The organism is Ureaplasma sp. ES3154-GEN (assembly GCF_025780075.1).
Classification (GTDB): Bacteria; Bacillota_I; Bacilli_A; order Mycoplasmatales; family Mycoplasmoidaceae; genus Ureaplasma.
Genome location: NZ_JAOXHM010000004.1, coordinates 1 through 57,671, shown reverse-complemented (window position 1 = coordinate 57,671; position 57,671 = coordinate 1). Strand labels below are relative to the sequence as shown.

General features: G+C 31.2%; 63 protein-coding genes and 13 tRNA genes (1 of these 76 running past the window's edge). 12 read left to right on the top strand and 64 right to left on the bottom strand.

Annotated elements, in window-relative coordinates; genetic code table 4:
* From OF377_RS02020 to OF377_RS01980, 9 genes are all read right to left on the bottom strand, one after another.
* Positions 1–20: transfer RNA gene (locus OF377_RS02020), tRNA-Met, on the bottom strand; it reaches 57 nt to the left of the window's first position.
* Between the two features lie 5 nt (positions 21–25).
* Positions 26–102, bottom strand: a tRNA-Pro gene (locus OF377_RS02015).
* A 38-nt stretch (positions 103–140) separates the two neighbouring features.
* Positions 141–217: transfer RNA gene (locus tag OF377_RS02010), tRNA-Arg, on the bottom strand.
* Position 218: 1 nt separating this feature from the next.
* Positions 219–293: transfer RNA gene (locus OF377_RS02005), tRNA-Cys, on the bottom strand.
* A gap of 196 nt (positions 294–489) precedes the next feature.
* The gene (locus OF377_RS02000) at positions 490–1,284 is read right to left on the bottom strand and encodes a TIGR00282 family metallophosphoesterase (RefSeq protein WP_263836229.1); all 795 of its coding nucleotides are present in this window, start codon (positions 1,282–1,284) and stop codon (positions 490–492) included.
* Between the two features lie 5 nt (positions 1,285–1,289).
* The gene (locus OF377_RS01995; protein ID WP_263836228.1) at positions 1,290–3,512 is read right to left on the bottom strand and encodes an ATP-dependent helicase; all 2,223 of its coding nucleotides are present in this window, start codon (positions 3,510–3,512) and stop codon (positions 1,290–1,292) included.
* Positions 3,513–3,525: 13 nt separating this feature from the next.
* On the bottom strand, positions 3,526–4,308 hold the full coding sequence (locus OF377_RS01990) for an RDD family protein (protein WP_263836227.1): 783 nt from the start codon (positions 4,306–4,308) through the stop codon (positions 3,526–3,528).
* 130 nt (positions 4,309–4,438) lie between these two features.
* Positions 4,439–4,515 (bottom strand) — tRNA-Arg (locus OF377_RS01985).
* A gap of 51 nt (positions 4,516–4,566) precedes the next feature.
* Positions 4,567–4,643 (bottom strand) — tRNA-Arg (locus OF377_RS01980).
* Positions 4,644–4,983: 340 nt separating this feature from the next.
* Between OF377_RS01980 and OF377_RS01975 the strand changes: the two genes are divergently transcribed.
* The 4 genes from OF377_RS01975 (at position 4,984) to OF377_RS01960 (ending at position 7,456) form a co-directional block, all read left to right on the top strand.
* A complete protein-coding gene (locus OF377_RS01975) occupies positions 4,984–6,099 on the top strand; it encodes a hypothetical protein (protein WP_263836226.1) in 1,116 nt (371 codons plus the stop codon).
* A complete protein-coding gene (locus OF377_RS01970) occupies positions 6,077–7,096 on the top strand; it encodes a DUF5452 domain-containing protein (protein WP_263836225.1) in 1,020 nt (339 codons plus the stop codon). The genes OF377_RS01975 and OF377_RS01970 overlap by 23 nt, the downstream gene beginning before the upstream one ends.
* 8 nt (positions 7,097–7,104) lie before the next feature.
* Positions 7,105–7,332: an acyl carrier protein gene (locus OF377_RS01965; RefSeq protein ID WP_263836224.1), complete on the top strand. Its 228-nt coding sequence runs from the start codon at positions 7,105–7,107 to the stop codon at positions 7,330–7,332.
* 48 nt (positions 7,333–7,380) lie between these two features.
* A tRNA-Trp gene (locus tag OF377_RS01960) sits at positions 7,381–7,456 on the top strand.
* 102 nt (positions 7,457–7,558) lie between these two features.
* On the opposite strand, the gene OF377_RS01955 is transcribed toward OF377_RS01960, so the two are convergent.
* The 3 genes from OF377_RS01955 to OF377_RS01945 all read right to left on the bottom strand — a co-directional run bounded on the left by OF377_RS01955 (position 7,559) and on the right by OF377_RS01945 (position 12,996).
* Positions 7,559–8,917 carry a leucyl aminopeptidase gene (locus OF377_RS01955; protein WP_263836223.1) on the bottom strand — a complete coding sequence of 453 codons (1,359 nt, stop codon included), beginning with the start codon at positions 8,915–8,917 and terminating at the stop codon, positions 7,559–7,561.
* A gap of 89 nt (positions 8,918–9,006) precedes the next feature.
* Entirely contained in the window at positions 9,007–11,313 is a 2,307-nt protein-coding gene (locus OF377_RS01950; RefSeq protein WP_263836222.1) for an FtsK/SpoIIIE domain-containing protein, read from the bottom strand.
* Between the two features lie 3 nt (positions 11,314–11,316).
* Entirely contained in the window at positions 11,317–12,996 is a 1,680-nt protein-coding gene (locus OF377_RS01945) for a ribonuclease J (RefSeq protein ID WP_263836221.1), read from the bottom strand.
* Positions 12,997–13,083: 87 nt separating this feature from the next.
* Here OF377_RS01945 and OF377_RS01940 point away from each other — a divergent pair, with 87 nt between their 5' ends.
* Positions 13,084–15,066, top strand: a complete 1,983-nt coding sequence (locus tag OF377_RS01940; protein WP_263836220.1) for a cysteine peptidase family C39 domain-containing protein — start codon at positions 13,084–13,086, stop codon at positions 15,064–15,066.
* A complete protein-coding gene (locus tag OF377_RS01935; protein ID WP_263836219.1) occupies positions 15,035–15,379 on the top strand; it encodes a hypothetical protein in 345 nt (114 codons plus the stop codon). Before OF377_RS01940 ends, OF377_RS01935 begins: the two co-directional genes overlap by 32 nt.
* Here the strand turns inward: OF377_RS01935 and OF377_RS01930 are convergent.
* From OF377_RS01930 to OF377_RS01880, 11 genes are all read right to left on the bottom strand, one after another.
* Positions 15,372–16,499 carry a phosphatidate cytidylyltransferase gene (locus tag OF377_RS01930; RefSeq protein ID WP_263836218.1) on the bottom strand — a complete coding sequence of 376 codons (1,128 nt, stop codon included), beginning with the start codon at positions 16,497–16,499 and terminating at the stop codon, positions 15,372–15,374. The genes OF377_RS01935 and OF377_RS01930 overlap by 8 nt on opposite strands.
* Positions 16,500–16,509: 10 nt before the next feature.
* Positions 16,510–17,061, bottom strand: a complete 552-nt coding sequence (gene frr, locus OF377_RS01925; protein ID WP_263836217.1) for a ribosome recycling factor — start codon at positions 17,059–17,061, stop codon at positions 16,510–16,512.
* 17 nt (positions 17,062–17,078) lie between these two features.
* Complete coding sequence (gene pyrH / locus OF377_RS01920) at positions 17,079–17,786, bottom strand: UMP kinase (RefSeq protein ID WP_263836216.1); 708 nt, start codon at positions 17,784–17,786, stop codon at positions 17,079–17,081.
* A 73-nt stretch (positions 17,787–17,859) separates the two neighbouring features.
* On the bottom strand, positions 17,860–18,771 hold the full coding sequence (tsf, locus tag OF377_RS01915) for a translation elongation factor Ts (protein ID WP_263836215.1): 912 nt from the start codon (positions 18,769–18,771) through the stop codon (positions 17,860–17,862).
* Positions 18,772–18,906: 135 nt separating this feature from the next.
* Positions 18,907–20,046 carry a phosphatidylinositol-specific phospholipase C domain-containing protein gene (locus OF377_RS01910; protein ID WP_263836214.1) on the bottom strand — a complete coding sequence of 380 codons (1,140 nt, stop codon included), beginning with the start codon at positions 20,044–20,046 and terminating at the stop codon, positions 18,907–18,909.
* A 169-nt stretch (positions 20,047–20,215) separates the two neighbouring features.
* A tRNA-Leu gene (locus OF377_RS01905) sits at positions 20,216–20,299 on the bottom strand.
* Between the two features lie 5 nt (positions 20,300–20,304).
* Positions 20,305–20,380, bottom strand: a tRNA-Lys gene (locus OF377_RS01900).
* A 45-nt stretch (positions 20,381–20,425) separates the two neighbouring features.
* Positions 20,426–20,501, bottom strand: a tRNA-Thr gene (locus OF377_RS01895).
* Between the two features lies 1 nt (position 20,502).
* Positions 20,503–20,578 (bottom strand) — tRNA-Val (locus OF377_RS01890).
* Between the two features lie 34 nt (positions 20,579–20,612).
* A tRNA-Glu gene (locus tag OF377_RS01885) sits at positions 20,613–20,689 on the bottom strand.
* Position 20,690: 1 nt separating this feature from the next.
* A tRNA-Asn gene (locus OF377_RS01880) sits at positions 20,691–20,765 on the bottom strand.
* A 163-nt stretch (positions 20,766–20,928) separates the two neighbouring features.
* Here OF377_RS01880 and OF377_RS01875 point away from each other — a divergent pair.
* The 3 genes from OF377_RS01875 to OF377_RS01865 are packed head-to-tail and all read left to right on the top strand — an operon-like array spanning position 20,929 to position 24,421.
* Positions 20,929–21,963, top strand: a complete 1,035-nt coding sequence (locus tag OF377_RS01875; RefSeq protein ID WP_263836213.1) for an iron ABC transporter permease — start codon at positions 20,929–20,931, stop codon at positions 21,961–21,963.
* A 1-nt stretch (position 21,964) separates the two neighbouring features.
* A complete protein-coding gene (locus tag OF377_RS01870) occupies positions 21,965–23,080 on the top strand; it encodes an iron ABC transporter permease (RefSeq protein ID WP_263836212.1) in 1,116 nt (371 codons plus the stop codon).
* Between the two features lie 3 nt (positions 23,081–23,083).
* Positions 23,084–24,421, top strand: coding sequence for a DUF31 family protein (locus OF377_RS01865; RefSeq protein WP_263836211.1), 1,338 nt, complete (start codon positions 23,084–23,086; stop codon positions 24,419–24,421).
* Positions 24,422–24,465: 44 nt separating this feature from the next.
* Here the strand turns inward: OF377_RS01865 and OF377_RS01860 are convergent, their stop codons facing one another.
* From OF377_RS01860 to rpmG, 41 genes are all read right to left on the bottom strand, one after another.
* The gene (locus OF377_RS01860; protein ID WP_263836210.1) at positions 24,466–25,506 is read right to left on the bottom strand and encodes a Vmc-like lipoprotein signal peptide domain-containing protein; all 1,041 of its coding nucleotides are present in this window, start codon (positions 25,504–25,506) and stop codon (positions 24,466–24,468) included.
* Positions 25,507–25,693: 187 nt separating this feature from the next.
* A complete protein-coding gene (rplQ, locus tag OF377_RS01855) occupies positions 25,694–26,053 on the bottom strand; it encodes a 50S ribosomal protein L17 (protein WP_263836209.1) in 360 nt (119 codons plus the stop codon).
* A gap of 12 nt (positions 26,054–26,065) precedes the next feature.
* Complete coding sequence (locus OF377_RS01850; protein ID WP_263836208.1) at positions 26,066–27,049, bottom strand: DNA-directed RNA polymerase subunit alpha; 984 nt, start codon at positions 27,047–27,049, stop codon at positions 26,066–26,068.
* 45 nt (positions 27,050–27,094) lie between these two features.
* Positions 27,095–27,460: a 30S ribosomal protein S11 gene (rpsK, locus tag OF377_RS01845; protein ID WP_263836207.1), complete on the bottom strand. Its 366-nt coding sequence runs from the start codon at positions 27,458–27,460 to the stop codon at positions 27,095–27,097.
* 18 nt (positions 27,461–27,478) lie between these two features.
* Complete coding sequence (rpsM, locus tag OF377_RS01840) at positions 27,479–27,877, bottom strand: 30S ribosomal protein S13 (protein ID WP_263836206.1); 399 nt, start codon at positions 27,875–27,877, stop codon at positions 27,479–27,481.
* 13 nt (positions 27,878–27,890) lie between these two features.
* Positions 27,891–28,004 (bottom strand): 50S ribosomal protein L36, encoded by a 114-nt coding sequence (gene rpmJ / locus OF377_RS01835; RefSeq protein WP_263836205.1) that lies wholly within the window; start codon positions 28,002–28,004, stop codon positions 27,891–27,893.
* A gap of 24 nt (positions 28,005–28,028) precedes the next feature.
* Complete coding sequence (infA, locus tag OF377_RS01830) at positions 28,029–28,247, bottom strand: translation initiation factor IF-1 (RefSeq protein ID WP_263836204.1); 219 nt, start codon at positions 28,245–28,247, stop codon at positions 28,029–28,031.
* 20 nt (positions 28,248–28,267) lie between these two features.
* Entirely contained in the window at positions 28,268–29,023 is a 756-nt protein-coding gene (map, locus tag OF377_RS01825; RefSeq protein WP_263836203.1) for a type I methionyl aminopeptidase, read from the bottom strand.
* Between the two features lie 3 nt (positions 29,024–29,026).
* Complete coding sequence (locus tag OF377_RS01820) at positions 29,027–29,662, bottom strand: adenylate kinase family protein (RefSeq protein ID WP_263836202.1); 636 nt, start codon at positions 29,660–29,662, stop codon at positions 29,027–29,029.
* Positions 29,663–29,669: 7 nt separating this feature from the next.
* Positions 29,670–31,073: a preprotein translocase subunit SecY gene (gene secY, locus OF377_RS01815; protein WP_263836201.1), complete on the bottom strand. Its 1,404-nt coding sequence runs from the start codon at positions 31,071–31,073 to the stop codon at positions 29,670–29,672.
* A 46-nt stretch (positions 31,074–31,119) separates the two neighbouring features.
* The gene (gene rplO, locus OF377_RS01810) at positions 31,120–31,602 is read right to left on the bottom strand and encodes a 50S ribosomal protein L15 (protein ID WP_263836200.1); all 483 of its coding nucleotides are present in this window, start codon (positions 31,600–31,602) and stop codon (positions 31,120–31,122) included.
* A gap of 11 nt (positions 31,603–31,613) precedes the next feature.
* Entirely contained in the window at positions 31,614–32,216 is a 603-nt protein-coding gene (gene rpsE, locus OF377_RS01805) for a 30S ribosomal protein S5 (protein ID WP_263836199.1), read from the bottom strand.
* A 16-nt stretch (positions 32,217–32,232) separates the two neighbouring features.
* Complete coding sequence (gene rplR / locus OF377_RS01800; protein WP_263836198.1) at positions 32,233–32,598, bottom strand: 50S ribosomal protein L18; 366 nt, start codon at positions 32,596–32,598, stop codon at positions 32,233–32,235.
* 14 nt (positions 32,599–32,612) lie between these two features.
* The gene (gene rplF, locus OF377_RS01795; RefSeq protein WP_263836197.1) at positions 32,613–33,161 is read right to left on the bottom strand and encodes a 50S ribosomal protein L6; all 549 of its coding nucleotides are present in this window, start codon (positions 33,159–33,161) and stop codon (positions 32,613–32,615) included.
* An 11-nt stretch (positions 33,162–33,172) separates the two neighbouring features.
* On the bottom strand, positions 33,173–33,568 hold the full coding sequence (rpsH, locus tag OF377_RS01790; protein ID WP_263836196.1) for a 30S ribosomal protein S8: 396 nt from the start codon (positions 33,566–33,568) through the stop codon (positions 33,173–33,175).
* 18 nt (positions 33,569–33,586) lie between these two features.
* Positions 33,587–33,772, bottom strand: a complete 186-nt coding sequence (locus OF377_RS01785) for a type Z 30S ribosomal protein S14 (RefSeq protein ID WP_263836195.1) — start codon at positions 33,770–33,772, stop codon at positions 33,587–33,589.
* Between the two features lie 2 nt (positions 33,773–33,774).
* Entirely contained in the window at positions 33,775–34,329 is a 555-nt protein-coding gene (gene rplE, locus OF377_RS01780) for a 50S ribosomal protein L5 (protein WP_263836194.1), read from the bottom strand.
* Positions 34,330–34,341: 12 nt separating this feature from the next.
* Entirely contained in the window at positions 34,342–34,674 is a 333-nt protein-coding gene (gene rplX / locus OF377_RS01775; RefSeq protein ID WP_263836193.1) for a 50S ribosomal protein L24, read from the bottom strand.
* A 16-nt stretch (positions 34,675–34,690) separates the two neighbouring features.
* On the bottom strand, positions 34,691–35,059 hold the full coding sequence (gene rplN / locus OF377_RS01770) for a 50S ribosomal protein L14 (RefSeq protein WP_263836192.1): 369 nt from the start codon (positions 35,057–35,059) through the stop codon (positions 34,691–34,693).
* A 20-nt stretch (positions 35,060–35,079) separates the two neighbouring features.
* On the bottom strand, positions 35,080–35,337 hold the full coding sequence (rpsQ, locus tag OF377_RS01765; RefSeq protein WP_263817684.1) for a 30S ribosomal protein S17: 258 nt from the start codon (positions 35,335–35,337) through the stop codon (positions 35,080–35,082).
* A complete protein-coding gene (rpmC, locus tag OF377_RS01760; protein ID WP_263836191.1) occupies positions 35,324–35,563 on the bottom strand; it encodes a 50S ribosomal protein L29 in 240 nt (79 codons plus the stop codon). Before rpmC ends, rpsQ begins: the two co-directional genes overlap by 14 nt.
* A complete protein-coding gene (gene rplP, locus OF377_RS01755) occupies positions 35,556–35,975 on the bottom strand; it encodes a 50S ribosomal protein L16 (RefSeq protein ID WP_263836190.1) in 420 nt (139 codons plus the stop codon). The genes rpmC and rplP overlap by 8 nt, the downstream gene beginning before the upstream one ends.
* 15 nt (positions 35,976–35,990) lie before the next feature.
* Entirely contained in the window at positions 35,991–36,767 is a 777-nt protein-coding gene (gene rpsC, locus OF377_RS01750; RefSeq protein WP_263836189.1) for a 30S ribosomal protein S3, read from the bottom strand.
* A gap of 20 nt (positions 36,768–36,787) precedes the next feature.
* Positions 36,788–37,705 carry a 50S ribosomal protein L22 gene (rplV, locus tag OF377_RS03295; RefSeq protein ID WP_443080791.1) on the bottom strand — a complete coding sequence of 306 codons (918 nt, stop codon included), beginning with the start codon at positions 37,703–37,705 and terminating at the stop codon, positions 36,788–36,790.
* An 18-nt stretch (positions 37,706–37,723) separates the two neighbouring features.
* Positions 37,724–37,990: a 30S ribosomal protein S19 gene (rpsS, locus tag OF377_RS01740; RefSeq protein WP_263836188.1), complete on the bottom strand. Its 267-nt coding sequence runs from the start codon at positions 37,988–37,990 to the stop codon at positions 37,724–37,726.
* 21 nt (positions 37,991–38,011) lie between these two features.
* Positions 38,012–38,851 (bottom strand): 50S ribosomal protein L2, encoded by an 840-nt coding sequence (gene rplB / locus OF377_RS01735; protein ID WP_263836187.1) that lies wholly within the window; start codon positions 38,849–38,851, stop codon positions 38,012–38,014.
* A gap of 53 nt (positions 38,852–38,904) precedes the next feature.
* Complete coding sequence (locus tag OF377_RS01730) at positions 38,905–39,240, bottom strand: 50S ribosomal protein L23 (protein WP_263836186.1); 336 nt, start codon at positions 39,238–39,240, stop codon at positions 38,905–38,907.
* Between the two features lie 22 nt (positions 39,241–39,262).
* Positions 39,263–39,883 carry a 50S ribosomal protein L4 gene (rplD, locus tag OF377_RS01725; RefSeq protein ID WP_263836185.1) on the bottom strand — a complete coding sequence of 207 codons (621 nt, stop codon included), beginning with the start codon at positions 39,881–39,883 and terminating at the stop codon, positions 39,263–39,265.
* Positions 39,884–39,893: 10 nt separating this feature from the next.
* Positions 39,894–40,586 (bottom strand): 50S ribosomal protein L3, encoded by a 693-nt coding sequence (gene rplC / locus OF377_RS01720; protein ID WP_263836184.1) that lies wholly within the window; start codon positions 40,584–40,586, stop codon positions 39,894–39,896.
* Positions 40,587–40,605: 19 nt separating this feature from the next.
* Complete coding sequence (gene rpsJ / locus OF377_RS01715) at positions 40,606–40,941, bottom strand: 30S ribosomal protein S10 (RefSeq protein ID WP_263836183.1); 336 nt, start codon at positions 40,939–40,941, stop codon at positions 40,606–40,608.
* A 275-nt stretch (positions 40,942–41,216) separates the two neighbouring features.
* Positions 41,217–42,266: an LLM class flavin-dependent oxidoreductase gene (locus OF377_RS01710; RefSeq protein ID WP_263836182.1), complete on the bottom strand. Its 1,050-nt coding sequence runs from the start codon at positions 42,264–42,266 to the stop codon at positions 41,217–41,219.
* Between the two features lie 126 nt (positions 42,267–42,392).
* Positions 42,393–47,021, bottom strand: coding sequence for a hypothetical protein (locus OF377_RS01705; protein WP_263836181.1), 4,629 nt, complete (start codon positions 47,019–47,021; stop codon positions 42,393–42,395).
* 122 nt (positions 47,022–47,143) lie between these two features.
* Entirely contained in the window at positions 47,144–47,512 is a 369-nt protein-coding gene (gene rplT, locus OF377_RS01700) for a 50S ribosomal protein L20 (protein ID WP_263836180.1), read from the bottom strand.
* Positions 47,513–47,527: 15 nt separating this feature from the next.
* Positions 47,528–47,722: a 50S ribosomal protein L35 gene (gene rpmI, locus OF377_RS01695; protein ID WP_263836179.1), complete on the bottom strand. Its 195-nt coding sequence runs from the start codon at positions 47,720–47,722 to the stop codon at positions 47,528–47,530.
* 18 nt (positions 47,723–47,740) lie between these two features.
* Positions 47,741–48,301, bottom strand: coding sequence for a translation initiation factor IF-3 (infC, locus tag OF377_RS01690; RefSeq protein ID WP_263836178.1), 561 nt, complete (start codon positions 48,299–48,301; stop codon positions 47,741–47,743).
* A gap of 169 nt (positions 48,302–48,470) precedes the next feature.
* Positions 48,471–50,834 (bottom strand): APC family permease, encoded by a 2,364-nt coding sequence (locus OF377_RS01685; RefSeq protein ID WP_263836177.1) that lies wholly within the window; start codon positions 50,832–50,834, stop codon positions 48,471–48,473.
* Positions 50,835–50,855: 21 nt separating this feature from the next.
* Positions 50,856–52,436: a formate--tetrahydrofolate ligase gene (locus tag OF377_RS01680; RefSeq protein ID WP_263836176.1), complete on the bottom strand. Its 1,581-nt coding sequence runs from the start codon at positions 52,434–52,436 to the stop codon at positions 50,856–50,858.
* Positions 52,423–53,478 (bottom strand): MSC_0882 family membrane protein, encoded by a 1,056-nt coding sequence (locus OF377_RS01675; RefSeq protein WP_263836175.1) that lies wholly within the window; start codon positions 53,476–53,478, stop codon positions 52,423–52,425. The genes OF377_RS01680 and OF377_RS01675 overlap by 14 nt, the downstream gene beginning before the upstream one ends.
* Positions 53,479–53,504: 26 nt before the next feature.
* A complete protein-coding gene (gene nusG / locus OF377_RS01670; RefSeq protein WP_263836174.1) occupies positions 53,505–54,338 on the bottom strand; it encodes a transcription termination/antitermination protein NusG in 834 nt (277 codons plus the stop codon).
* A 12-nt stretch (positions 54,339–54,350) separates the two neighbouring features.
* Positions 54,351–54,839, bottom strand: a complete 489-nt coding sequence (gene secE, locus OF377_RS01665) for a preprotein translocase subunit SecE (protein WP_263836173.1) — start codon at positions 54,837–54,839, stop codon at positions 54,351–54,353.
* A complete protein-coding gene (rpmG, locus tag OF377_RS01660) occupies positions 54,840–54,983 on the bottom strand; it encodes a 50S ribosomal protein L33 (protein WP_263836172.1) in 144 nt (47 codons plus the stop codon).
* A 216-nt stretch (positions 54,984–55,199) separates the two neighbouring features.
* Between rpmG and mgtE the strand changes: the two genes are divergently transcribed.
* From mgtE to OF377_RS01645, 3 genes are all read left to right on the top strand, one after another.
* Positions 55,200–56,771 (top strand): magnesium transporter, encoded by a 1,572-nt coding sequence (gene mgtE, locus OF377_RS01655; RefSeq protein ID WP_263836171.1) that lies wholly within the window; start codon positions 55,200–55,202, stop codon positions 56,769–56,771.
* The gene (msrA, locus tag OF377_RS01650; protein WP_263836170.1) at positions 56,771–57,241 is read left to right on the top strand and encodes a peptide-methionine (S)-S-oxide reductase MsrA; all 471 of its coding nucleotides are present in this window, start codon (positions 56,771–56,773) and stop codon (positions 57,239–57,241) included. The genes mgtE and msrA overlap by 1 nt, the downstream gene beginning before the upstream one ends.
* A gap of 199 nt (positions 57,242–57,440) precedes the next feature.
* Positions 57,441–57,671 (top strand): hypothetical protein (locus tag OF377_RS01645; RefSeq protein WP_263836169.1); only part of this gene is annotated, 231 nt, incomplete at its 3' end.

The following is a 57,671-nucleotide window of genomic DNA, read 5'->3' as shown; positions in this document are numbered from 1 at the left end:
ACCAATTGAGCTATCCAGCCAAAAATGGTCGGGAAAACAGGATTCGAACCTGCGACCCCCTGGTCCCAAACCAGGTGCACTACCAAGCTGTGCTATTTCCCGATGAAATAACTTTTTAAAAAAGTTATCATAATTTTAAATGGCGCACCCTAAAGGAGTCGAACCCATAACCTTCTGGTCCGTAGCCAGACGCTCTGTCCAATTGAGCTAAGGGTGCATGGAGGTGCCAGTCAGATTCGAACTGACGAATAAGGAGGTTGCAGCTCCTGACCTTACCACTTGGCTATGGCACCATTTTGCTGAATAATGCACATATCCCATACATATATGCTTTAAAACATACTAATATAGTATAGCAAAACAAATAGCCAAATGCAACTGTTTTTTATATTAATTTTATTTTTTTAAAATTTCGCTCAAAATTGTTTGTTATCAAGAATAGCAATATATTAAGAAATAAAGCAAAAAGATTTATTTATGTGAAAAAAATTAATCTTTTTCATAGCGAACAACTGATGTAATTTTAATTGGAATCTTCTTTTCTACATCAAATTCTACAATAATGCCACAGAACATATAGGGATTATTACTCGGAGTGAGAATAAAACGTTTGCTTGGGTCTCTAAACTTTGCAATAATTGTTTCCGGTTGCGCTCCGATAATACTATTTGCGGGTCCACACATTCCTAAATCAGTTTGAAAAGCGGTATTTTCATAAATCCGTGCATCATTAGTTGGAATATGGGTGTGCGTCCCATAGATTACACTAACTTTGTTTTTAAAATCTAAAAACAAAGCATTCTTCTCACTTGTAGTTTCCGCATGGAAATCCACAATATGAATATCAGCACGATTATTAGCAACAATTTCATCCAGGCACAAAAAAGGGTTTGATTGCATCCCTTTCATATCAATTGATAATCCTAATAAATTAGTAACACGAACTTGCAATCCACAAACTTCAAAAACATTTGACCCAACACCGTAATGAGCATAATGGTGTTTTGAATGAATATTAGCCGGACGGATTAAATTTGATTTTTGATCTAATAAATCAAAAATTTCATCTTGGTCTCACGTGTGGTTACCCATTGTAAAAACATCTACACCTGATTCCTCAAGTTCGTGAAAATGACGTACATTAAGTCCTTTTCCATGAGTTGTATTTTCAGCATTCGCAATAACAAAATCAATTCCGTATTCTTTTTTCATAACCGGAATCTCGTTTTTTAAGGCTATGCGCCCTTGCTTGGAAAAAACATCACCTAACATTAAGATTTTCATAATTATTATTTTTCTTTTTTACTTAAACTTTTGATATTATAACAAATAGTTATATGTTTTTTTGATCTGCTAAAATAAATTTCTAAATTATCTTGGTCTTTTCCAACAACAACTCCAGAACCAAAAACTGTATGTATAACTTCATCACCAACAAAGTAATTGTTCTCTTTTTTCTGGTGATAATTGTTTTGAATATTTTCAATTTGTTTTTTACCTTGATGAATTGATAAGTCATTTTCATATTGTTGCAGACTTTGTGCAGCATAGGATCGGTATGCTGGAGTCTTTGGTAAATTTGATGATAAATTTTCTAAATTTTTAACTCCAATTTCGTTTACAAATTGCGAAATTGCACCAGTCTTCTTCGAACGCAAAGTGGTTAAAGGAGATGCTGTTAAATACAATGCTTTTTTCGCACGAGTTAACGCAACATAACATACACGGCGTTCCTCCTCAATACTTTGTTCTTCAATTGAGTAATAACTTGGAAAATCACCTTGATTCATTCGCATCAAAAAAACATAAGGGAATTCAAGTCCTTTTGATGTATGAACTGTCATTAAATTAACGGCATTATCTTCAATTCGTTTGCTATCGTCATTTGTATATAAAGTAATATCATTTAAATAATCACTTAATTCTGCGTTGGAAATATTTTGATAATAACGTTCAATTCCTCTTTGTAATTCCATTACATTATCTCATTTATTATCAGCAGTTTCCTCTTTAGACGCCAAAAATTCTCTATAGGCAATCTTTTCTAACACCATAGGAACAATGTCAACAAGAGTATTTTGATCTAAATAAGCTTTTAATTCACTAATTAATTCATAAAAATCTTTAAAGCGTAGACGTTGTTTATCATTATATTCAGGAATTAAATCAACTTTACTCATCGCTTCTGCTAGGGTAATATTGTGTTCATTTGCATATTTTTTTAATAAATCTAAGGTTTCTGCTCCGATTTTTCGGCGAGGTTTATTAATAATTCTAATTAAAGCAAGTTCATCTCAACTTTGAATAACATGTAAATAACTAATAATATCGCGTATTTCTTCTCGTTCAAAAAATGTTCGCGAACCAAATAAGTTATAAGAAATTCCATATTCGATTAAACGTTGTTCAATTGCACGTGACATTTGGTTTGAGCGAAAAAGAACACAAATATCCTGTAGAGGGATATTCTTTTCTTTTAACGAAATAATTGATTGAACAATTCACGTAACTTCATCCTCTTCACTCATAAAATGCTTAAAGGTTGGTTTAGTGTTTGAACCACTAAAAGAAATAAGATGCTTTTTAATTTCACGCGTGTTTGTATTAATCAAATTATTTGCTGCATCTAAAATTTCTTGGCTTGATCGGTAATTCATTTTTAAGACAATGATTTCTGTTGCAGGAAAATCATATTGAAACTGACTTAAAACTCGTTCCTTAGCACCCCGAAATGAATAAATCATTTGGTCAGGATCACCTACCGCAAATACATTACTGTGTTTTTGTGCAAGCGCTTGAACTAATTGATATTGAATTTCATTGGTGTCCTGAAATTCATCCACTAGTACCGCATCGAAACGGTTTTGTCATTTAGTTAGTACATCAGGAAATTGCATAAATAATTGAGCAGTAAGTAACAAAAGATCATCATAGTCAACGTAACTATATTGCTTACATTTTTGTTGATATGAATCAAAAATGTTTTTTAAATCCTGCTTTGTCATTGCACTTGCTTTGTTATTATCTTTTCATTTAAAGTTAGTATTTAAATATTGATCACCAACAGTTTTTAACAATGAAATAATACTCAAAACCTTTTTATAAGGAAGTTCTTTGTAGTCGTATTTTTTCTCCTCATAAATAATATGTAAAAGATCGATTGCCGCAAGCTGATCAATAATTTTGTAATTTGTACTATATCCCAAACGCGCAATATCTTCTCTTAAAACACGTGCGCAAAATGCATGAAATGTTCCTAAATTAGGAATTTTTAAATCAATCAAATCCCGAACACGCTCTTGCATTTCTGTTGCTGCTTTTTTAGTGAATGTAAAACCAAGAATTCGTTGGGGATTAATATGGTATTCATTAATCATAAATGCCATTCGTAAAGTCAGGACTTGAGTTTTTCCTGTTCCTGCCCCTGCGATGACCAGATAAGGCCCCAGTGAAGCAGTTACAGCTTGGTGTTGTTCTTTGTTTAATTTATTAATGGCACTTTGAATATTCATAAATACTCCTCTTTTATTTAATTTGATCTAATTCTTTTAAAACCTCATTATAATGATCAGTTACAGGTTTAGAATGTGGTTGGTTTTGGGGTTTATCTTTTATTATTTGAACATTTCGCAAGTCTAAAACCGCAACATTAGCCATTTGGTCTTGCAAAGGTCGCTGAAACCTTTTTAGAAACAAACTAATCAATGCGATAATGCTTAATAAACCAATAATTGAAAATAAGCTTTTTGATAAGTATGCTAACACTTGTGCAGTTGTATCAGCATCATCAGGTGTATTAATAGCAATTGCACCCCTAATAAATTGAATATATTGGAACCGTTGATACTTGTCATTAATGTCGAATGCAAATCCAAAACTAACAACAAGTAGTGAAACCAATGAAAATAAAAATCAAACAAGTAAAGATTGCTTGATTAGGGATAAACATAAAATTCTTTTATCGTTTTGTTTAACTAATGAAATAATATGAATCTTAAAAACCCTACGAAACAAAGTAGCAGAATGATTAAATGTTGGAATAATAATAAAATAAGTAAAGTAAACGACGAAAGAAATCAGGGCCATCACAAACACTCGTCATGGTTCAAAAACGGGTTTTTGCAATACATTTTCTAATGTTGTATCTTTTTGCGACACAAACAAGTCTCTAAACGCAAATTCAGATTTAATGAAAACAAGAAAAGATAAACCAATTGCAAGCAAAAAAACAAAAATGAAATCTGTAGCTGCTGCCTTCATTCGTTGCCCTTTTTTGACTAACGAATACTCTCTGTCATAATCAAACACAATATCACTCCTTTAACAATATTTATATTATATAAGGACTAGTCATAAAATACTATGACAGTTCTTTTGTTTTTCTTAAACTCCTAAATGATTAAAAAACTAGACCTAGAGTAGGTCTAGTTGGAAATAATGGCGCACCCAAGAGGACTTGAACCCCTAACATTATGTTCCGAAGACATACGCTCTATCCGATTGAACTATGGGTGCATACATATTAATTATAATAAAAAAATCTGCTTTTGCAGATTAGTTTTTAAATGGCGCACCTGAAGGGATTCGAACCCCTGACCGTACGCTTAGAAGGCGTATGCTCTATCCTACTGAGCTACAGGTGCTTTTTTTAAATACTCTATATATTATAAGTAAATGTCTATCAAAAAACCAAATAAATTATTTTTAGCCTAAAAAACAATATTTTGTTTATTATCGTCATGTCATTAAAAATAATTTTCTTTTTTAGTAAATTTGTAAAGAATCAACGGTTGTTACTAATGAGGTGAAGAAAATGAAGAAATATAAATTAATTAATCAAATCCTACAAAACCTTTATTGTCAGCAATGAAACAATCAACATTTATCCACTTTTATTAAGTGTTGATGATTTTGTAAGTGGTATCAAATATACAAACGCTATTTAATCACTCAATATACTAAAATGAAAGGATGATATTTCTTATGATAATTAATACGCCTATTATCTATAACCAAATTGCCAGTCAAACCTCACGACATAAGCAATCAGAAAAGCAAAATTATTATATTAGACCAATGAATATTCCTTATGAACTTGCAGATTATTTTGAAAACAAAAATCGTGTTTTTTATATCAATCAGTACACAGTTAGACACGAAACAATTCGTAACGTACTACAATTGAAAATTATTGTACATATAATGGGTGATTTTCAATTGCCAAATAATTATTTTTATTTAGATATTAATTCATCTATAGGAGTTTTTAAAAATCTAAGTTTAGTTGAGGAGGCAACAAAAGAAATTCGATTTTCATCAGGAGGAACACGAATACAACATGAATTTATGACTAATGTTAGTATTAATCTTAACGAAACCGGATTAAGCACACAGGAAATTATTAAACAAATGATGGAATTTAGAATGCAAATTAAAATCACAGATGATGTCCGGGTACATGATCAGATTAATTATATTTCTAACCGCACTAGTGTTCTTAAAACTCTAAATTGACAAAAGCTACGGCCATATATTTACTATTATGCAAATACCTTTCCATTAAATAACCCACTTAATTTAAATGCAAACCATAGTGATGTTATTTTTCGTCTAGCAAACTATACACGAGAGCATCATTTTAAAAACAATAAACGTGCAAGCGAACTAGGCAACTTAAATGTTCAATCATGAATGTATGTACAACGTGACGATGTCGTTCAAATTAAATTCTGATTTACTTATAAAAATCTTGCTAATGAAACAAAACGCTTTGAATGAATAGAACCATTAGATACATTGAATGAGAATTTTAATCCTGAAACAAAAGTCTTAAAATTAAATCCTAAAACACCATTACGTTATGATTTTTTAAACGACGAGATTGTAATCGATATACAAAATGGTTTTAGAGGAATTTGATTACCAAAAGCACAAACCGTCCAATTAAACGCCACAATTAAAACTAATTATAAAACACCGGCAACTTATAAAATTAAACAGGATTTAGTTTTTGACAACAATTTCATTAGTAACAATAAACCATTAATTAAAATTGAAAGTTTGGAGATTAAAAATTATGAAGGTTTCACAGAAATTTAAATACATATGACAAAAACCGCATACTAAAACTATATTTTTTTCGTTACTAGGCTTAGGGATTATTGGATCGGGTGTAGGTCTTGGAATTGCGCTATCTACTAAAAAAGTCGAAAAATCACATAATAAATCTATTGATGTCATTCCGTTTCAACCCTTGAATAAAGATCAATCAAATTTAATAATAGAAAAAAATAAAATCTTCAATATTACAGGTACAAAAAAAGTACTAGATAAAAACGATCAAATTAAAGAAATAAGAAAAGAAATTCTCATTGTCAATGAACCTGAAAAAATAATTAGCAACCAAAAAACAAAACCATTAACAGAAATTCCTGCCATCACAAAACATTTAGAAAACAAAAGGGATAGTACACCGAATATCAAAGAACCACAAATAGATAAAAACAATAAAATTATTGAACAATCTAGTTCAATGAAATCAATCAACTCAATAATTAATAACAAAACAACACAAAACACTAATGATAGTGCACTTAAAGAAGAGCATGATGATTCTGGTAATCAGCCTTTGGACAATACAGAATCTACAACCGAAGACATCCTTCAACCTGAAGCCGCTGTTTATAAACCTGAATCCAATGACAAAATCATTGTCCCAATTGCTAATAAACTAATAGATAATATCCAACATGAAGCAGAAATTGAGCACATTAAATTAACACGCTTTAACATTATTAACGTTTTAAAAACAATGCCAGATTTTTTAGAACTAATTGACTATCAAATATTTTTTAACACAGACGATGGTAGAAAAGAGTTTGCTGAATCTAAAATCAAAGAGCAGTTAAAACTAATAATTATTAAAGCCATTCTTTCATTTGATCAATTTAAACGAATATGAAATACACTAGAATATGATGTAAAATATAAGTTAATCAATCAACAACTACTAATTGTTGCTAATTGACAAATTAATGACCCCAATACACCAGTAAAACAACAGTTCTATGATCAAATAATTATAAAATTATCTTAGGAGGAATTATGGACGTACGGAAAACTATTGTGAGAATTGCACAAACAAAGAAAATAAACATTGGAGATATTAATAATCCAGCGACAAATTTAAAAAGTTTAGGGATTGATTCGCTTGCAGCAATGGATCTAATTGTTGATATTGAAGATGAATTAAATGTGCGCTTGAGCGATGACGAACTAATTAGTATTAAAACCCTAAAAGATTTAATCGAAGCATTTGAGAAACACTTTTAGTGTTTCTTTTTTCTTGTAAATATTGTATAATATTATGGTGTATTTTATAGGGGTATAGTTCAATTGGCAGAACTACGGACTTCAAATCCGTGTGTTGTGGGTTCGAGTCCTACTACCCCTGCCATTTAATAATAAAAGTAAGAGTATTAAACCTCTTACTTTTTTATTTATTTACAACAAAAAACAATCAAAGATAATTAATCTTGATTGTTTTTTATTTCTTAAATTATCTTTGATCAGTTGCTAATTTGTAGAATGTTCTTAACATAACACCTGTACCTTGGTGCCCAACATCTGCAGTAATCGCAACGTCAAAGTGTGCGTATGGTTTATCTTCTGTAAATTCTTTTAGATAAGCGGCTGCACGTGAAGAACCACCCCGTGGGTCACTTACAGAGTTAGCAATATCAGCTACATTTGATTTTAATAAATTTTTAAAATCATAATGGAACGGCAAACGTCACACTAGTTCCCCAGCATATTTCGCTGCTGCTTCTGAATCTCTTCATAAGCAATCAGTTGTTGTTCAAACTCCTGAATAAGTTTCACCTAAAGCATAAATCATTGCGCCAGTTAAAGTGGCAATATCAATTAATTTATCAGCTTTCATGTCCTTAGCAGCATATGTTAAAGCGTCACACAGGATTAAACGACCCTCAGCATCTGTATTATCAATTTCCACAGTTTTGCCATTGTAAGCAGTTACAACGTCATCTGGTCTTTGAGCTTCAATCCCAGCCAAATTAAATACTAGTGGGCAAAGCATTACAACATTTACTTGTTCTTTGTTTCGTGCTAAAGCATATAATGTTGAAGCGACAATAGCAGCTCCTGACATATCAAATTTCATTCAACGCATATGTGAACCAGTTTTAATGTTATTTCCACCAGTATCAAAACATACACCTTTACCAACGAATGCATATTTTTGGTTGCTTGGTTTTGTATTATATTCTAATACCAACAAACGCGGTTGGTAACTTTCTGACACAGCAGCTTTCCCAACACCATAGTGACACCCAAAACCTTTTTCTTTTAAATCATTACGATTTAAAACGCTAATTTTAACATTTTCAATTCCTGAGAATTTAGCACGAATTGCTTCTTCGAAATCACCAGGTGACATTTTGTTAGATGGTGTGTCTTGCAGCATACGAGCAAATGTTTGTGATTCAGCAATCACAACGTGTTTATCAATTAATAATTGCAATTCTGGATTATACACTAAATTGTGTTCATTTTTAGGAGTTTGATCCGTTTTTTCTGAATAAGGTGTTGCTTGAACATATTCTAATGCTGCGACAACGATCCCTACCACTGATTCTACTTGGTCTTCATTTACTAATTTTAAAAATGAATCAAGATTCACGCTTACAGGTTTAGCCGCAGATGATAAAAATTTAGTTAATGATCTTCAAAGTTCATTTGTGTCAAAATTTTCGCCAAAAACTAAACGATGCTCTTTTTCATATACATTTCCAAATACTTCATGTAATTTGTTTTTCTTTTCAAAACCTGGTGTGTTATGATCAGCACTTACAGCACTAAGTTCATAAACAAAGTTTTCTTTTTTATTAAAAGTCATAATATTCTCTTTCTTAAAATATATTCATTAATATATTAATTTTAATACATATGAACCTATTTCCTATTAGGTTTATATTTTTTCATGTATTAATTGTCTAATTTTTTAATTAAAGACGCAATTTCGTCATTTGTGATCTTCGCAATTTGTAAACGCAATACTTGTTCGCTATTCGCTTTCATTAAAACTAAATCACCCATACCATTTAAATTATGTAATCAATTGTGTTTAGAAATCAATGTCGATTCATACTCATTATTAAGTTTAAGAATTGCAATATTTTCAAACATTTCAGCTCAAGTACTTGTTGATTCATCAACGACTTCCGTCGCTAAAACAACAAGACATCCAACGCTGGCTGATAATGCAATAATATTTTGCATTAAAATTAAAAAACGGTCTTTATAAGGGCTTGATAGCATTGTTGCAAATTCACTCATCACTAGTAAACTCAACTTATATTGGTTGTTTGACATATGGTTTAATTCATAAAAATTATCTACACCCTTGCTGATCATTGTGTTTTTAATGTCATTAAATGTCGTCTGAATATTTTTTAATTGATTAATGACTTCATAAGGGTTAGAAAAGTTAATTACTTTACGTGTGTGTCTTAAATTTGCAAATGTCTTTGTTAATTTTGTATTATCATCAAATAAATATAAATCAATATCACTTGATTTATGTGTTAATAAACACCCAAGCACTAAATTAGATATTAGCATAGAACGGCCCGAACCTTTAGCAGATCCATAGATGATCAGATTTCCGTCTGATTCATTTGATCAGACAACCTCTCGATTTTTATCTTTTCCATAAATTAGATTGAAGTTTTCACGTTCTATATCATCAAGCATCATTATTTCATTTTTTAAACTAAATGAGCTGTTAAACTTACGGCTTGTAATTTGGATGGCAAGGTTTTTATTTTGTTGATAAAGTTTAATTTGTGCATCATTTTGATTCAAAGAAAGAGCTTCAATAATAATTAAATTATTTTGGGATATAAACTCGTTTAAATCTAAATTATCGGCACTGTAAACCACTTCTGCAACTGAAAAGTATGTGCTTTTATGTACAAGCTGGAAATTGAAGTTTTTTAGACGAGCAAATTGCATAAAGTTATGATCTACCTTATTAATCATATTATTTAATTCATGATAATAATCTTCATCCCCACTAAATACCACTTTTTCGTTTATGCTCATTTGCTTATTTTCTAATAACTCTTGAATAGACAATGTGAATTTTTGTGTTTTCTTAAATCCAGAGTTATCATCCGTTAGATTCAGTTTTTTTGTAAAACTTGAAGCCTTAGTTTGTTTGTAAACAACCGGTATAACATCTTCAGTCGGCGATGTTATTCCGGGGTTTTTTTCTTCTTCAACAGTTGGTTCATAAATAATTTGTTTTGGTGGAGTAACCACTTTCAAATCTTCTTTCTCATCAATACCAATTAGTTTGCTTTTAATCACCGATGATTCGACAAATTCTGCTGTTGGAACGCAAGATGTTTTAGTTTTAGTTTCTTCGTATGCATTTTCACGATCAACAAATATTTCTTGGTCATTGACCATCAGTGGTTTAGTAGTAATAACCGTTGGTGTATTTGGTGTTATTTGGTTTTGTGATTCTATACTTTCGTTAGATTGACTAATTTGCGTTGGTTGCTGGTTAATATTCTTTTCTACCGATATTCCTTGTTCCGTCTCATCAAACAACACAAACTGTTTTTTATGTGCATCATTTATATTCTTAACCAGTTTATTTAAAAATCATAATTTTGCTTTATAAAAATGTTTTCTATTTCGAATCACATAAATTCCAAAGAAAATAAAAATAGCTAGAAACACAAAACTTAATAAAACAATCATAAAAATAACAATATGACGAATATATAAATCTAAATTTGTGTAGCCAATAATTCCACCAAAACCAATGTTTTTTAGTAGGAAATAATATCGCAAATGACTAATGCTTAAGAAAAAATTTTCGCTCCATAAATTACTAAAAATCTGTGCATAATGTCCATCTACAAAAATATATGGTGCTGTAACAAGATTTAAATATGCAATATATCCTAAAAACAAACTGAAAATAATCGGAAACAAAACATAAACCGGAATTGTATATCTATTAAATATTTGCTTCCTAATTTTTTTAGTTCACCAAAAAATAGAAAGCAAAACTAAAAAGAAATAAATAATGTACTTGCTAAAACCAAAAAAGTATTCAATAACATAATCAACAATGCTAGTAAAATATGGAACTTTAGCGATGGTTGATAGTAGCAAAAAAAGTAAAACAGTATAAATTAATACTTTTCATTTTTTGGCTAATTGCTTTTGTTCTTTTTTAATTCTTTTTGGTTTATGAACTATTTCTTGCGTACTCATAAATTAACCTTCATAGTGATCGATAATTGTTGGTAAAACTAAAGGTCGTTTGTTAAATTTCTTTTCAAACAACTTAGCTAACAATCTACGAGCGTTGTTTTTTGTTTCTTTCAAATTTAAGCGTTTTTGCTTATCATAAACAATACAATCAACAAACATCTTTCTAAAGTTATCCTGAATCTCTTTAACTGTTGATTGTGTTTGGTTATTATTATTAATTACGCCAAAATATTTAAAATCAAAGAAATCAATTAAACGTTGGTGCTTTTTATCAAAAACCATTGATAAAACAATGATTCCATTTTCACCCATTTGGCGACGTTCATACAAAATTCCTTCCCCTACATCAAGGGTGTTAAAATTAGAAATCATTTTTTCGGTTAAACGAATAATTTCAGATTCTTTACTTAATTCTCCGTTAAGAATTGTTTTTGTTTCTCCATTATCTAAACTAATAATATTTTCAGGTTTAATCTGGGTTGTACTTAATGCCTTATGAAACTTAGTTTCTGTTTTATATAATCCGCTAATAGGAATTACATATTTAGGGTTCATAATATTAATAAATTGTTTAATATCTTCATCACAAGCTTGCATTGGCAAGATTGTTTTTGGTAATGTAAAATAAGGAATGTTTAACTTATGCACGTGGTCAGATAAATCAGCTGCTAATGACTCATATCCAGGGGTAATGGTTACTCCTAATACAAGGGTATCATTGGTATTTAAATGCACAACCTTATCTTCATCGTCAAGAATTTTGTTTAAACGAACAAACAAATTATCTTGGTTTTCAATTACCACAACAATTGCATTATCATTTTTATTAATTTCACTAATTGGTAGAGAAATTAAATTCTTTGCCGAATACAATCGATTACGAATAATTCCATTGAAAACATTAATGAAAGTGTTTGAGTAAATAATAAAAGGACGATTAGTTTGTTTAGCTAATGTTGCTAAACTAAAAATTGTATATACGTCGTGTGCGTAACAACCTACAAACAAGCGATTAGTTGTTGCGCCTAAAACATCTTCATAAAAATTCTTGTTTTTATGGTGGGGCGCTGTTAATCCCGATTTTCCAGCATTATTCATTCCCATTACAACCGCAAGTGTATTATTTTTCACAATTTGATGTGCATTATTAACTTGCGATTCAAATGTTTTGTTTTTATCATTGGAAATAATAAAATCATCAACATAAACGATATTCCCATCTTTCGTTTTTAAAACAAAAGCAAGCGAATTGGGAATGGAATTCGCTACCTTAAAAGCATTTATAATGATACTTCCTACTTTAAGATCCTCGAAAGTTTTAACTTGAATAATATTTGGATGAATTAACTTGTTATTAACTTTTGTTTCAAACATTTTTTCAATGACAATTGCTCCAATTGGTGACGTGTAAATAGGAATGTTGAAGTTAGTTTGCGCTAATAAAAGTTTTAAACCCATTAAATTTGCATACACGGGAGTTGCAATGAAAATCCCTTTAATGCGTTTAACGTTTTTTTGTAAATAAGAGTAGTCAGCAACGATGTTGTTTACCCCAAACATATTGTTATCAGGAAGTTTTGCTCCTGCATTAAAAATAAAAATTTCATCATCGATTTCAATAATAAAACAATTTTTTCCTTTTTCATCCTGCCCACCAAGGGCAAGGAATTTAATTTTAGCCATAGTTTTATACCTCATTAGTAATGTATTAATTGTTCAAAAAGTAAAAATACTTTTTGTTGCAGTTATTTAATTAAAGGAGTTGAATTTATGCAAGTTATCCGGCAAACCACTAATAACGAATGTGGAGTTTGTGTACTCAATATGCTAGTAAACCATCATTATCGTCTAAAGATCCCTAAAAACTATATTCTTAATGATGCCATTTTAAATGAAAACGGAATGAGTATTCAGGAGTTCGAAAGACTAGCGGAAATATATGGTCTGCAAACAACCGCGTATAAATGTGATCTAAACGAATTGTATGCTCAAGCGCCAAATGAATTTGTTGTTTTAATGGTTAAAAATAACTATCAAAATCATTTTGTTGTCGCTCAATTTCACGCTAATCAAACAATTAGTATTTATGATCCCCAAAATGATTATCAACAAATGTCTTACACTAGTTTAGCAATGATTTTTTTAAATGTTGTTATTTTTGTTAAAAAACATTCAGCACAACAGTTTAAATTCCCAGAAATTAAACGGTTTTTAGACACCAAAATTTTTCACTGACAAACTTTATTTTGATTTGTTTTGTTAGAAGCAATGGGCATCCTTTTTTCTATTTTAGGAAGTAAATTTATTGCCTTTTTGATTGATCTTGGAATAATGCAAAAAGAACACAAAAATATAATTACATTGGGGTTACTTTTTGCATTTATTTTTTTAACAAATCAAATACGACAAAAATTACTCCAAATCCTCATCCATAAAAAATCTGATGGGATAACTCTATATCACTTATATTCTACTCTAAAACGAATAACAAATAAAGAACAAACATTTTTTTATAAAACAAATACCGGAGAATTATTCAATATACCAACTTATATTGAAACAATTGTTTCTTATAAAATACAAACAACCTCCCAAATGGTTTCGGGTATTCTTTTTAGTACGATTACAATGGTTTTAATGGGCGTATTTGATAAATATTTGCTTTTGATAAGTTTAATTTTTAGCGGACTAAATATCATATTAAATTATATTACTTTTAAAATTAATCAAAAATATCAACCCTTGTTGATTAAAAATGAAAATCACCGAATTAGCAGTTTTGAAAAACTACTAAACTTTATTAAAAATGAACAGGATCAGACAAAACTAAAATACTTATTAGATAATTATCAAAAAGAAACTAGTAAACATTTTTTATTAAATCAAAAACTTATTGTTAAAAATTCCTTTTTAAATTTATTGACTAATGTTTTTGGCGAATGAGCATTTATTTTTATAGTTGGACTGACTAGTATACTTTTAATGCATAAGCAATCATTTGCCAATATTGGAAGTCTAACTTATTTAATTTTTTTGCACCAAAATATGTATCAATCATTTGGAAAAATTTTCAATTTTTTCCAACATCGCTCCCAATATCTTCTGGCGGAACAAAACATACAAAAACTAGTTCATTTAAATAACCGAGAACATCATATTGGCTATTTAATTCAAAAATTTAAAAGTATTGAAATACCTGATTTAAATATTATTTTTAAAACACATACATTAATTAAAGGAAGCAACGGGTGTGGTAAAACAACATTATTAAAAAGAATAGCTCAATTAAAGAGAATTATTATTAATAACCATTTAATACATCAACTAGGAACTAAAATCATTAGCAATAATATTATTTATCTACCTGCGCAAAGTAGCTTAATTAGTTTTAATCTGTTAAAAATGCTTGAATCTACAATCATCAATAAAAATGACCAATTAGTTTATTTAATTCAAAAAACAAGAATTAATGTGCTTAGTAACTTAGAAGATACAAATCAATTTTCATCTGGGCAAAAGCAGATACTAAACTTTTTACGTCTTCTGAATTTTAAAAATAAATTAATTTTACTGGATGAAGCACTATCTGCTGTTGAAACAACCACTAAAAATTATATTTATCAAAATTTTTTACCTATCTTGCAAGCAAACAACTTTGTTATTTGTGTAAGTCATGATGCTGTTAGTGAACAATATTTTCCCGAGGTGATTAATCTTGAAAATGTCTTATTGAAAGCAAATCTTAATAGTTAGTTTGATAATCACTATTTTTTTGTCACTTGGTTTAGCTTTTGGTTTAAAAACTAATCAATACAGCTCTTACAATTTGCTACCTGACCAATCTAGTTTTTATCTTCCAAGAGATGTTTTTCATAAAATTAAAAAAACTAAACAGCTAGAATATAAAATTAACAACATTATTTATAGCGCTGATTATAAATACAAATACCACAAAAACAATCAAGTTTGGATTGGTTTAGATAATGTGCGAATTGTTAATAAGCAAATAAAATTAGTGGTCGACAAAGTACCACTAATTTATAATTTAATTCAAAACTTTAAATAATATCGACAATTTGGGCAACTAAAAAATAAATGCTGATTGTGCATATTTGTGCATCAATCCGGTCTAAAAATCCCCCATGACTACCAAGTAAATTTGAATAGTCCTTAATCATAAATACTCGTTTAACATAACTAAAAAAAAGATCCCCATATGTAGAAAGTATTGATAATAAGGGTATAAAAAAACAACTAACAATAAAAATTAAAAGTCATGGTGTGTTACTTAAATAATGAAAAAAACTAACACCATAAAAGCTAACTAAAAATTCATTATTTAATAAATTAAATTCGCTTTGCATTTGATTCTCAGGAATAAATCGGGAAAGGTTAGTTCTTCAAATCAAAACTAAGATTAACCCAAGAATAATAACTGTTGCAACGCTTAAACCTATAGCAAAACCTTCCCATGTTTTATTCGGTGAGTATTTGGGAAAAATTTTTCTTTTCCCAAATACTTTGCCCCCAACATAAGCAAAGGTGTCAGATAAAATAACGAGTAACAATAACAGTGTTCACACAACTCAATTACGCAAAATAATCAAATAATATGTTCCTGTTATAAACGAAAAAATTAAGCCCAAAACTATAATAGCTAACAATTTTTTTTGCCAGTTCAATTGTTTATTAAGTGCAATCATTGGAATATTTATTAGTAAAACTAAAAATAAAAAACCTGCATTAATTGATCAATAACTCTTCGAGATTTCTTTGGAATGATAAGTTGATAATTCATTAGAAAATCCATTAAATTTAGTCCCTATATGGCGGATTGTAATTAATAAACAAATTGATGCAAGTGAACTAATTATTATAATAAACATATTAATAATTAGGGTCTTATGATTATTCTGAAAAAAATTTTTATTAAATTCATAAATAACAAAGCCTAGCAATACCATTCACATTAATATGCCCATTGCTAATAATACAAATTTCGTTATTAGAGATAAAGGATACAATGATGAAATAGTTAGTAAGTTGAAATCAGCTAAACTATTAAAAAGAACAAAAACACAAAAAAAACTAATAATTCCAATTCCGATTAAAAATCTAGATTTTAAATCTTTTGGTTTTTTATTTTTTATATCAGATAATGTTTGTTGTTGTATTTGGTAAGGCATTAATAAAAATCTAAATAGTTAAGATATCTTTTTCTTTGTTTGCAAAAAGATCTTCAATCTCTTTATTAACTTTTTTAGTTAATTCATCTAATTTTGTTTGAAAAAATTTCTTATCATCTTCTAAAGCTGAAGTATCTTTTTTGAATTCATCTTGTAAATTTTGACGAATTTTACGCACTTTAACTTTTGTATCTTCACTGATTTGTTTTGCTTTTTTTACTAAATCTTTACGTAATTCTTCTGTTGGTGCTGGAAATGTTAATCGAATCACATCTGCATCAACCAGTGGATTAATCCCTAAATTAGAAGCATTAATTGCCGTATTAATATTTTTAATCGTACTCTTATCATAAGGTTTGATAACTAATGTGCGAGCATCCATAACATTAATATTTGCCATTTGGTTAATTGGTGTTGGACTACCATAGTAGTCAGCAAGAATACCATCCAATACCCCGGGTGTAGCGCGTCCAGTACGCAATTTAGCAAATTCACTTTGCATTCATTTTAAAACGTGATCTTTTTCGCTATTCATTTTATTTTCATAAATTTTAAAATCCATATTTATACCTCTTCATTTTATTTCATTAAAGTGCGTTTTAAGTTATTGTTTAAAACATTAACGATTGCGTTTTCTTGATCAATATTAAAAACAATTGTTTGTATTTTGTTTTCCTGACATAATGCTAGGGCTGTTTGATCCATTACTTTGAGTTTTTTATTTAAAGCATCATGATATGTTAGTTCATCATAAAAAACAGCATTTGAATTGATCTTGGGGTCATCACTATAAACCCCATCAACTCCATTTTTTCCCATTAAAATGAGTTCAGACTTTGTCTGTGCAGCACGAATAGCAGCGCATGAATCAGTGCTAAAAAATGGATAACCTGTTCCACCAACAAAAATCATTACTTGATCATTTTTAATTGCTTCATTGATTGTTTTGGTATTTGCAGAAACTACAAATGCTGGGGTGTCAATTGAAGATAAAACAACTGCGTCTATTCCATAATTTTGTAAAACATTTGCAATTGATAACCCGTTAATCATAGTTGCTAACATTCCCATGTTATCAGACATACTTCTATCCATTTTTAATTCATCAGCAGTATTGCCTCGTCAAATATTTCCTCCACCAACGACGATGGAAATTAAATAATCTGTTTTTAATATTTTAATTTGTGATGCTAAATCATTAATTTTTTGCACATCTAATATTGATTCATCAGATGTTTTTAAAGCAGCACCTGATATTTTTAATAAGATGTGTTTTTTATTATGCATATTTTTCCTCCGTTATGTCAATACTTGAAAAAATAGAAAGATTAAACTTTCTATTCATTTTACTATTAATATATTATTTTTTCATTTGAGCAGCAACTTCGTCTGCGAAACTCATTTCAGGTTTTTTTTCCATTCCGTCACCAACTTCGAAAGCGAAGTAACCAACGGCAGTTGCTTTTGCTTGTGCTAGATATTGAGCAATTGTTAATCCTGGTTCTTTAAAGTATGATTGGTCAACTAAGCAATTTTCTTTTAAAATTTTGTTTAAACGACCTTCAATTGTTTTTTCTAAAATCATTGTTTTTTTATCATCTGCTAATTTTGCCATTTTTTCAAATGTAACAGGATCGTTATTTACTTGGTTAGTAATAATTTCTTTTTCATTAGCCAATCATTCTGCATCTACAGCAGCTGCATTTAAATATTTAGGGCGCATTGCAGCAGCATGCATCGCAACATTACGCACAATTTCTGTGTCAATTTTGTTATCAACCAAAACAATTGCGCCTACACGTTTATTGTTGTGTGTATATGAACCTAGTGTTTGGTTGCTGTTTGCTTTCAAAACAACACCACGACGGAATGCAATTTTTTCCCCAATAATTGCAGTTAGATCTAATCCAGCTTCCGCAATTGGTTTTCCGTTAATTAGTAATTTTTCAAAATCAGAGTCTTCTTCAACTTGTTCAAGGGCAGTATCTAAAATTGTGTTTGCTAATGCTAAAAATTGTTCATTTTTGGCAACAAAATCTGTTTGTGTATTTACTTCAATCATTACTGCTTTTGTATCTGTTTGTTTTGTTAAAACAACACCATCTGTTGCGGCATTATTTAATTTACTAGCAGCCTTAATAGCCCCGTTTTCACGTAGTCAAATAATTGCTTTTTCAATGTCATTATCTGATTTTTCTAACGCCTTAATACAGTCAGACATTCCTGCTTGCGTGCGTGCACGTAATTCTTTAACTAATTCAACTTTTGTCATATTTTATCTTCCTTTTTGTAATAATATAAATCAACTTTTGCAATTTACTCTTTTAATATTATAAATAAAAAAAGATGATATTGCTATCCTTATACGCTAATAAAAAAACCTTTTAAACGAATTAAAAGGTTTTTCTTATTTTTTAATACTTTTTTTATTTAAATCAATAATTCTTTGTACCATTCCATCACCTGGATAATCCATAACTACAACCCCAAAATTGCGTTGTTTATCAGCTTTATTTCAAATGTCAATTCAGTCTTGCACGTGTTCAAGCATTCATGTATTGAATGCTCAAACTGTCGATCTTCAATTAGAGTGCGAAATGTGGTTAATAAATAAATTATTCTTTCCTCATTTATTGTTTGACAAGGCAGAGTGATTAATAATTGTATTCAGTTTTGCATAACTAAAACTTTTATAATCATCTTGAATCGTAAATCAGGCAGAACCGTGTTTGAATGATTCATTTCATTTTGGTCCAAAATCAGTATTATTAGAAATGTGGTCATTTAGATTATTAAAGATAATCATTTTTCCGCGCATTTCACCAACAGTTGGTCAACCAGGTTTTCTTATTTCGTTATTTTTGTATAATTGATTACTATAGTTTTTCAGTTGATTAAAAACCTTATTCTCATAATCTTTTTCAAATCAGCTACGATTATTACCTTTATAATTTTCTGATTTAATTCGCACCATTAAAAATTCACTTGGATTTTGCGCTAAAAACTGCGAAAAAATCCCTAATACTTCTTGGAAATTAGTTTTTGAGTAGGTAATCCCATGTATTAATTCTAAATTTTGATTAATTCGTAAATCAAAATAACGAATCCCTTGTTTTAATTGTTCAGCAAAATTTTTTGACTGTGTCTTTGCTCATGGTTTACCAAAAAAATAAGCTCACCCATATCCATCATACATTGCTGAATCATGGGTTCCAGGAATATTAACTTCTGCAATTGATTTGCTATCGTCTAATTTTTTCATTCATTCCTTATTATTTAAAGATGTATATTCATTCGCACTATATGCATCTTGCGGGTATTGTTTTTTATGTTTTTTGTTTATTTTACGATGCGATCATAATCACCACTGAAGGCTTGAGTGTTTATGAATATTTTTATTGAATAAAATTGTGCTTAATTCTGTTGGTTTTGATGTTTTTTGAACTAACAGCGCAGGAGGGATAGCTGCCGTACTAATTGCTAATAAAGATAGAGTTGTCCCCCACAGTGCATAAGCTATTTTTTTATTTTTTGTCTTTTTAATCATATTATTTGTATTCATTCTTTATTTGAGATAATTGTTATCACAAAACATTTATATAATTATAGCGAAGAATAGCTTTAGTTGGTTAATTCTACCTAATTATTTAGCAACAATAAAAAATTTTATAAAAAGAAAAAAACTTTGTCTGTGAGACAAAGTTTTAAATTTTTAATGGTGCGCTTGAAGAGACTTGAACTCTTACACCGCAAAGTACTAGATCCTAAGTCTAGCGCGTCTGCCATTCCGCCACAAGCGCGTTAATGGTGCTCTGTGAGGGGTTCGAACCCGCGACCCACTGATTAAGAGTCAGTTGCTCTACCGACTGAGCTAACAGAGCACAAATTCCTACCTATCATAATGATAGATAGGAACTAAATTTTAATGGTGCCGACTATAGGAATCGAACCCACAACCTACTGATTACAAGTCAGTTGCTCTACCTATTGAGCTAAGTCGGCATGGTGGAGTGCGAGGGACTCGAACCCCCGACCCTCTGCTTGTAAGGCAGATGCTCTCCCAACTGAGCTAGCACTCCAGAAACAAACATAGTTGTTTTAATTAATTTTAAATGGTGACCTGTACGGGATTCAAACCCGTGAATGCACGCGTGAAAGGCGTGTGTGTTAAGTCGCTTCACCAACAGGCCATGGCGGCTACAGCAAGGATCGAACTTGCGACCAACCGGTTAACAGCCGGTTGCTCTACCGCTGAGCTATGTAGCCATATGCTCTTAAAAGCACTATAATATTATAATTATTTTTTTATACAATGTCAAGAAAAATAAAAAATATTTTTATTCAAGAAAATTGTGCAATATTACTGCAATTTAAAAATATATAAATTATAATAATAACAATATATTATAAGGTAAAGACAGTAATTTTTATGTACCAATTTAATAATAATAAAACAAATTCTATAAATAACCAAATTTTTTACCACAAAAATAAAATGCGTTGGTACCAGATTCTTTTTATTAGTTTAATTAGCATTACAAGTTTAATATTTTTTATTATTAACCTTTTATATATTGGTAAATCTTTAAGTACTGATTATTTGCAACCCGAAAACTCAATTTTTTTTCGTTATTCAGTTTATCCAGCTCTAATTACTCCTTTAGTTGGTTTTTCATTAGGTGTTGGAACTATTGCCATTCAAATCACTACAAAAAATGATTTGTCAGGGCCAACAACATTAGGTTTTACACCCACAATTACTTTAGCAATTGCTATTTCTGCTGTCAGCACTGCCGAGTATATTCCCAATTTATTAATTAGATATTTAATAGGGCTAGCGTTATGTTCTATTTTGATTCTTGTTAATTTTATTTTAACTAAAGGCAAAATTAATAATAACGGGTTTAAACCAATTTTAATTGCTTTTGCAATTGGATCAATTGCTGTAGCAATTAATGTAATTTTAGTAACTCATTCACCTAACACCGTTGGACGGTGAGCATCATATTTAAATGTTAGCAGTTCTAACGGGGTCAATGTGACTCAATTTGGTTTTTCAGTTTTTTTATTGATTATCCCCACATTAATTATTATGTTTTTATGAAAAAAAATTGATATTATGAAACGTGATTTAATGTTAGCGCGTTCATTAGGGATCAAGGTTGATTTAATTTACTGGGTAGTTGCGTTCTGCCTGGTAATTATTACAATTACTGCTGCGCTTTCTTTAGGATTAATTGTCTTTTTCGGCGTTGTAATTAGTATTATTGTCACACGTATCTTTAAACACACAAATGCACTATTGCAAATGTTAATTACTGGTTTGTTAGGCACAATGATTTTAAATTTCGGATCATGAATTTCAGAAATCCAATTAGGAGGAATCCAAATTATTATCGCCATAATTTCTTTACCAGTGTTTATATATATTTTAAAACGTCGCAAAATTAATCAAGGAGTATAAAATGAATCAATCAGCACCCTCTATTTCTAAATGAAACCGTGCCTGAACATTTGTGAATCCTTTAAGAACAATACACCTGCGCGGATGGATTCACTTATTAATTTCAATTGTGATTATGCTTGTTTTATTCACTATTTTAATGATTGGATCATTCAACTGGTTAGATTTAGATTTTTTTTATAATGCACCCGACGAAAATACCCGTATTTTTCGAATAAAACAAGCCGCTTTTTTAGTTATCCAAATCTTTTTGTCTGGCTTAGTTTTAGGTGTTGGAGCCTATTTAATTCAAACTCTAACTAAAAACCGGTTTGCTGATAGTTCCATTATCGGAATTGGAAACATTAATTTATTATCTATGGTTTTACTATTGGTTGTTATTGGTTTTAATGATGTTAACGCCCAAACGCTTTATGATTTAACAAGTATCCAACCAATTATTTTCTTTTTGACTCCGTTAATTTTATTGGTTATTTACTATTATTTCTGTCGAGAAAACGAACGCTTTAATTTTAAAAAAATGATTTTAACCGGTATTATTATCAATTTTATCGTCCTTGCAATTGTTCCTGTCATTGCAAATATTTATTTACAAAAGCTTGGTTTTGTTTTTTTAAATAGATTAGCTTCTGGTTCGCTAACTCCTTTAATGTCAACAATCAATGATCATCACGGAGAGTTAAATCATAGTTTTACACCATTGTATATTGCTTTTGCGATGGTAGTTTGCGGTTTCTTTGTACTTGCACTAATTAGTAATAAAATCCGAATTATTGCCGCAAATCAACAAGTTGCAAATCAGTTAGGAATCAATGTTAAATTATATTCAGTCTTGACATTTGCAATTGTTGCACTAATGGTTGGTGCTAGTTATGCAATGAACGGGAATTTGATCTTCATTGGCCTAGTTGCATCAAACATAGCAATTCGTATTCAACGAAGCAATTTCAAGAAAGGAATTGCAATGTCAGGAGCAATGGGAGCTTCAATTTATCTATCAGCGGTGTTGATTTTATATTTCGGTTTAAGCTTTAAGCAAGAATGAGTCAACCTAAGTACTCCCATTTTAATTGCTCCATACTTTATAATATTAATATCCAAAAAAGAAAAGGTGTAGTCCTTGTCGTATTTTAAAAAAACAAAAACTGCAAAAATTATTTTATGTACTGTTATACCTGTTTCGCTTTTAATCACAACTAGTGTTACTAGTTGTGCTTTTTCGTGTAATATAAATTCCGAAATAACCCCAATTACATATAAAGTTTTTAAAGAAAATAAAAGTTTTCAACATGCATATCAACGCAGTTTATCCTTACATTTTAATTATTATAATCCTGAAAGTCAAACGATCGATCATATCTATGGAACCGGATGAATTTTCGATTTTGAGCCATATGACTTATTACAAGATATTCGTACTTATTACATCGCAACAAATATCCACGTTATTTCTGCAGTTTCCAAAAATTTTAATAATGCAACTTTAACATTAGGAAATGCGGTATTAACAGAAAAAAATTTTGACCATCGTCTAGTTGAATACCAAAAAAACAAAGTTATTCATAGTTATCAACCAAATAGCTTTAACAAACAGGGTTTTGATTTAATGATTGTAGGTGATAATAGCCAGAGCCAATATGAAAATCAAGCAAGTGATTTAGCTATCATCCGCTTAAGTGTTAATAAAAATATTTATAACACCAATCCCGTTCTTAAAAACTTTGATCCAACTACTGGTATTTCATATGCCAATGTACGCTCAAATAGTATGATTACCGGTGTCGGTTATCCCCGTTCGCAAAGTCATACATATATTAGTTTTCATGAGCAAAAAATCAATAAATTAAATGATTATATTTTGAACGCAAACGAAGAAAACTATCGCGCTGATAACCCCATTATTTATTATAATCACAAATATTCAAATAATCGAAGAGTCGAAAAAAAATACAGTAGCTATGATATTGGCATCAAAAATTTTAATTTAGGTGGTGGAGCTAGCGGATCAATGATTGTTGATCAAAACCAAAATCAAATCGGGATCTACTGAGGTGGTTTAGAAATTAAAGAACAATTTGGTTGTGCTTTTTATGGTAATTTCACCCCGTTAGTTTATAAAGATAAGCAAAATTTGTTCGTTAACTATTTTGATGCTTTAAGAAAGTATAAAAACCAATATTCTATTGATCAACCAACATACTTAGAATTAGTAAGACAAACAAATATTCAAATAAGCAGTGATGAATTTGAACAATTAAACAAAATAGTTAACAACAGAAATAATGATATTTTATTAGTTAAAAATATTTTAAATCCTTTTATATTTAATGAATTTAATGATTCGCTAACTAAAACTAATGCTAAAATTGAAGAAATTTATTTCTATGACAAACACACATTAGTACTTAAATTAGCAAATAATCACTTACGATTTGTTTTCAAAATTCAAACAAGATAATAAAAAAGAGCAATTTATATTTGCTCTTTTTTATTTTTAAAAAGTTATGCATTCAATAAAACAAATGTTTTTTCAATCATTGTTTTTAAATATTTATCTTCAATATTCTCAAAACCAAAACTTGCATAAACTTGTCGAATAACATTATTGTAATTTTCCTTAGATTGTTCATCAACAGCTTGACTTTTAAGTTTTGCAAGTTGATTAAAATCTGCCACATCAGTTTGCGCTTTTTCGATTCCAGAACTAAATTTTTCTAATGCATCAAATCAAGGTTTAATATCACGATCATTATTAAAAACACTACGCATTTTAAATCAAGCATTTTTTAATTTGATATCTAGTGATCAGACATTATAATTTTTTGCAGATAAAGCACGAACTTCTTTTTTAGTTGTACTGTATACTTCTAAAAATTCTTTTTGTTTAGAGTTAAATTCATAATTTTCATCAATTAAATTATCATATGAACGGAAATATTTAAACATCAAATTATTAAAATTATTATAACTTTCCAACACTGATTCCAGTTTTTGAACATCCTTGTCAATATTTTCTAGATTTTTATAATTATCTAATAATGTTTTTAAATCCACAACATTATCGAAATCATTTTTTTGGATTTGAAAATGTGCAATTTTTTCATAACCTTGAATGTTAGATGTAACTGTATAGGTTTGACCGACTGTTAAATTAGTTTTAACTGGTAATTGCAAATATACACGGTAAAAATTTTCTCCGTCCCGGTGCAAATCAAATAACATATCACTTAACAAGTAATTTTCTTGTTCATTTGTTGTACGTGAAATATTTTCTCCTGCTACCTTAAAAACAGCATTTTTAACTTGTTCGGGGGTTAAAAGCACCTGTTTACTAATAGGATCAATTGTTTTTGGAATAAACACCACTAGTTGGTAAATAGGATTAAATTTATCGTTATTATTAGGAATAAACGCTAATTGATACAATCGTTGGTTATTGTCTTTTACATTATAACAACTAGTTGCAACAGCTGATATTCCAGCAACGATCGTTAATACACCTATACTTGTGGCTCATAGCTTGGTTTTGGTTTTAAATTTCATTTTTGTCCCTTATCTATTGATTATTCACATAATATTATTATATTAAAACAAAGAACACAAAACAATCATTTTAATAAACTTAAATATACAATTCAAACGAAATTAATTAGCAATCAAATTATCTACTAATAATAAAAAAAATGAAGTGCAAACTACACTTCATTTTTTATTAAAGTTAACTTGTTTTCTAAACTAAAGCTAAAACAGCTTCTTCTGTGTTATCAGATAAGCGTGCGCCCAGTTTAACAACACGTGTGTATCCACCAGCACGGTCTTTGTATTTGTGTCCTAACTCGTTGAATAGTTTAGTTAACAATTCATCTGCAGTATGTTCATTTGTTCCTAATAAAACAGCAGCAGCTGCACGACGTGAAGCAAGGGTATTTTGCTTTGCTAGTGTGATCATTCGATCCACATGACGTTGAGTTTCCTTCGCTTTTGTTTTTGTTGTTACAATTGAACCGTGACTTAAGACATCAGACACTTGTTGACGAGTAACCATTTTTCTTCATGATCTCGTTTTTCCTGGTTTGTTAATGTAACTCATAAAAATCTCCTTTTAATCGTTTTTTAATTCAAGTCCGTGTTCTTTTAATTTTTCAATAATTTCCAGAACTGATTTTCGACCTAAATTTTTAATTTTTTCAAGTGCTCATTTGTTCATTTCAATTAATTCACTTGTTGAATTGATCCCACTTTGTTTCAGGGCGTTGTACGCACGTACTGAAAGTTCAAGATCATCAATTGGGATACTTGAAGAAGTTTTCTTTTCTTCTTGTTCTTTTTCTTTGGTTACTACTAATTCATTAATTCGTTCGTTAATATTAATAATTGGTGTTAAATGTTCTTGCAAGATTTTTGCACTCACAGCAAGTGCATCAGCACCAGAAATTGTTCCGTTAGTAGCAATATCAATCGTTAGGATTTCTGAGTTTGAATATTTAGAATCCTTCACTGTTTGTACATCATATTTGTAATGTACAACTGGCGAATAATTTGAATCTGTAGGAATAATGTGCAAAGTCGAAATATAGTCTTTATTTGTTGAGAAATCAACACGACCACGTCCTAATTTTGCAAAAATATCTACTTGGAAATCTACTTTTTCAGTAACTTCTGCAATCACTAAATCTTTGTTGATAACTTCAAATCCCACCGGTGTAATGATGTCATTAGCAGTCACAACCCCAGGACCTTTAAAATTAATCACCATTTTTGGTCATTTATCAATGATAAGATCATTGAAATATTCTTCACTAAACATTTCAGTATTAATACTAATTGCTAATGATTTTAGATTTAGAATAATGTTTGTAATATCTTCTTTTACACCAACAATCGTTTCAAACTCATGAGCATGATTCGCAAACTTCACAGCAAACATAGCAGCACCGGGAATTGATGATAAACAAATTCGACGTAAAGCATTTCCAAGAGTGTGTCCATAACCAATTTCTAGCGGTTCAATCACTACCCGTGCTTTTGATTGATCTTGTTGTTGCACTGTGGGAACATTAATATTATATTTTAAAAATTTTTGCATTGCTCTCTCCTTAACGAATACCTAAAGATAATGTGTTAATATACATTATCTTGGTTTTTTAGGCGGACGACAACCGTTGTGAGGAATCGGTGTAACATCCTTAATTTTTGATACTTCTAAGCCAGCAGCATTTAAACTACGAATAGCTGTATCACGTGAAGCACCAGTTCCGTTAACATGTACTTCCACTGATTTTAATCCCATTTCAATTGCGGCTTTAGCTGCATTTTCTGCAGCAATACCAGCTGAATAAGGAGTTTTCTTTTTTGCCCCTTTATAACCACTTGAACCTGAAGAAGCTCAAGAAATTACTTGTCCTTGTTCATCAGTTAAACTAATGATTGTGTTGTTTTTAGTAGTGTGGATGTGAGCAATCCCGTTACTAAAACTTAATTTTTTCTTTTTAGCCATTATATTGCTCCTTATTTATTATTTAGACTCAATCTTTTTGTTTGCAACTGTTTTTCTTGGACCCTTACGTGTACGAGCATTTGTACGTGTACGTTGACCACGTGTTGGTAATCCTTTACGGTGACGCATTCCCCGGTACGAACCGATTTCCATTAAACGTTTAATGTTCATCGCTACTTCCCGACGTAAATCCCCTTCTAATAATAGTTTTTCACCATTATAGTCTGTGAAAGATAATGCAGTTTTTCTGATTGCTGCAATCTCTTCTTCGCTTAAGTCTTTTACACGTTTATTTTCATCAACTTGTGCAGCTGCTAAAATTCTTTGTGATGTTGATAAACCAATTCCAAAAATATAAGTTAATGAAATTACTACACGTTTATCATTCGGAATATCTACTCCTAAAATTCGTGCCATATTTTATCCTTTCCTATCCTTGACGTTGTTTGTGCTTTGGATTTGCACAAATCACACGTACTGTATTTGATCGTTTAACAATTTTGCACTTATTGCAAATTGTTTTCACTGAAGCTCTAACTTTCATAAAAAGTTCCTTTCGTATGATTTTCTATTTGTGACGGTAGATAATACGACCCCGAGTTAAGTCATATGGACTTAATTCGACATCGACCATATCGCCCGGTAAAATATTGATTTTGTGAACTCGCATTTTACCTGACACATGGCCATTAATGATGATCTTGTTTTCAAGTTCAACCTTAAAATTACCACCTTGCAACACTTCTGTGATGCGTCCGGTCATTTTTAATTTTTGTGTGTCTGACATATTATTTCCTTTTATGTATATTAATCCTGGGTTAAGATTTCACAACCATCTTTGGTTATTAAAATCATATGTTCTCAGTGAGCCGTTAGTTGTTTGTTTTTCGCAAGCACACTTCACTGATCTTTATCAATAATGTATTCTTTGCTACCAGTAAGAATCATTGGTTCAAGACATAAAACCATATTTTCTTCAAGTTTAACTTCACGGAATTGTGAATAGTTCACATAATTCGGCATAGCAGGGTCCTCATGAATTTCAACCCCACATCCGTGACCGACAAAGTCTTCAAGAATATAATAACCATGTTTTCGAACAAACTTATTGATTGTTCGAGCAACATCAAAGTTACTTACCCCTGGTTTAATCATTTTTGTTGCTTCATAAATTGCTAATAAGCAAACATCTGAAATTTTTTGTGCTTCCACATTTGCATCGTCTATCACAACAGTAAACGCTGCATCACAATAGCGTTCATTATATTTTACTCCGATGTCAAATGTGACCTTATCACCGCTTTTTAAAGCGTAATTGGTTGGGACTCCATGAATGACGCACTCATTCACTGAAATACAAATATGATGCTTAAAACCTAAATAATCTTTAAATGCACTAATACCACCATTAGCGACGATTACATCATTTGCTAATTGATCAAGTTCAAGTAAAGTAACTCCTGCAGCAACTTTATTTAAAATTGCTTCTTTCGCTTTTTTTCAAATACTAATTGCTTGTTTAATATTTTGAATATCCGTAGGGGTTTTAATATAAATCTGCATATTTTATCTTTTCTTAATAATTGCTAACACCGCATCATAAACCATTTCAATTGGTTGGTTAGCATTAACTTTTTTTAATAAACCTTTTTTATCATAAAAATCAACAATAGGCTTTGTTAACTCATTAAATTGTCCTAAGCGAATTGATAATGATGCTTTATTATCATCACCCCGTTGCATTAATGGACTGTGACAACTATCACATTCATTTGTAACTTTTGGCGGATTATAAAAAACATTATAAACCGCAGGACATTGTGTACAAGAAAACCGACCAGTAATCCGTTTAACCAGTACATCTTCGGGAATATCAAAGTAAATTACATAATCTAAATCAAAATACGCATCACAATCATATGCTTGATTTAAAGTACGTGGTCAACCATCAAGGATAAAATCATCATTGTTTTTTAATAATGGATCAATTGCTTCGTGAGCAATTTTGTTAGTGATCGCATCAGGAACTAATAACCCTTGATTAATAATACTTTTGACTTCTTGGGCAAATTCATCTTCTCTTTGAAATAATGCACGGAATAAATTTCCGGTTGAAACGTGTTTAAACTGATAGTTGTCAATCAATAAACTACTGATTGAACCTTTTCCAGAGCCTGGTGGCCCTAAAAATAATAATTTCATAATACTCCTACCAAATTTGCGATTTACTGTTGTCGTTACTCATACCCAAATTATTTTCAATCGCTTGTCGTTGGTATGAATAAGTTGATGATGTTGCAGTTGACTTAATTGCATTTCATAATTCAAGAGTTGCAGACACCATAATAATTAGTGATGTTCCTCCAAAGATATGTGATGATGCAATAACCGGTTGGTCATTGTTGATTGTTTTTGCAATTAATGCAACTAGGTGGGGTAGTGCCGCAAGTGCAGCGAGCAATAATGCGCCCGTTCAGTTAATCCGGAAAATCACCTTGGAGATATGACTTTCTGTTTGTGCCCCAACTTTAATTCCAGGAATAAATCGCCCTGATTTCTTTAAATCCTCAGCAATACGTGGTGGATTTAACTGCACATATGAAAAGAAAAATGTGAATAAAAGAATTAATACCACATAAATTCCTAAACCCGTTCATGAATCAACGATAAAAAAGTTTTGTATCACATAATAACCGCTTGAGTTCTTATCTAAAAATTCACTAACTTGTGCCGGAATTGCAAGAATCGATGAAGCAAAGATAACAGGCATTACTCCCGCAGTCATAATTTTAATTGGTAAAAATGGTAATTTATCATAATCACTAATTAATGCCTGCCCCGTTTGTTGAACAGGAATTTTACGAGTAGCACTGTTAATAAAAGTTACCCCAAATAAAATTAATAAATAGAAAACAACGTATAGAACAAATCCAACAATTTTCTTGCTTAAATCTGGTGTTAAAGCTCCCATTCGGTTAAAAACCCCGTTAAATTGTGAGAATAAATTGGCTACAATTCCTGTAAGGATTAATAGCGTAATTCCGTTCCCCACTCCTTTTTTAGAAATTAAATCTGCTAAAAATAACGAAATATAAGTTCCTGCAACCATCAAAAAAATAAAGGTCACATAAAATAAAGCCGAGTTTATTGCAAATGGCGCATTAACAACACTCACAAAATCTGAACGTTGAGATAAAAGATTGATAATAACCACAGCCTGCATAGCTGCAAGAGGCAGTGTAATAATTCTTGTAATAACTTCCATCTTTTTTCGACCCCGCTCACCCGATTTTGCTAGTTTAGCAAGTGGTGGAATGAGCTCGGTTGATAATAACTGCATAATAATTTGTGCGGTAATATATGGTCCAATTCCGATTGCAAAAATCGAAAATTGTGACAACCCACCCCCACCTAACAAGTTCATAATCGCAAAGAACGAACCTTGTTGGTTAAAATTACCGTTAATTTTGATATATGGCATCGGAACAATGGAACCGATACGAAATAAAATTAAAATCGACAGGGTGACCGCTATTGCGACCAAAACTTTTTTGTTTTTAAAAATCGCAAAAAATCGTTTTATGTTTTGTTTTTTACTACTTTGTGCTTTCATAAAAAACTCCTAAAAATTGAAAAAATAAATAATTAAAAAAATTTAATTATTTATCTAAAATAATAGCTTGCGATTGGTTGTTATTAATACTTGTTAATGCTCCTTGTGAGAAAACATTAGCATATATTTTTGTGTTCTTTAAAACATCAGTGTCACCAATCACTTTGATTGGTCATTGTTTATTCTTAATTAAACCATGTTTTGTATAAAAAGCAATATCATAAACAAAGTTCGCATCTAGTTGGTTTTTTGCACCTAAAGCATTTGTGATAAATGATAATTGACGTAAACTAATTACATTGTAACGTTTTTTAAAATTATAGTTTGAAAAACCAACTTTTGGAGTTCGACGGTAAAGAGGTGTTTGCCCCCCTTCAAACGCTAAACGAACTTGCCCAGATTTCCGAGCTTTTTGACCATCTTGTCCCCGTCCACTTGTTTTACCAAGACCAGAACCGTGTCCACGACCCACACGTTTTACTTTGTGATTACGTGATTTAGGGGTATATTGTAAATTCGATAAATCCATGATCAAACCTCCTATAAATCTTTAACATCTTTGTCACGTAGTTTAGCAATTTCACTTGGTTTAATTTGTTGTAATAAACCATCAATTGTCGCACGAATAACATTCATTGCTGTATTTGCACCACGCGATTTTGTATAGATATCTGTGTATCCTGCAAGTTCAACAACCGCACGTACTGGTCCCCCAGCAATAATTCCTGTCCCTTTAGAAGCAGGTAATAACATTACTTTTGAAGCACCATGACGTCCGTGTACATCGTGGTATACTGAACCATTTTTTGTTTGTTTAACTTTAACTAAATTGTTATTTGCATTTTTAATTGCTTTTTTAATTGCATCTGGAACTTCAGCAGATTTACCCATTCCAAATCCAACTGTTCCTTTTTTGTCACCAATCACAACAAGTGCAGAGAAACGCATCATACGTCCCCCCTTAGTTGTTTTTGAGATCCGTTTAATTTTAACAACACGTTCTTCGTAAGGACTAACCGCTTGTGCTTCACGTTTAAAATTGTTCCGACGAGGTTTTGCATGTGTTTTATTAACTGTTTTTTCAACAGCGGCTGTTTCATTAACCACTTCGTTGTTAACTACTTGGTTGTTTGTATCTGACATTTATTAACTCCTCCTCTTAAAATTCTAATCCGTTTGCACGTGCCGCATCAGCTAACGCTTTAATTCGACCGTGGAAATTGTTTCCATTTTTGTTAAAAATAACATTTTTAACATTTAAAGCTAAAGCTTTGCTTGCAATATCTGCACCAACTTTAGCAGCATTTTCTTTATTTCCATTTGCTAGTTTTAAAGCAAAAGATGAAGAAGAAGCTAGGGTTGTGTTTGTGTTGTAATCAATTAACTGTACTCAAATATGAGCATTAGTTCGGTTTACTACTAATACAGGACGTTGTTCGAAAAGTTGCAATGAACGAATTTTCTTAACAACACGACGTGCTCTTAAGGTACGTTTGTAATTACGACTAAAATTAACTCTTTTCATAATTAGTTAAACTCCTATTTCTTCTTATCAGCTGTCTTACCAGCTTTACGGATAATGTGTTCGTTTTTATACATCACACCTTTACCTTTATATGGTTCTGGCGGTCTGTATCCACGCACAGTTGCAGCAAATGCTCCAACCGCAGCCTTATCAGCGCCTACTACACTAATTTCAGTTTGGCTAGGTGTACTAACTGTTAAGTTTGCTGGAATATCAACAATTACTGGATGTGAGAAACCTAAACCTAAGTTTAGTTTATTCGCTTCAACTTTTGCTTTGAACCCAACACCCTTGATATCTAATTCCTTTTTTCATCCTGTTGTTAAACCAACAAGAGCATTATTTAAGTTAGCATTTACTGTTCCGTGGAACATACGTGTTTGTTTTTCATCGTTTGTACGAGTTACTTTTAAGGTTTGATTATCGAAAATAACAGTAATTAAACCTTTTGGATAAGCTACTGTTAATGATTCTTTACTGTTTTTTAAAACAACATTATCGTCATTAACAACAACATTTACACTAGCAGGAACAGTTAATAATCGGTTTCCAATACGAGACATATTCTTTTACCTTATCAAACATAGGCGATGACTTCACCACCTGTTTGTTCCTTTCTTGCTTGTTTGTCACTAATTACCCCTTTTGAAGTTGAGATAATTGCAACTCCTAAACCATTCAATACTTTTGGTAATTCTTGGTATTTAGAGTAAATCCGAAGACCTGGCTTAGAGATTTGTTTGAAGCCATTAATTGATGATGTTTGGTTTTTGTATTTTAACTTAATAACCGTTACTGGTTTTTTATCAGCTGAAAGTTTATTTTCAAAAGATTTGATGTATCCTTCTTGTTCTAACAGTTTTAAAATCGCTGTTTTTAGTTTTGAAGTCGGAACTGTTACATCTTGTTTATTAGCACGACGGCCATTATTAACTTTTGTAATTAATTCAGCAATTGGATCGTATAACATATCTTTAAAGACCTCCTCTTATCATGATGCTTTTTTCACACCAGGGATAGCTCCCTTATATGCGAAATCTCTAAAGCATAAACGACATATTTTAAATTTACGCATTACAGCGTGTACTCTTCCACAACGTAAGCAACGTGTGTAGTTACGTACTTCGAATTTTTGGTGTTTTAATTGTTTTGCAATTAATGATTTTTTCGCCATAACTATTTAACCCCTTTTTGTTTTTGGAATGGAGCACCTAAACCTAACAATAAGGCACGAGCTTCTTCATCCGTATTCGCAGTTGTAACAAAAGTTACATCAAAACCACGTACTGATTTCACATCATCATAAACTACTTGAGGGAAAATAATTTGTTCTTTTACTCCTAGGGTGTAGTTTCCACGACCATCAAACGATTTGTTTGAAATCCCTTTAAAGTCACGCACACGTGGTAAAGCAATATTAAATAAAACTTCCATAAATGCTCACATTTTTTGACCACGCAAAGTAACTTTTGCTCCAATCGCTTGACCTTTACGTAATTTAAAAGTTGCAATTGAATTTTTTGCTTTTGTTAATACCGGTTTTTGCCCAGTAATTAATAAAAGTTCATTTGCAGCAGCTTCAAGGTTTTTGCTATCTGCAACAGCGTTTCCAATCCCAGCATTAATTACAATTTTTTCAACTTTGGGAATTTGCATTACAGAAGAGTAAGCAAATTCTTTTTGTAAACTAGGAACAACATTTTTGTTGTATAACTCTTTTAAAAATGACATACCTTACTCCTTCTATTTTTTGTTTTCAATTTCCACACGTGTTTTTCTTGTAACACGTACTTTTTTGTTGTCTTTGTTTAATTCAAAACTAACTTTTGTTGGTTTTCCTTTGTCTTTACCTTTAGTTTCTAATAAAGCCAATTTGCAAAGACGAATCGGAGCTTCTTTTTCAATAATTCCGCTCTGTTCGTGGGTTTGATCTTTCTTTTGGTGTCTCTTAACCTTATTAACACCTTCAACAATTGCAGTTTCGTTTTTTGGATCTACTTCAATTACGATACCTGTTTTTTGTTTGTTCTTCCCAGAGATAACAATAACACTATCTCCTTTTTTGATTCGATTCATGTATTTTATCTCCTTTCTATAAAACTTCTGGAGCAAGTGAAGCGATTTTCACAAAACCTGCATCCCGAATTTCTCTTGCTACTGGCCCAAAAATCCGTGAACCTCGTGGTGTTTTATCATCTTTAATAATCACACAAGCGTTTTCATCGAATTTTAATCATAAACCACTTGGACGACGAACAGCTTTTTTTGTTCGTACAACTACCGCTTTCACGATTTGTCCTTTGGATACCATCCCAGCAGGTGTTGCTTTCTTCACAGAAGCAACCACAATATCACCAACTGATGCATAACGACGTTTAGAACCACCTAACACTTTGATGACTCCTAGAACTTTAGCGCCAGTATTATCTGCTGATATTAATGTTGACATATGTTGAATCATAATTAATCTCCTTTAACGTACTAACGCGCTCTTTCAAGAATTTTGCTAACTCTTCAGTTTTTTGTCGCACTTAATTTCCGAGTTTCTGTAATTTGCACACGATCACCCATTTTTGCATCATCGTTTTCGTTATGTGCATGGTATTTCTTATGTGAAATTACTAATTTTTTATAAATCGGGTGTAAGCTTTTTGATTCGACACTTACTGTTACAGTTTTTTGCATTTTATCAGATGTAACCACACCTTCTAAAACTTTACGATGACTATTTCTTACCATCAGTTAACACTCCTTGATCTTGAAGTTCTAATGTCATTTCACGTTCAGTTAAAATTGTCAATGCACGAGCGATTGTGCGACGAATTTCTTTTACGTTATGTGTTTTTTCGTTTTCACCATTAGCTGCAGCAAAACGTAATTCTAATAATCTAGCTTTTAGATCAGTCGCAATTTTTTGTAATTCTGCATTTGTTTTTTTGGCCAAGTCTTTAGCAACACTACTCATTACTTAACTCCTTTTTTACAATCTTAACTTTGATTGGTAATTTATTACCAGCTGCTCGCAACGCTTCACGCATTGCTGATACAGGAATGTGAGCAACCTCGAACATTACTGTACCTTGTTTAACAACAGCAACTCATTTTTCTGGTGAACCTTTTCCAGAACCCATACGAACTTCTAGTGGTTTTTTCGTTAATGACATATGAGGGAAGATACGAATTCACATTTTTCCAGTTTTTTGTAAACGTTTTGAAATTGCGATCCGTGCTGCTTCAATTTGACGAGCATCAATTCAAGCTCCTTCAAGAGCCATTAAACCATATTCACCAAAGTCAACTTTTTTGTTACCTTTAGCTTTACCCTCGTAACTTACTTTGTGAGGTTTACGAAATTTTGTTCTTTTTGGTTGTAACATAATTTAATAATCTCCTTAAGCACTTGGGCTTTCTTTTTTATTTTGTGCACGTTGTCTTTTTTCACCGTTATGAGGCTTAAAATTACGACGTTGTTTGTTGTTTTGTTTATTGTTATTTAGTTTTGCAGCGTGTTCAACGTTATTTACTAAACGATCAGTAAATAATTCACCACGGTTAATTCAAACTTTTACACCAATAATTCCATAAGCAGTTTGTGCTTCGGCTAATGCATAGTCGATATCTGCACGCAAAGTATGTAAAGTCAACAACCCATGGTTATAACCTTCCACACGTGCCATTTCAACTCCACCTAAACGACCAGATACTTTTGTTTTAATCCCTTTAGCACCTGCTTTTAAAACTTTTTTAATTGCAAGTTTTTGGGCAATCCGGAATGAAACACGGTTTTCAATTGCATCAGCAATTTCACGTGCTACAATTGCAGCTTGCAGCTCAGGAGTTTGAACTTCGATAACTTTTAAAGAAACAATTTTTCTACGACCAACAATTTTATTAATTGCTAATTCAATTAATTTCTTTTCAGCAGCTTCTGTACCGATTAATAAACCGATTTGAACTGCATATACATAAACAACCACACGTTGTTGATCACGTTCGATTTCAACGTGGTCGATTACAGCATTTTTATATTTTGAAGTAATATAAGTACGAATCTTATCATCTTCAATTAATCATTGTCCCATTTGTGCTTCATCAGTCGGCACTCAACGAGATAATCATTGTTTATTAACACCAAATCTTAAACCATTTGGATTGACTTTTTGACCCATGAATAATTTTCTCCTTTATATTATTTTAAATATTGGAATCCACTAGGACCCTTTTTCATGTTGTAATCAGATAGTTTTTTTGGAGTACGATATTTAAACGTACGAGAAGCGATCATTGCGTGAGCTTTTTTGCTGTCAGCATAATATGTATCGAATTCTTTTTTCGCTAAAACTGATTGCTTGTTGTATTTTCTTCAAACTGTAGAAGGTGCAGCAACATCAATTGTTTCTAAATCAAATTCCCCTAATACTTTTTTCTCTGGAGCAACTGCATAAACAATTACCCGTTTAACCGGGTTTGTTGGTGTTACTTTATAGAAAACAACATTTTTTTCCGGGTTTTCAAATAATGCTAATGCATTTTTCTTTGTCATTGAAATAATAATATTTTCAGTTTCAATTACAGTTGGTTTAGAACCATCTTCTTTGTTTGCTTCACTTACTTCAACAACTTGTAATACTTCTTGTTCACGTTTTGCAAGTTCTTGCTCATCAACTTCAACTGTTGCAGGTTTAACAACTGGTGTTTCAACAACATTTTGTTTTTGTTTACGTTTTGCTAAACGGTCTTTAATTGCTTGTTGTTCTAATGCGTTTTCGTTACGGTCGTCTGATAATGTAATAACTAAGTGTGTTGTACGCTTGTTAATACGATCAGCAGAACCTTTTGCACGTGGTAACATACGTTTTAATGTTGGACCTTGGTTCGCAACAATTTTATATACATAAAGTTTTGTTGGGTCCATATCTTTTGAGTTGTGTTCCACATTTGCGATTGCTGATTTTAATAATTTAGCAACAATAGGAGCGAACTTTTTATTTGTATTATTTAAGATACGTAAAGCTTCATTTACTGGTTTATTTCGTACTAAGTCAATAACCAACTTCGCTTTACGAGCAGAAATACGAATATTGTTTTGTTTTACTTGTGTAGTCATATTAATATCCTTTCTTTCCTAACGTTTTGCTTCAGTATGGTTTTTGAAATTACGAGTTGGAGCAAATTCACCTAATTTATGCCCAATCATATCTTCTGTTACGTAAACTTTAATGAAAGTTTTTCCGTTGTGAACTTCGAAAGTTAAACCAACGAATTCTGGGAAAATTTGGCTACGACGAGATCAAGTCTTAATTGGTTTTTTTGATTCAGTAGCATTTGCCTTACTTACCTTCGCTAATAAACTAGGCTCAGCATAAGCACCTTTTTTTGCACTTCTAGACATTCTGTTTAATCCTTTCCACTATTATTTACGACGACGAACAATTAAGTTCGTAGAAGATTTTTTATTATTACGTGTTTTCACACCCATATGTCTTTTACCTCAAGGTGTACGAGGCGCATCCATCCCAACTGGTGAACGTCCTTCCCCACCACCATGCGGGTGGTCATTTGGGTTCATTGCAGACCCACGAACTGTTGGACGAATACCTAAATGACGTGAACGTCCAGCTTTTCCTAAGTTTTCTAAGTTATGTTCATCATTTGAAACAGAACCAATTGTCGCACGACATTCCTTTCGGAATTTACGTACTTCGTTTGAATTCAATTTAACTAATACAAACTTATTAGTTTCATCGAACCCTAAAATTTGTGCACCTGCACCTGCACTACGTGCAACTTGTCCACCACCTAATGGGTAAAGTTCGATGTTGTGTACAATTGTACCTTCGGGAATAAATTCTAATGGTAAAGTATTACCAACAAAGATATCTACACCCTCTGTTCCTGAAACAATTTTGTCCCCAACTTTAATCCCTTTGGGTGCAATAATATAACGTTTTTCCCCATCAGCATAAACTACTAATGAAATAAATGAAGTACGGTTTGGATCGTATTCAATTGATTTAACTGTTGCAGGAATGTTATCCTTGTTACGTTTGAAGTCGATTAAACGATATTTACGTTTATGTCCTCCACCGTGATGTCTAATCGTAATTTTCCCTTGATTATTACGACCAGCATTTGATTTTAAACTAACTAGTAAAGACTTTTCTGGTTTATTTGTAGTTAATACTGATTTGTAATCAACTAACACAGTTTGTCGTTTACCACTTGAGCGATTTTTAATACGCTTAACTGCCATAATTGCTTTGCTCCTTAATAAGTATTTGCTTTTCGACTGTTATTTATAAAGCACTATTTTGCTTCTTTATTATTTGTTTCGTTTTTCATTGCTTCTGCTTGTTCCTGTGAAACAGCAATTTTTACCCCTTTAGGTAAAGTAATATAAGCAATTTTTTTTGCTTTTGTATAACCTGGGTTACGAGAAGCAACTTTAGTTCGTACTGAACCACGATTTACAGTATGTATTGATTCAGGTTTTTGACGGAAGATTGCTTCAAAAGCTTCACGAATTTGAAATTTGTTAGCACGTTTATCAACTAAAAAAGTTAAAGTTTCCTTGTCAGAAAGTTTAAGTGTTTCTGATTTTTCAGTACGATATGGTTGCAAAATGATTGTTGTAATATCCATAATTTAACTCCTTTTCACTTTCTTATTTTTTCGCTAACATATCTTGCGCAACAACAACAACATTTGCATTCATTACATCACGCACAGATACTTGGTTTCATTTTTTAGCAATAACTTTCGGTAAATTAGCACTTGATTTAGCGATATTTGTATTGCTTTCAGAAAGTGCTAATAAAACTTTTTGATTGCTTAGGTTTGCATTATTTAAAAAACTAACCATTTTTTTCGTAGAAGGTACTTCTAATGCAGCATTTTCTGCTAAAGCATAAAGTGCTTCCTTTTGTAATTTCAGAGTTAATGCTGATTTAAACGCTAACAAACGAACTTTTTGGTTTACTTTTTTAGCGTAATTACGGTTTGGTTTTGGTCCAAACACAACACCCCCACCTGTTCAATGTGGGTTACGAGTTGACCCTGTACGAGCTTTTCCCGTATGTTTTTGACGTCATGGTTTTTTACCACCACCACGTACTTCCCCTTTAGTTAAAGTTGAATGTGTCCCTTGTCGCTCTGCAGCATTTTCTGATAAAACAGCATCAAACATTGCTTGTTTATGAACTTTTTCAACAAATAAATCAGCAGTTACTTCAAAGTTAGCATCTAATAATGATCCATCGATTGATAATAATTTAATCTTATTCATCTTTTAACTCCTATTTTTCTGCTTGCTCTTGATTAACTAAATTGTAATTAACAATTGTAACAGGACTTGCTTTGTTTTCTTTTTGAGCCGATTTAATAGTAATTAATGAACCTTTTGGTCCAGGAATAGCACCCTTAATTAGAATTAAGTTTTCATCGGCACGCACATCTAAAACAAGTAAGTTTTTAATTGTAACTAATTCATGCCCATAGTGACCAGGTAATTTTGTACCCTTGAATACACGTTGAGCTTGTGAACCCCCACGTCCACATGCAATTGATCCGACATAACGGTGTGGATATCCAGCACCATGACCAACAGGTCCCATGCTGTAATTATGACGTTTAATTGAACCAGTAAATCCGTGTCCTTTTGTGATCGCTTGAACATTAACTAATTCATTAGATACAAATGTGTCAACACCTAATTTATCGCCTACGTTAGCACTTACATTACGTAATTCTTTAACATATCTTTTTGGTTCAACATTTAATTTGTTAAACAAACCTAATTCTGGTTTATTTAATGCTTTTTCTTTTACAGTTTGGTATCCAACTTGAACAGCATCATAGCCGTCTTTTTCTTTTGAACGAACAGCTAAAACTTGATTTGGTTCAACATAAACAACAGTAGCGGCAATCGCCTTACCGTCTTGGCTGAAAACTTGGGTCATACCAACTTTTGTTCCTAATAACGATTTCATTTATAACCTCCAAATAATATTAAAGTTTGATTTTGACATCAACACCGAATGGAATACTTAAACGTTTTAATTCAGCATTTGTGCTTGCATCTTGGCTTTCGATAATTAGTAAACGTTTGTGTGTTCTTCTTTCGAATTGTTCACGACTTGGTTTATTAACGTGTGGAGAACGAAGAATTGTGAATACTTCTTTCTTTGTTGGAAGAGGAATTGGACCTCTAACTTTTGATTTTTTAGATGCTACTTCAATAATTTTTTTAACAGTTTCATCTAATAATCTATGATCATAAGATTGTAAACGAATACGTAATTCTTTTTTAGCATTCGTTTTATTATTTCTTAATTCTTGACTCATAAAATTGTTGTCTTCCTTTCACATTTGATAATGATAAATTGAATCATAGAATTGATTATTAATAAGTTACCTGATACCTGACAACTCACTTTGGTGTATCAGCAATCTTAATAATAACAAAACCTTTAATATTATATTTGAATGCTATTTAAAAAGCAAGTAGAATTTTAAAAAGTTTTCATTTACACTACATATATAGAAAAAGGGTGAATAATCAAAATAAAAAACCACCCTTGCTTAAAAAAGGCGGTTTTTTATTAAAAAACAAATATTAATTATGCGTCTAATTCGGCAAAATGTTTGCGTACAATTGGTGCAACTTTTTCACCATACAAACGAATCGCTTTAATTAAATCTTCATGTGGAATTGAACCAGTTGGAAGGTGTAAGTAGAAGCGATCCAAATCTAATTCAGTCATTAATCGAATGATCCGTTGAGCAACTCATTCTGGATCACCAACAATCATCGCTCCTTTTTCAGATACCATGTGTTCATAAATTGTCTTATTTAATGGCTGTCAGGTTCTACGTGTTTTTGCTATATTATCTACTAATTGCTTAGTTGGGAAAAAGAATTTTTCTTGAGCTTCTTCTTTAGTATCTGCAATGAATCCTCAAGAGTGTGCACCAATTTTTAATTGTTCTGGATTATGACCTGCTTGTTCCCCGATTCGACGATATAAAGTAGTTACATTTTTAAATAACAACGGGTCGCCTCCAATAACAGCAAATACAATTGGTAAACCCTCTTTCGCAATATTAATTGTTGATTGGTAACTTCCACCTGTTGCAACCCAAATTGGCAAATTGTTTGCTCTCGGGTAAACCCCTTTGTTATCAATATTTTGAGTAAATCGCCCTTTTCAGCTTACAATTTCATTTGCTTTAAGGTGAATAAACATTTTTAGTTTTTCATCAAATAGTTCATCATAATCCTCAAGACTATATCCAAATAATGGGAATGATTCAGTAAAAGATCCTCGACCTATCATAATTTCTGCTCGGCCATTTGAAAGTGCATCAATATGTGCAAAATTTTGATAAACTCGAACAGGATCATTTGACGATAATACAGTAACAGCTGATGTTAATTTGATATTCTTACTAACAACTGCACCAGCTGCTAAAATCATTTCAGGGCTAGATACAGCAAAATCACTTCGGTGGTGTTCACCTACTCCATAAACATCTAATCCTACTTCGTCAGCCACTCTAATTTCTTCAATCATGTCACGAATTCGTTGTTGGTGACTAATTGGTTGTTTTGTATTTTCAAGTATAGTTGTTTCTCCAAATGTAGAGATACCTAATTCAATTTTTTTCATATTTAAACTCTTTTTATTTTGTGTAAATTAATTATTTTGTTATATAAATATTATAACCAAAAAGTGGTTAATTTACACAAAATTTATAAACTTTTTAATTTTATTTTGCTTCGATAATTATAACTTTTATTTAGAAAATAGATCCTGGTAATCATTAGGGTATCAATAAGATAATCTTTTAACTGTTTCATAGAACGTTGCTGGATTATAAATTGTTGTTTCATCTCCAAAGAAAGAGTAAGGCTGAGTCTCAAGGAAATTAAATGCATTTTGACGAACCGGTGAACCTTGAACATTAAAACCAATTAGCTTTCCTTCATAATCATAAACACCAGAGCCTGAAGAACCACTGAAGAAGTCAAATAACCTTGTTTCCGACCAAACGGCAGGATAAGTTGATTCAGCTGTTTTTTCGTCTAAAACCGATGGTTTAACTTTGATGTTATTGTATGCATAAAGATATTCCCGGTATCTGCCGCCACCCGCTTTTCCGTCAGGATTCGAGTGTGTTTGAACCTTTGGTAATGAACCAATGTAAAAATTCAAATTATTTACACTACTCATAAAACGACTTTCAGAAGACATATTAATAACATCAGTATCCTTGAAGCTTAGAAAATATTTAATAGCATTTTTTTCTCGATCTGTTAGATGTCGTTGACCTCCGTTTTGCGGAGTATACATATACGTATCTAAATCAACATTCTTAAATGTTGTAAATATCGGGCTAAAATCAACAATTGCCATTACAATATCAACACGACTATCATTATTAGGTTGTTTGATTTCAAACCCTTCATTATCCCTTTGCACCCCAAAGTTTTCATTTTCATGGCGACTAAAATCACGAATTAATTCATATTTAATTCCTGGAAGATTTTCAGGAATATCAAAGTCAAAAAGGTAACCAACAGGTGTGTAATCAGAAATAAATTTACTTTCTTGGTAGATTGGACCATATTCATTGGCCTTTTCATCCACAAGTGTTGGGGCCATTAGTCGAGGTTTTCGAATTTCTAATGTTTGGTTATTAGCAGCACTTCTACCTACAATCGCAATACCCGATTGAGGCGATCTGTTAGTATCTCATACGTGATAATTTGCAAAAGTTCAAAAGCGATAATCATTGGGATTGCTGCTAACTTTTCCAAAAATATTCCAAGTGCCATCTGATTTGTTATTTAATGAATAAACTCGTTTACGCGCCTGTATTAAGCCTTTGCTTGTATGATTTTTGTATAACCGTTTACCAATTTGGTCATCGGGTACATTAGGCTGCATTACCGCTTCATTTATGTAACTAATTGATTTATTTGGTCCATCACTATAAGAAGTATTAATGTCTTGTGTTATTAAATTAAAATTATTTTGATATGCAACAGTTGTCCCTAGTATTGATAAGTCATCTAAACGTTTATTTTCTTTAAAACCTAACAAATCTTTTGTTGAGGTTTTAGGTTGAACTCAAGCAACAAAAAAATAACCAGTTTGCAAGAAAATAGAACGATTCGCACTAACATTATGTACTCATGAATGGTTAGTCATCTTTACTTCTGGATCTCGTGTCTGTACTTGTAGAGTTAGGATTTTGCTATTAGGATCACAAACTAAATTAAATTGTACCAATCCACGAATTTTTGCAGCAAGATTTTGTTGAAAAACATCATTTTCTGCAACATAATCAAATAAAAAATCAACATCATTAATAATGTTATTTTCTTTAATATTTTTTAAAGAAACCGGAATTCTTATTCGTGAGTGAATGTCTGTAAAATCCTGATAGGTTTTGGCTGTAATCGGGTTTGGATCAAGTTCAAAAACAAACCAGAAAATAACATCTTCATCATTAATATCATCTAGATTTGTAATTGTATTTAAATCGCGGGTAATAGTTGCTAAATTTTTATCTTCATTAAATTTAAACATCGTGTCTACAATATAGTTACGTGTCATAAATCATTTAACATCTTGCGCAACACCATTTTTATTAATCGTTATATCAATGTTTTTTGGCACATAATTGTGGTTCGGATAACGGGCGGCAAAAGCGGTGTTTTCTAGTTTATAATCCAAAAATGTAGATAAATTAGCTGGAGAATAAGAGATATTCATCGGACTTTTACTCTTATAAATATCTTGTTTCTTAATTGTGTAGTTAGTCGTCGTGTTATTTGATAATTCATTATTAACATATAATTGATCAATTAATGGATGTGCATTTGCTTTTCAATTAAAATTGTATGCAATAATATAGTTTTGTGACGGATTAATTGGTTGAATATAATCTACATAACTATTAGGTTGTAAAACTTCAATACGCACTAATTTATATTTAATTTGTTCTTGTAAACTTGCAAGCGAAAAAGAATGCAGATCACTAAAATTAACTAATATTTTTTTAGTATGTTTAACCGCATTTGCACTATCAAAATTCTCATGATTATTACGAATATCTCCAAATAATCCTTTATTTGGAACAAAGGTTTTCGGGATCGTTTCGAAAACTAATGCAAAAACTTTATTTTTATAATATTCCATCTCACGGACGTTTCATGTCAGCGATAATGAGCCAGTTAGTGTTTTTTGGGTTTCATCTTTAGAAACAACAAAATCATTTACACTTAAGGTTTCTAAATGTGGATTCAAATCAAGAGTATTATTTTTACTAAAATCAATTTGCACAAGATCTGCATCGTTGATTTCAATATTAGTTATTACAAATTTACTTTGTTGTTTTGTTAATTCATTACTACTAAATGTCAAAGTGTTGTCATTAATTGTTGTATTAATTCATTTTGATCATGGGTTATGGTGATCATAAGATTTTATTAACACCCGTGCACTATTAATATTGACATTTTGCTCACTATTGAAATTAACAACAATGTTGTTGTTATTTTTTTGAATACTAGTTATTTTTAGTTTTTTAGAAACTTCTTGGTTCTCTGGAGCCGCATCATTTGATACTGGGTAATTATAATTAGTTTTCAGTGCATCAAAATAGATTGAATAACTATTATTTCTTTGTTTTAGAGTTATTTCATCATGTGATATATCAGTTAATCCTATATCACTATCAACGATATCGTTTGCCTGTTGCAACCGATTAACATTTCCGTATTCAGCAGTGGTTTTCGAAGAATAGGGTAAATTTGTTGTTTGTGTTGTTCTAACTATGCAAAAACGCAAAGGAGTTGATGGTGTATATGTTTTTGTTGAATCATTGTTAACACGTAGGTGCTTAAAAATATATTCTCCTTCATCAACTAGATTATTAAAAATAAAACTTATACTTGTTTCTTGGTTCTTAAGAATAATTGGTATTGAACTAATTTGCTTGTCATTGTGTGTTAAAACAGCAACAATTGGTTGACCAGTCATTCAGTCCTGATATTCACTTAAATCAACTCTCAACGTATTTTGTTGATCATTATTTGTTAAGGTAGTTTTCTCAAAACTTGCATTTGTAATATTCAACGGGTTATATTCTGTTGTAAAACTTAATGTACTTGGTTTATTTAAAACATACTCTATGTTGTCTTTTTGGTAGACAACTTGTTCAATGTTATATGTTGTATGTGCAAATAAATCAGTAAATTCAAAACTTGCAGTCCATGAATCATCACTATTTTTTGTTAATACAGCATTAACTGGCGCCTTATTTTTTAAATTTGCCTGAATAATTGAACTATCGGTTAGCTCATGATCGGGATCGTTAATAAGAATATCATAACGCGCATTATTAGGCGTAATATTAATTTGGCTTTGTTCCCTGGGAATTAATTCCAAATTATAAACAATCTGCGGCATCTCATGAACTGTAAATGTTTTTAATAAATTGTTAGGGATAACAAAATCTGTTCAGGTTTGATCATTGTTTTGAAAACTAATTTTTTCCAGTTGATAATTACCTACATCATCAAAACCAGAAACATTAACATCATAAATTAATCGTTCTTTATCCAAACTTATGTTATTCGACATAACTTCTTTATTGTTAACTTTGTTAATGAATACCAAATGAAATAAACTTTGATGCATACCAATTCTAATTTTATCGAAAGTGATTTGAAAATTATTAGTAGTTGTAGGTAAAAAAATATCATTGTTGTTAACTATTACATTGATAACGTTTGGAATTGTTGCAAAGGTCTCAAAACTTAATTGATCTACTAATGTAAATTCCTTTTCTACTGTTTTATTGATTAATCTAATATTTTTAATTTTATATTTTGTACTTGGTTCCAAAAGATTAAATGCAAACGTTACAACCCAATGATTATTATCATTTTGCATTAATAAACCATTAATAGTTTGGTTGTTATCTAGTGTCGCTTCCAACACACTTTGCATATTTAATAACTGGTTATCATCCGTAATCTCAATATGTAATTCTGCCATTCGGTCATCAATAATACTTTCATTGCTTAGTTGAAAAGTTAATTGATCCTTAGTGGGATCAACATATGGTTTTTCCGGTTTTTTTGAATCATCAGGATTGGGTGTAGGTTTTGGTTCAGGAGTTGAAATATTCGAATTCGGTTGTTCTGTTTTGCTAGGTTTTTCAGCCTCATTTTTATCAGCTTTATTAGATGTTGGATTTTTAGTTTGTTCTGGTTGAATAGGCTTAGCAACATCAGGTAAATCAATTTTTTCATCTTTTTTGGTGCAACTAACAATCACTGGCGCAAGTAAAATCGGAAGACTCACACTAATTGCACTATAAAAAATATATTTGCTTTTTTTATTTAACATTATTAAACTGCTTATATAGAATTTTTTGTTTAATTACATTATATAACTTTAAAGCTATAAAACAAAAATAATCATCTCCTCGGTTTGGAAATGATTATTTTATTATAAGTTAATTAATATAATTATTTGTTCATTACTTCGTTAACAAGACTAACGAATGCTTCGTGATTATTAATTGCAAGTTCTGATAACATCTTACGATTTAATCCAGCGTTATCAGTTTTTGAAACAACATTATTTTTAACCAATGCGTTCATAAATGCTGAATATGTATAACCTAATGCACGAACAGCAGCATTGATACGTGAAATTCACAGTTTACGGAAATCACGTTTTTTGTTACGACGGTCACGGTAAGCATATTGGCTTGATCGAATAACTGTTTGTTTTGCGGTTTTATAAGATGTATGACGTGTTCCTCATGCACCTTCTGCTTTTTTTAATCAACTTTTGCGTCTTTGACGCGTTACGCTTCCACCTTTTACTCTCATAAAATTCTCCTTATCCTATAAGCATTGAATATAACGTTTTATATCACTAGCACTTACTAATGTATCTTTACGTAATTGACGTTTTGCTTTTGTAGAACGACCTAAAGCTAAATGTGAACGGTAAGCGTGTTTTCTTTTTAATTTACCGTTTTTAGTAATGCTAAAACGTTTTGCAACAGCACGTTTTGTTTTTTGTTTAATTTTAGCCATAATTCTTTTCCTTTAAATTTATTTTTTCAGAGGTTCAATGAGTGATTCATACCGCATATCATTAATCTTTTTATTAGCTTGAACAATATTTGCAATACCCTCTAAAGCAGAGGCAAATTTTTGAAACACTCCGTTAATGATTTCGATTTTTGATGCCATTCGACCACGAGCAACAACTACAAATTTTACATAATCCTTGTCCGCAAGTCATTTTTTTGCATTTTCAATCCGCACGTTTAAGTCATGGTCACCAATTGTTGGCTTAACTTTAATTTCCTTAACTTTGGTAGTAGTTTGATTTTTTCTATTTTCTCGTTGTTTACGCTTTTGTTCATATCTGAATTTTCCGTAATCAAGAATTTTAACCACTGATTTATTGTCGCGTCGTGCAATTAAAACTAAATCTAAGTTTGCTTGATTTGCTAATCTTAGTGCTTCTTCACGATCTAATTCCCCTAAATTATTTCCTTGTGCATCAATTACTGTCATTCGTTTGAAACGAATATTTTCATTAATTAACGGTTGTTTTGGATTATCTTTATTAACTCGTGGGTCTTTTGTATCTGGTGCTTTATTCATTAAAACTCCTACTTTTTATTACTTACTTGTATAAAGAAAATCGGTTGATTGTTGTAAAATCAGTCAAAAAGCATGATACCCATTCTCTTTATTGAAAATCAGGTGAGTAAGTACTATTGTAAATACTTCTTTCTTTATACAATTAATTATTATACCACAAAACTAATGATTATTCTTCAATCTCAGGCGGAAACGCTTTTTCAAACTGATCACTTAAGTAAGATAATTGTTTGTTTAATAAAATTTTATTCTCTTTGTCTGTTGTTTCTTGATAAGTTTCGTATTTATGTTTCATAAACGCGAGACGCATTTGTTGATCTACAAAACGTGGATCATTTACATATAATTGTGGGTTTTTAATTAAATCAAGAACATTTTGGTCCACATTGGCAAGATTTGGCGTTTCTTGCAATAAGATATTACGTTTCTTGTTTCATACGTATACTACTAAGTAAATAAATAACCCAAACAATAGCATTCCAATAAACATTGGTAAGGCAATTGAGATAAATAAGTAGTATACTGTTTGCCCAGGATATAATTCAGGGGCTGCTGGTAAGTAAGTAGCAACCACCGCAAACGAGTTAACCCCAATCGCTAAACTCGCTAGTGCTATTTGTATTCAACGGTGTTTAATTTTGAATGTTCGGTCTAAGTGGTTTGCTTTAATAACAAATCTAATGTATCCAATTAAGAAAATATTATAACCAATGTAATACATTGAGATTTGTGAAACAACATTTGAGATAAACCCTACATTGGTAATTGAAGCCGGCGTACCAGATGCCACTGGTTGATAACCAGTAAACTCTGCAATCTGATCCATTATCTTTTTAACTTGATCATTACTAATATGAGCATAATCAAAGTGATAAATATGAGCTTTTGTGTGTTCAATATCTAAATGGTATATATGACGGAATTGATCTTTAATATTGTCAAGTTGCGCAGTTGTTAAGTTTAGAGATGTTCCATCATCTTTAACCCCTTCGTTGGCAAGAATATCAGTAATTGTTTTTCCTTCATATGCAAATAGCGAGTTATATCCAAACATATATACTGCAAAAACTCCAGAAAGAATAATAAATCACAATGCAGCAATAGTCAGAGCAGAACCATTTTTAATTTGGTAAGTCATTCATTTTGGAAAATGAGCCTGACGCATACCATAATTCAACCCCGTTGATAGGTTGCTCATTCATACCGATAATTCAATCAATACCCCAATTCCAATAAAGAACGAAATTGCTTGGAAACCCTGCATTGCCGTACGATCAATATTTCGATCTACAACTTGAATAAAATTACTTGGGTTAGCTATCGAATTATCTAATTCATCACTCTTAACTAATAAACCTGCTGAAGCTTGGTTATTAGCAGCAGATCCTGATGCTAGTAGAGCATCATTAATCGATTCATGATAAATGTATTGGTACATTACTTGGTTTGCAGCTGCAGTTCCATAATCACGTTCAACAACTTCATAAGCATGCGCTAATGTTGCAAAATGTCTTGTTTCATCAACATTTGGTAAATTAACATCAACTCCACCTACTGATAAGTTAAACATTACTGTTTGCACTAATCCACCATTGAATGATAATGTTGAAGTTGGTACGGTCATTGAAATCATAATTGACCCAATAGCAATACATAATAAAGCAATTGTTACTACAATAATCATCGCTCGCGGATATTGTTTCGATGGATTATTCATTCGATTTGAAGCAATTGCGGATACCTCCACACCATGCAAACTAAAACTAAATGCCATAAATGACGCCATTACTGTTGATGACATAAAATTTTTATTCAGTTCGTACGATGAACCAGTTACATTTGGCGACAAATGTCCTTCTTTTAAGAATGTATTTCCGATGTAATATAGTGGATCATCAAGAGTGGCAATTGTGTAGAATGAAAAACCAATCACGATAGCAAAAGGTAATAAAATTCCAATTACTAATGCAATTTGCCCCATCTGATGAACACGTTTCTGTCCTCATAAGGATAAAGCGATTAAAGCAAATAATACAGCAATAGCAATTCCATATGCTGCTCCTGAATTAAATGTCTTTGATAAATTAATACTACTTGCTTGGTTTAAAGTTGTACCTAACTTTAATGTATTAAAGTAGTTGTATCCTTCGCTGCCCACAAAACTAAATGAGAAGGAAGAAAGAATAAAGAATACCATTGCGACAAATCCAAATGTCACTTGAAATTGTAATCAAGTAACCAAGAATCCCGCACGTGGTCCAATTAAATTCCGGACTCAGGTAAATAATCCCCCATGTGTCCACCCTTTAATCGTTGCCATTTCTGCAGCAGCCATTCCGATAGGAATAAATCAGCAAAAAGCGGTTACAAAAGCGAAAATAATCGCAATTCAACCTGCAGTTGACAACGAAGGGAAAGTATAAAAAGCAATAATTGCACTAGCTGTTAACAGCACAAATCCAATTAACGAAACTTTTTTATTTTTTTCTAGTTTAGCTAGAACTTTTTTTTCTTTGATTTCGTTGTTAATCATTTCTTAACCTTTCTGTTAAAATTATTTCATAATAAAATTTTTTGCTGCAGGTATTTTATTTAAACCTGGCATCCGAAAAATTTGGGATGTAATAACAATCAATAAATTAGCAAAATTGTTAAATTCTAAGCGACTAACGTGAATATCAAAATCCACAGGTGCATTTAAAATTTTTTGATCATCAGTTAACGAATAAGGGTTTTTAGCCATACATACAAACCAATCATTCCGGGTGAGTTCTTCAAGTTGTTTTTTTGCATGATCACTAAAAACAACTTTATTTGCGTGATAAGCATTTCGAATAATTTTATTAATTTTTGTTGTAATATCGTCTTTTTGGACATCGTACAAATAATTGACAGTATTATTATGGGACTTTACTAGCAATTGCATTGTTTTCGCAAACATTTCATCCGAACGATTTGAACCATATGCATATGCATAACTGCGAGCATGAGGAATATTATTTTCATCCAACATTGCCTCTAAAAAAGCGAGTTCAGCTTCGCTGTCAGTTTGTTCATTGATATTAATATATGCAATATAGTTAATTCCATAATGTTTGATATGCTTGATATGAGCAAGAATATTTGCAAAACCGTTTTTGATAATCTGGTAAGGATCTGTATTGCTGAAATTATATGTTCCGTGGTGCCGTAAGGTTTTTAAAGAAATAACCATACCAATTAAATCTACAGATAAATTCCCCAATTGAGATTTAATATTCATAAATTTTTCAAGACCTAAATCAGCACCAAAACCACATTCAGTTACAACAACTTCTGCAAGATTATAAGCCGTTTGTGTAGCAATTAAGGAGTTACAACCATGAGCGATATTTGCAAATGGACCACCATGTACTAAAACAGGATTGTTTTCTGCAGTTTGTACCAAATTAGGGTACATCGCATCCTCAAGAATTGTCATTAACGCATCACTAATTTCTAGATCAGCAATGGTAATTGGTTGATTCTGGTATGTGTAGGCTACAATTGTTTTATTTAATTTAGACAGAAATTCATCTGTGTTTTGTACTAGACATAATAACGCCATTAAATCACAAGCTGCGGTGATGTTAAAACCACTGTGAACTACAGTTTGTTTTATTTGATATTCTAAATCACGCAATGAACGATCATTCATATCAAGACAACGCTTTATTAAAATCTTATCAGGATCAACTTGTAAATCTGATTTATTATAAATCTCGTTTTCTAACACAGCAACAATTAAATTGTTAGCAGTTGCAATAGCATGCAGATCTCCTGTAAAATGCAAATTAATTTTTCCAAAAGGTTCTAATCTGCTACTTCCTCCACCTGAACCTGTTCCTTTCATTCCAAAAACAGGTCCTAATGATGGCTCACGTAAAGCTCCCATCGCTTTAACACCAAAGCGATTTAAACAATCCACTAAACCAATGCTAGTAGTGGTCTTTCCTTCTCCAGCTGGGTTTGGGTTCATTGCCGTCATAACGACTAAACGAGCGGGTTGGGTATTCGTTTTTTTAATTTGCTTAACTTTTGCAATATAATCACCGTATAAATCATATTCAGTAATACTAAGGTGATGTTCATTTATTAAGTCCTTAATTTTGTGCATTTATTGGCACCTCGTTTCTTATAAAGTTTCGATAGCGTTTGTTGCGAAAAACAACTAGATAAATAATTAGTAAAATTAAACCAATAATTACTAATAAAATACAAAATACAATTAAACCTTTTTTGAAAGCACTCTGTTTGAGTTTTAATTCATCATCATTAGTAATAATTGGTTCTTTGTAATAAACATTTATTCGATCTAAACGAATTTTTGCAGATGTTACTAGCATTAAGTGACTGATAAATACAAAGCACAACAGTGTTCCAAAGCCAATAACTGCATACATTGGTGTTTGACGATTTATTGGATCATTTAAATCATTAGGATTTTGGATTAAAACTAAATTTGAGAACGAAATATGACTAATATGTATTGCACCATTGTTGATTAAGTTAATCAAATAGGTGAAGATGAATGTAAACAGAATACTAAAACCTAAAACCAAATATAAAGAGGCAGCAGTTCAATTAATTACAATTGGTGCTGTAACTAATTTCTTGTAAACCTTTAATAAAAAATTTGACGTATTGAGAACATCTAAACTTTGTGATACGTTTTTATTTTCTCTTTTAAAATTCCGATAATCAGATAAACCCATTAAAAATAAGAAAAAACTAAAGACCATTGCAACTAGGAAAGGAAGGAAAATCCATGGTGAAAACTTATTTACCACCACTTCATATATAAAATAACTAATCCCTCCCAATAAACAAAACATCATCACAATCCAAAAACTAAATTTTCAGATACTCATTTTCATTTCTTTGAAATAAAAATCGGGAATTCTATCGTTTGTTTGTACATCCATTACAAAGGCTTTGGTTGGATGAATAACTTCTGGTTCCGTGTTTCTTTCGGTAGCGCTCGCAGCAGGGGTTAAAATGTTATTTTGCTGTTGCAAAAGAATTTGATTCTGTTGTTTTAGCAATAGATTTTCCTGTTGTAAAGCTTGTACCTGAAAAAAAATCTGGTTTTGCTCATTTTGGTTATTTATCGAATATTCAGGGTTTAAATTAATTTGGTTTTGGTTATTAGTAGACATAAATACCTCCTCAAAGGAAGATGAAATTAATCGTCTAGTTCTTCATCATCAGTTGTTATTTCATCATCAGTCGTAGCATCTTCATCATAAATGGCAACATCTTTAAATGACAAATTTAAAGTGTTTAAACGACCAAAGAATTCGAGTTCAACTTCCACAGTTTTTTTCGCATTATCTACTTTAGTAATTATCCCAATTTCATCATAGAAGTTATCTGAAAGAATCCGAACTGATTGGTTGGGTTTAAATTCGTAAATTACATCATCTTCGTGATCTTTAACTACAGTAACCTGTTCGCTTTCGTTATCTGTTAGCATTTCTTCATTTTTCTCTTCTTCTAATTGAACCATCATTGATGCGCGATCGTTCTCTGCAATCATTTGCATAATTTGAGCTTCACTTACAGGGTGTGGTGTTGTGTTTTTTCCTGATGAACCTACCAATCCAGTTACCATTTGTGTATTTCGAATTAAATACCATACTTGACGGGTCATATCAACTTTAATAAAAACGTATCCACGGAATTTATTTTGTTCTTTAATTCGTGTACAACGGTATTTAATAACACCGTCTATCATAATAGTTTCTCATTTTACGTCTGGTTTGTTTCGCATTACAGAAGGTGCATCATCTTTTTCGTAAATTTTTACTTCTTTGACTTTTTGTTTAATGATTTTAATATCACTAAAAAAATCTGCTAATCCGTAACCTTTAATTTTATTTTTTAAATCAGTTACAACTTTTTGTTCATTCCCACCAACAACCGTAATAATATATCATTGGTGTTGGTTAATGTTCACGTTAATGTTTAAATCTTCCAGTCATTTTGCACTGTGATCCTTTAATTTATAATTTGCCATATTTTACCTCGTTTATTTTGTACTCAAGCGAATAAATGCTGCATCAATTCCATAAAAAATTGCCATTAGAATTAGAACAATTGTAATTATTACCAAAAAACTTGTAATTACAACCCTTTTTGTAGGTCAACTTGTTCGACGTAATTCCTTATTTACTCCATAAAATCAACGTTCAATTAAGAAACTATTTTTTTCATATTTCGCATTTAACCATCGCACATCTTCGTAGTATTCCAATACTAAAGCTTTAATTAACTGACTTGTTTGATTGCTATATGTGCGAATTTCATCTTTGGAAATATTTGGATTTTTTTGCATCGCTAGAATATTTTGTCTGCGATTTTGTAGCTGATGTTTAATAATTAATTTTTGTTGTTTTAATGCTTGTTTTTCTTTTAAATAGTCTTGTTTTTTTTGTTTTTTGACCGCTTGTTCGTAAGCTTCGTTCATTTCTAGTTCACGGTCTTGTACAGAAACAAACTTATTCTCTTTTTTTCCCATCTATCGTGTTTCCTTATGCAAAACAGAACGCTCGCAATGTGGACAGTATTTCTTCAACGCCAAACGCTCTTGAGCATACTGGTTACGAGTTGTGTGATAATTACGTGCAAGACAATCCTCACAAACTAAAATAACTTTTTTCATAAAGAACCTACTTTCTTATTTTGCAAACATTTAAAAAAGACCGAAAAGGTCTTTATAATAAAATTATAAATTTTTTAACATAAAAAATAATTAATTTTAGTTTTTTTAGATTAATTTAAGATAATTAATGGTTTTTATATCATAAGGTTTAAGTAAGTGCTAAAAAATAATTATAATTATTTAGTAGTTTAAAATCAATAAAGATGGTGATGAAAAATGAAAACTAATCTAAAACAAATAAAAAATAAAGACAGCATTAATATATTTGCAACAAACTTAAAAAAAATTTATGAACAAAAAGATATCAACACCCTCAAGAAGATTTTAAAAAATCGACGGATTGACTTAGTTGCACAATCTTTAGAATTATTGAGTGATCCTCAATTAAATATTTTTTGTTTAATCGCAGCAAAAGATGATAAATGTGGGGAAATTTTTAAAGCTTTGAATGATTCGAGCAAACTCGCAATTATTCAAGAAAGTACAATCCAACAATTAAAAATTATTTTATTTGAATTATATAATGATGATATTGTGGATTTAACATACCAGTTCCCAAAGGAAATTAAAAAAATTCTTTTATCACTTGATTCCCAACAGCGTGCTGCCTTAAACCAAATATCTGAATACGATCCAGACGAGGCTGGGAGTTTGATCAATAGTGAGTTTTATGCTTTAAATATAAATTGAACAATTGAATACGCTGTTGCTGATATCCATAAACAATATGATAATTTTGAGCGTAATAACTTCATCTTTGTTGTTGATGAATTTGGACGATTAAAAGGTTTTGTTGGTTTTAATGACTTGCTTTTTGCACAAACCAATAACCAAAAAACGATCAAAGATATCATTCAAGAAGATGTTTTTTACTTGCGCAGTGATGAATCAATTGATCAGGTAATTGAAATTTTTTCTAAATATTCATTAGAACAGCTTGCGGTAATTGACCAAAACGACCGTTTATTAGGATATATTTCAGATAATGATATCCTACCAGTTATTAACGAAGAAACAACTGAAGATATTTATAAAATGTATGGGATGAAAGAGTTAGAGTTTCCATATATGAAAACTAGTATCTTTGTGCTATTTAAATCTCGTTTATTATGGTTAGCCATTTTAATGATCTCTGCAACTATTACAGCTTTTTTAATATCTAAATTTCAAGATCTTGGTCAAGTATTAACCGCTGGTTTGTCATCGCTAGTTATAGTCCCAATTATTCCTGCAATGACAGGAACCAGTGGAAATGCAGGTAGTCAAACTGCAGCTTCGGTCATTCGTGCTCTTTCCATCGGAGAGATTACTAAAAAAGAATTCTCCAGGGTTATGTGAAAAGAATTTTTAGTAGGTAATCTTGTCGGGGTTGTATTAGCAATAATTAATTTTGTCCGTTTAATTATTTTCTTCTTAATTATCCAACCCGAAATTAAGCAGGGAGATATGACATTAACAACTACCGATAGTCCAATTCTAGTTGGTACAATTGTCAGCGCTGGCGCTTCCCTTGCCTTATGATTATCAATTGTTTTATCAAAAATTCTAGGTGCCTTATTGCCAATTATCGCAACTCGTATGAAAGTTGATCCAACAGTTATGTCAACGCCAATTCTTTCTACATTGCTAGATATGGTTACATCGACTATTCTTTTTAGCATCTGTATTGGATTCCTAATGATTGTGATTGATCAAAATGTGATTGATCATATCAATGAAACAATGGTAAACACAAACACAACAACAAACATAAATATACAAGATTTAAATATAGGAGTAATTCAATAATGCGTCGTATTTATTTAGCAGGCGGATGTTTTTGGGGTATGCAAGGATATTTCAAAAAACTTCCTGGAGTAGTTTTTACTACAGTTGGGTATGCTAATTCTTTAATTAATAATCCTAGTTATGAAGAGGTTAAAACTGGTTTAACAAAAGCAGTTGAAACTCTTGAGGTTTATTATCAAGAAGAACAAATTACCCTTACCGATTTGATTAATGAGCTTTTTAGTGTTATTGATCCCACTGCACTAAATTACCAAAGTGTAGACCACGGTACACAATATCGAAATGGAATTTATTTTGAAATTAACAATGATAAAGAAGTAATTAACACAACTATTAATCAATGACGCAACAAGTTCACTAAACCAATTGTTACAGAGGTTTTACCATTAACAAATTACTTTCTTGCAGAAGAATACCACCAGAATTATAGTGATAAACATCCTGATGTGACTTGTCATATTAAGTTTTAAAAAGAATAACTAAGGTTATTCTTTTTTATGATAAATTACAAATTAATAATCAAAAGATTTCAGATTGATTATGCAAACTTTTTAAACAAATTACAAATACTATATAATTTATTTCTGAACAAAAATATGCAAGTTTAGAATTTGGGTTTGTAAATAAAACAATAAACCTTTATATAATTCCAAACTTTAATTGCAACTAATGTGAATCTACACATTAAATCAAAATTTGCACATAAATAGCAAATATAAACTAAAAGGTGTTTACTGAGCAACAAGCACAAACGTTACTTTAGATAATTCACGTTACATAACTTATACTCCTGAACTAATTATTTCAACACCAACAAAACCGGTGACAATTAGTAGTTTTACAAGTGAGGATGTTAATGGCGGACGAAACGGAAACCAAGTTAAGGTTAAGTTTACACTT